We start from the raw sequence: 57,671 nt of genomic DNA on the forward strand, positions 1-57,671 counted from the left end.
CTCCTGCCGCTGCCGTACCACTTCATACATGAGAAGCGCAGCTGCAACAGAAGCATTGAGCGAGTTTATCTGGCCAAACATAGGGATCTGCACGAGAACATCACACTTTTCTTTGACCAGACGGGATATTCCTTTGCCTTCACTGCCGATAACAAGTACGACCGGTTCTGTTAAAGAGCTGTGAAAATAATCAGTTTCCCCCATCATATCTGCCCCGATAACCCAAAAGCCGCGTTTTTTTAAAGACTGTAAGGTTTGTACAATGTTGCCAATCTGTACAATAGGTATATATTCAATTGCCCCTGCTGAAGTTTTTCCCACCGTCTCATTAATAGGTGCACTATGCCTTTTCGGTATAAGCACAGCATCCACACCAGCACACTCGGCGGTACGTATAATAGCCCCTAAATTATGAACATCTTCCACTCCATCTGTAAGTACAAGAAAAGGTACCTTCTCCCTTTCTGACACAGCTGCCAAAACATCCGTCAAATCGGAAAAATTAACGGCAGCAGCAAAAGCAACCACTCCTTGATGACGATTCCCCGGAACTAACTGATTAAGAACCTTAGCAGGAACATTTTCCACTACTATTTTTTTGTCTCTGGCCATTTCCTTAATATGTTGTAAAGATGTTGACTCATTGCCTGCCGCCATATATATTTTTGTTATGGATCGTCCTGCCTTCAACGCCTCTGTCACACTATTGCGGCCAATAATCATGCCTTCGTCACTCACTTTTTACTCCTTCATTCCATGCACAATCCGGCAATATTCCTTCGTATATGCATAAACCTGTAACATAACATTATCTAATTTTTTTTGCTGCCTCGATAACACTAAATAGCCCACAAGCGCTTCCAAAGCAGTGCTATCATGGTATTCAGCAACCGTGGCACTTTTAGGCACCTGTGAATAGGCATTGCGCGCGCGATGGCAAATAGCTTTTTCCATTTCGTCGAGTGTTTCCTTTAGCTTGCGATATACATACGCCTGCGCTTTGGCAGAAACAAACTCAGCTGCCAGCAAATGTAATACTTGTACATTGGGGATTCCCGTATCTACTAAACGCTGCCGCATATGAAGAGCATAATATGCATCTCCCACGAAAGCCAGGGAAATAGGATCCATCATAGTAATATCCTGTTGAGGAACATCTAATGTAGTTCCTTCTGCAAATGCCATATATGCTTTATGTTTTAAGGCTTGTATTTGTTTAAATTTCACTTCTTCCAACGCGCTCCCTGCGGTGAATCTTCAATCGTAATGTCTAATTTAGTTAATTCCTCGCGAATCATATCGGCAATAGCATATTGCTTCTGGCTCCGGCATTCCTGCCGTATTTTCAAAATAACTTCCATAAGATTTTCATAATCTTTAGAACTCGCATCGGTCTTTATTTTTTCCCAGCGTTCTTCTAAAATCCCCAAAACATCTGTCATCGTATGGAAAATCCGCTTTACCTCTGCCATAACCGAAGGATCGACAGGAACACCTGCATTAACAACTGCATCTTTATAAATATTGATTTTCTTAGCTAATTCAAACATAGCCGCACTAGCCAGAGCTGTATTAAAATCATCGCTCATTGCTTCTTCAAAATCTTCTTCCACTTTCTGCGCATCACACAAAAGTTGCTTGGATTCGTCTGATCCAGCACCTCCCGGCTGATCTAAAAGAAACATAACATTATCAATTCCTGTACCTAACCGTTCTAAACTGCGAGTTGTTTCTTCAAGCCGTTCATCACTAAAATCAAGCGGACTGCGATAATGTGTGGAAATAAGGAAAAACCGCAAAGCATCCGGACTATATAGTGCCAAAATGTCTTTAACAAGGAAAAAGTTATTAAGGGATTTACTCATTTTTTCCTGATTAATAGTAATAAATCCATTATGAAGCCAATATTTAACCATAGGAGACTTACCAGTATACGCTTCAGACTGTGCAATTTCATTTTCATGATGCGGGAATATAAGATCACTGCCGCCGCCATGAAAATCAAATGTATCTCCCAGATATTTATTGCTCATGGTTGAGCATTCGATATGCCATCCAGGCCGTCCTAGTCCCCAGGGGCTTTCCCACGAAGGTTCTCCCGGTTTTGCTCCCTTCCAAAGTGCAAAATCCATCGGATTATGTTTGCGGTCATCGACTTCAATCCGGGCACCGGCCATCATGTCATCAAGCGAACGTCCGCTCAGCTTGCCGTACCCCGGAAAACTTTCCACACTGTAATACACATCATGATCTAATACATACGCAAATCCTTTTTCCACCAGAACTTCCACCATATGAATGATATCCGGAATGTGTGTCGAAACACGAGGATATATATCAGCACGACGGACATGTAAAGTATCCATCACTTCAAAATAAGATGCAATATAACGATTAGCAATAGTATCCCAGGAAACATGTTCCCCATTAGAGGCATTGATAATTTTATCATCAACATCCGTAAAATTTTGTATTAATTCTACTTCGTAGCCAATATGCTGTAAGTAGCGGCGAATGACATCCCATGTAACAAAAGGACGGGCATTGCCGATATGTGTATGATTATAGGGTGTTATACCGCAGACATACATTCTTATCTGACCCGGGGTAACGGGAATAAATACTTCTTTTTGTTTCGTGAGGTCATTATAAACTTTAATTTCTCTCATCTAATATTCCTCCTTAGCATTATAACGCAAAAAGGCCACCATCCCTGACAGAGACGGTGGCCCGTGGTTCCACTCTGTTTTATTGCAGCTTCGCCGCAATCTTGATCGCACATAACGGGTGCCACCGAACCGGCTTACTGACTTCACCCGGTCTACTCGCAAAGGCAACTCCGCAACTCCGCAATCTAATCAGGTTTTCAGCCAAGGCCCGACTTCTCTGTAAGTGCTCGTTTGCAGATAATTTTGGTCATCATATTTAATAAAATTATTCTATGTGTATCATATATCATATCGAAATAATTCATTCCTGTCAAGCATTAAAAATTAGTCAAATACGCTACCAATGGTAATGTTGCCAAACAAGACACCGTTGTAATCATGATCGCACCCAACGCACATTCTTCATCCGACTGATTCACGCGGGCAAACATGGCGACCGCAGCCATACTAGGCATCCCCGTAAGAATAGTTATAAATACGGCAATCTCTTTTGAAACATGGAAGTATTCCAATATATAATAAAAGAGCACCGGAATGGCGATCATCTTGATAAGCACAATAGCATAATACTCGATTTTTGTAATAAACCGCTTAACATCATATAAACAAAAACTTCCGCCAATATAAATTAATGACAGCGGCGTCGTTGCATCTCCTACAGCAGTGAGCGCTTGATTTATAGTTAAGGGTAATTTCCACTCCATGTAAGTACATAGTATCGCCAAAAAAATTGCCAGCATTGCCGGATTCAAAAGGTTTTTCATATTTTCCTTTACCGAATTATGGACTACCTTTTCTTTAGGCAGCGTCAAATAAAATCCGATGCTCCATAACATAATCTGATCAATGATGCTAAACAGCGCCATGTATAACATACCACGTTCCGGCAACATTCCCAGAAGCAGGGGAATACCAATAAATCCAACGTTTCCAAACATAGTCGCCGCCCAAAAAACCCGTCCGTAATTGCCTTTGAGAGAAAACACGCGGGTCAACACCCAGCCTGATACAAAAAGAATTGCGTACATGGCCAAGGTTGTCACGATGACTTCGCCCCCGCAAGACAACATATCTTCCCGGGTTGCTCCATTTATAACTTTTGTAAAAATCATGATTGGCAAAATAAGCCGCATAATCAGTTTTGATAAATTGCTTAAGTAATTTTCATCCAACGCATTAGTCTTTATACCGATAATGCCAACAAAAATTAAAACAGCAAAAATTTCCAGCTGATGCAGTAGAAGATCAACGGAACCCATGTATAACTCCTCTCTATCTATACAATTCTTCTCATCAAATAATTAATAAAAACCTCCTCGTTTCACGCTGCGTACAAACACAGCCAGCCAAACAATGGTTACGATTACATTAAATCCAAAAATGGATACATTCCATTCTTGGAATACTTGATAATACGAATAACAAAGAGCAACAAATCCCATGCTGAAAAAAAGAATAGTCATTTTATCTAGCCCAGCTAAAGACTGTTTCCAAGTCTTCTTGCTTTTATTTCGTTTTAAATCATTTCGTTTTAAATCATTTCGCTTTTTACGTTTACGACTCATTAAACGATACCTCTGCTTCTATTATATTTTATAGATAAAACCCATCATAAGTTCTATTGTATAAGAATAAACGCAACTTGACAAGAAAACTACATTTAATTATACTCATTAATTTTATTCTTTAAATAAAAATTCCATTAAAAAATGATATTTTTCATATAATTCCGCTAATTGTTCGACAGAGTATTCCTTGTAATGTTTCGACTGTGTCTGACTATCAAAAAAATTCTGTAAACAGCGCAAAAGAATCACACTATTGACAAAATAAATGGGTAATGTATTTTCATGAATACAATGCACATTTTTCTTTAAAAATCCAGTAGAATAATTCGTATTAAATGACAAATTCGTAAAATTAGTCCCACTATATTTTTCTGTCGTCGGGAGCAGCACGCCGAAAACAATAGCCGGATTAGATTTCATCTCATCCAAAATATGTTTCATATGCAATCGCCGTTCTTCCGTCGACAATTGATAAGAAAAATCAGTTAAATGAATATACCCCGTTTCCAAATACCGAATAATGGAATTTGTAGGAAGCATAAAACGTAACGATACGCGGTTAACAACAGTTTCCCATATCGCATGAACTCGCTGTACCCATTCCTCCGTTGCCGGTTCAAGATTACCCATTTTTGCAGCTTTTAGTAAAGACTGAAAAACTTCATCCGGCAAAAGAAACTCGAATCCATTCGCACAAAAGAAAAAAAACTTATCCGATGCGTAAAATGTATCTCTAAATCCAAACCGATCCATCCCCAGCGTCTTCTTCGGCTGCAGTACAATAGGCTGCGTCATAATAAAAGATTTGCACTTATTATAAATATCTTTTACCTGATGTGAGTCATAAACAACCATACTCATATCAATGTAGCCCTCCGCATTGACATAATACAAAATAACCGCTTTATTTTCTATGGCAATGATATTATCATATAGCTTTGAGGATTTTTCATAAATAGTAAAATCAAAATCTAAAAAATCATTTAAACATTGAAATATACTTCCTGTTGCATTAATAGAGTCTTTCTGCAATTCATTTAAATTTAACGCAACATGAATATTACACGGAAATTCTTTCATTTTTATATCATAAAATATTTGCCAAAAATGATTTTTAACTAAATTTAAAAAATCACCGGTAATAACAATATTCGCCGGTTCTGCCAACTCTTCAAGCTTTGATCTTACTATATGCTGTATTAACGTCTGACATTCTGACATTCCTATGGAAAGACTGGAATGTTCAACAGTAACTGTATTATTGCAATCTTGCTTCTCTTTCAAAGAAGCGCGGTAGGCATTCCCTAAATATTGATAAATCGTAAAGGATAAATCTTCTTCTCCCCATTCATCGGAATGTAAAAATACTCTTGAAAATTCTTTTCGCTGCTTTTGTTTAAGTATGATGGAAGCAAGAAAATCAGCAATTTTTTGATTAATGCAATCTACATTTTTAGCTGCCGGCAGCCGTGCTCCGGTCGTCCATTTACTTACATAGGATAAATCATATTCTATTGCCTGCGATAACACATTATATCGAACATGTGCAAAATCTAATAATTTTTTTAAGGCCTCCGCATATTTTTTTATTTCCATTACATCTCACCTTCTTTTATGTAGTAACCAACCCCTTGATTTACCTCAACCTCGTCCCCTCTGTTCAATGTGTTCATTATATCATTAAATAACAAATTAATTATAGTTTTGTATCATACAAAAAAGGCAAAACAGAAATAAATCTGCTCCGCCCTTGTATTTAAACAAGCTGTCATTTTAAAATATTACACAATCCCTGTAACCATATACAAGAAAACAGCAAAAAATGCCATTGCAAATTTTAATAACGTAATACCAAAGATATCCATATATGATTCTCTATGGGTTAACCCGCAAATAGCCAGTGTCGTAATAATTGCACCATTATGAGGCAGTGTATCCATTCCTCCGGCCGCCATGGATGCAACGCGATGCAGTACTTCCGGAGGAATACCTGCGGCGGTAACCGCTTGCAGCCAATGCGCGCTGAATATTTCAAGAGCAATTCCCAGTCCGCCTGTCGCAGACCCGGTAATGGCTGCCAAAACATTAACCATAATAGCTGCATTTAATAACGGCATGCCTTCCCCTATGCTGTATAAAGAATTGGCAATTTCCGTAAAGCCTGGCAAAGAGGAAATAACACTGCCATACCCTACTTCAGATGCTGTATTCATAATAGCCAGCAAAGATCCAATAGCACCTGCATTTAATGCCGTTTTCAGACTAACTGACTTCGGCATAAATCGATACCCCAGCGAACAGGACATAATAATAGCAATTAGCAAACCTATAATTAATGACCAAATAGAAATGACGCTTTTTACAGTTTTTGCCGTAAGCGGCAGGCCTGCTTTTTGAAAAGGTGCTACTAAAGCTTGATCCCAAGTAAAAACAAAGGAAAGATAGAAACTGACCGCCAGAACAGCAATAAGCGGTAACACAGACAGATACCAGGGCGGCGTTAATTGATCCGGATCAATCGTTGCTTCGTTCAACGTATGATTTCCATATCCTTCCCCTTTTTTAACTGCAACTTTCCTTCTCCAATTCAAATACACATAGCAAATAACTAACGTTATAACCCCGCAGATAGTTCCTAATTTAGGTGCAGCATAAATAGTCGTTCCCAAATAAACCGTAGGAATAATATTTTGCAATTGAGGCGTTCCTGGCGCCGAATCCATGACCATGGTCAAAAGTCCCGCCGTTAATACTGCCGGTATTAATCGTTTAGGTATTTCTGCTTCTTTAAATACGGCAGCCGCAAAGGGATAGATAGCAAATACAGCTACATATACACTGACTCCGCCATACGCTAAAATAATACAAACAGCCATTACCGACAAAATGGCTTTATCTTTTCCAAGTTTACGGATAACCTCTTCCGCTATGCTTCTCGCCATACCGGTTACTTCCATCACCTTTCCAAAGACAGCACCTAATAAAAATATAGGAAAAAATGATTTAACAAATACGACAGACTTTCCCATAAATAATTCGGTATACGCCGGCAATACATGGTAATCCGCCATACTAGCGGCAACTAAAGCACATACTGGAGCAAATAAGATGACCGAAAACCCGCGATATGCAATCGTCACCAACAAACATAAACTAATGATGATCATAATAACATCCATACTACATTACCTCCTCGGTTCTTCTATTGCGAAAAAGCTGTGAATTAAGTTGTTCCATATTATGTAATTCACAGCTTTCTGTCCATTTAAAATTTATTGTCCTGTAAACTTGGGTTTTCTTTTTTCAACAAATGCACCCATTCCTTCTTTTTGGTCCGCAGTTGCAAAACAAATCGCAAACACTTCATCTTCATAAGCAATTCCGGTTACGATATCACAATTTAATCCGCGATTAATTGCCGCTTTTGAAAGCTGGACTGCAATAGATCCTTTAGATGCAATCAACTTCGCTGTTTTCATTACTTCTTCCATCAAACACGCCTGCGGGAAGACTTCATTTACCAAGCCTATATCAAGCGCTTTTTGTGCATCAATGATTTTCGCTGTATAAATCATTTCTTTCCCCTGTCCGCGGCCTACTACTCTCGGCAACCGCTGCGTTCCGCCAAATCCAGGAGTAACTCCCAATCCAACCTCAGGCTGACCAAATTTTGCATTATCTGAAGCATATCGAAAATCGCAAGCACAGGCAAGTTCACACCCACCGCCTAAAGCATATCCGTTGACAGCGGCAATAACTGGTTGTGGAAGATTTTCTATGCGCGTAAAGGTGTCCTGTGCCATTTTTCCGAATAAACGCCCTTCTATCGGAGTCATATTCGACATGGCAACAATATCCGCACCTGCCACAAAAGACGTATTGCCGCTACCCGTAACAATAACAACTTGTATATCTTTCGACTTTTCAATTAGTCCTATGCATGCATTTAATTCTTCTACGGTCTCCGGATTCAGTGCATTCAAGGCTTTCGGCCGATTGATCATTACAGTAGCAATACCTTCTTCTTCTTTATATATTACGTTATTAAATTCCATATAAGCCACCTCATATACTGTTATTTACTTCTTGTTATGATTCCCTTGTCGAGATACTGTTGAATCACTTCCTCTGTATAGCCATATTCTTTTAATATGGCTATACTGTCTTGACCAATTTTCGGCGCCGGACAATTTACTGTCGGTTTAATCTCATCTGCTGCTGCCGGTTCCGACAAACAAAACCGCACGGGTGTCATAGCTTGTTTTGTCTTTGTCCCATCAAAATTCATAACGGGCACGATATACTCGTTCTCCAGTGCTTGCGGATCTGTTAAGGTATCCTTTACATGACGGATACAATCATATGCAATATCCGCTTTCTTCAAACGCTCTTCCATTTCTTCTCTTGTATGTCCGGCAAAAGCTTGTCCAATAATTTCCACCAATTCCGGTGCATTTTTTTTCGCATCAACAAATTTATAAAACCGGGGGTCATCAACCAAATCCGGTCGCCCTGCAACATCTTTCATCAGAGTATTATAGTATCTCTCATGCTCCAATATGCTGATATATATCCAGTTGCCATCGGCACATTTAAAACTATCCATAACCGGAGACATGGGATTTTTCCTTGTTTTAGGATATTCATCACCATATTGAGTTGCTACGACCAGCGCGCTGCTGTTCCAAATTGCTTGGGCAAATAACGACACCATAATCTTACAGCCTTTTCCCGTTTGTACCTTATTGAATAACGCTGCTGCAATTCCTCCTGCCAAAGAGCAAGAAGTCGTAGCATCTCCAAATCCATAGGGTGCGTTAATGGGTGAAGTATCTTTTTCCGCAAAATCCATCATAGCACCGGACCTCGCCCAAAAAGCAACTACATCAAACCCCGGATTGTCCTTGGCCGGTCCAAAATCACCATATCCATTCAGCTGTGCCCAGATAATATGCGGATATTTTTTATTTATTGTTTCATAATCAAGACCTAAACGTTTTAATGCTCCCGTTCTATAGCTTGATACAAACACATCGGCGGTTTCCAATAATGTATCCAATATGGATTGACCTTCTTCTGTTTTCAAGTTAAGGGACAATCCTCTTTTATTTGCATTATATGTATCATATAAGGGATTGCAATTCTCATCAACAGGCGCTTTTAACGAGGTTCCCGAACTGCGGATCGGATCGCCAAACGGCGGCTCCACTTTAATAACATCAGCTCCCCAGTCAGCCAATATTTTTGCAGCACCCGGTCCTGCCACAAAATAGGTTAAATCAATTACTTTTACTCCTTTTAAAGGATGAAACATAGCATACACTCCTTTTTATAATATATTCAATGTATTATTTTAATATTTCACGGCTGATAACAACTCGTTGAATTTGATTCGTCCCTTCATAAATTTGTGTGATTTTAGCATCGCGCATCATTCTTTCAACAGGATACTCTCTGGAATACCCATATCCCCCCATAATTTGTATAGCATTTAAAGCTACTTGTACCGCCATATCAGAAGCAAATGTCTTTGCCATTGCCGCCTCTGTTCCAAACTTCACATTTGCATCCTTTAATTCGGCTGCATGATAGGTCAGTTGTCTAGCTGCTTCAATTTGAATTGCCATATCTGCCAACATAAATCCAATAGATTGATTTACACAGATGGGTTTACCAAACTGTTCTCTCACCTTAGCATAATTTCGAGCCTCTTCATAAGCTCCTGCAGCAATTCCCGTCGCCAATGCAGCAATTCCAATCCGCGCAACATCCAATGTCATCATAGCAATCTTAAAACCTTCCCCATCCTTACCTAACTGATTTTCTAAAGGGATTCTGCATTTATCAAAAATAAGCTCTGTTGTCGAAGAAGCCCGAATACCCATTTTAGATTCATGTTTACCAATAGAAAAACCGGGAGTTTCCTTTTCTATAATAAAAGCGGCCAATCCTTTAACCCCTTTAGCCCTATCTTTCGTAGCAAATACAACAAACGTATCCGCAGCTCCGCCATTGCTAATGAAGCATTTACTGCCATGTATAACATACTCTTTTCCATCCTGTACTGCTGTCGTTGCCACTTTAGCCGCATCAGAACCTGCCCCCGCCTCAGTCAAAGCAAACGCTCCAATGGAGTTTCCCGCAGCTAACGAAGGAATATATTTTTCTTTTTGTGCATCTGTTCCAAACATAAGAATAGGCAATATTCCCGCTGCATTATGGACAGCCACAATAGTAGCTGTAGATGCACAACCTTTGGCAATTTCTTCCAGAGCCGCCACACTCGACACCATATCCATGTCAGCTCCATCATATTTTTCAGGAACTGACATTCCCATAAACCCTAACTTTCCTAACTGTTTTATGTTTTCCCAAGGAAATTCTTCCGTCTCGTCATATTGTTTCGCCATAGGAGCAATTATTTTTTTTGTAATATCACCAGCTACCTTTTGAATGGCTTTTTGTTCTTCATTTAAAAACATGTACTCATCTCCTCATTTTGTATTTAGTATGCATACTTGTATTATTTATGATTTTATTATAACTATTAAAAAATGGAACTATAGACACAAGTACTAGACATCTTTGTAGTGATTTTTTTCACAATTAATATCAACTTATTCCATATTTCATATGCTTGACATCACTATATGTCCATTTTGTCCAGACAATAAAAAAATCCTTATCAAGTCATTACATAGTAATAACTTGATAAGGATCTTTATAAAAATTACTTACCCTTCATCTTTTTTGTTTGAACAGCCAGTCACGCAGCGCATCAATTTCATATACCTGATCAAAATAAGACGGATACTCCTTCGGATTAATTTTATCAAAAGGAACATTCCCTAAAGCAAAAGAAGCAAAATAAACATGGGATTTTTTATTTTTTGATATTTCCTTGTCAATTTCTTTTGTTAACTCCTTAGAATCTTTCTTTACATCTAATTGCATAGCAACAGCATTCGCTCCTGATGATTTCATCAAAGGCAGCAGTTCGTTTTGTCCTGCCATAGCCTGTGAATCTCCGGCCGCAGCAATATAGAAAAAGTTCTGTGCTCCTAACGGTTTAAGCTGTGCTGCACTCCATTGACCTGATACAACAAGCGCTGCAGCATATAAATCAGGATTCTCAGCCGCCAAATACATCGTCAACATGCCACCCATAGATTGTCCGGTTCCATAAATGCGTTTTTCATCAATTCCGTATTGAAGTGCAACAGAATGGATCAATCGGGCAGTTGCTTCTGCCTCATCACTGACTTTATACCCATCCTGATCATCAATTACTACCTTTTTATACTGTGGTACAAGGACAAAACAGGGGTGCTTTTTTTGTTCCTGTTTAGTTGCCCAAATAATACCGCCGTATCCTTGCTTCAAAGGAGCCTGTACATCTTCTCCCACCGTACGGGCATCCCCGATAAATACGACCAGAGGATAATTTATGATGCCGCCAGGTCTATATTCTGCCGGTATATACAAATTATAAGATATAAAAGTTCCCGTTTTCCGATCATGATAAGAATATTGATGGAAATTTCCCTGTGTCTCTTTTATCATATCCTGCAATTTCTTATCTGCACGTCCTTCCGACGCGGCAAATTGCATATCCTTTTTGTCCACAGAAAGTACGTGATGTTTTTCTGCCTGTCCTGATACTGTCGAAATTCCATCAGCAGCCAAGCTCAGTCCGCCGATCTGACAAGCAAAAATCAAGGCTATCAATAGCTTTCCCGCGCTTTTCATTACTGTATCCTCCCCAAACGTTCCAACACCTTATCCCGACCCATAAGAGCCACAATAACATTGAGATCAGGGCCATGCATAACACCTGTAACTGCTACCCGGATAGGCATATATACAAATTTTCCCTTTATTTTCAAACCTTTTTGAATTTTTTTAAATAGAGGTTGTACCGTATCCGGCGTCACTTCGGGAAGTGACAGCAATTCCTGTCGGAACATTTCAAGAACTGCCGGAGCTGTCTCTTCTTGCAGAACAGCCGCTGTTTCTTCATTTTCCGGCATGTAATCTTCTGTGAAAAATACTTTCGCCGGTTCTACAACTTGTGCTCCATATTGGATATGTTCACGCAGTGCCCAAATCATTTGTTTTAACCAAGCGATTTCTTCAGCGTCCGGTTGTTCCGCCACATATCCTGCTGCCTGCAAATGAGGCAGACAAATCGCATAAAGTTGATTTTCATTTAACTGCTTCATATAATGAAAATTAATCCAATTTAACTTTTCAATATCAAATACGGCTGGATTTTTAGCAACCCGGTCTAAGGAAAATTGTTCAATCAACTCTTCTTTACTGAATATTTCCTGATCACTATCCGGCGTCCACCCTAAAAGCCCCAAAAAATTAAACAACGCTTCCGGCAGATACCCCATGTTTTTATATTGTTCTACCGATGTAGCCCCATGCCGTTTACTCATTTTTTTCTTATCCTTACCAAGAATAAGTGATACATGAGCAAACTGTGGAACCGGAAAATTTAAAGCATGATATAAAACCAATTGCCGTGGTGTATTTGACAGATGTTCTTCTGCACGTATCACATGGGTAATATGCATCAATGCATCATCCAAAACAACACAATAGTTATAAACAGGAATCCCATCGGACTTAACAATAACATAATCCCCGACAATATTCGAATCAAATTCTACATGTCCGCGAACAAGATCATCAACAGCTAAAATTTCATTTTTAGGCGTAACGATCCGAACAACATGCGGCCGTCCTTCTCTGAGATACTGTTCAACCGTTTCTTTTGGTAAATTTCGGCATTTTCCGCTGTATACCGGCGTTTCACCTTTATCCATCTGCGCCTGGCGTTCAACTTCCAATTCCTCGGGCGTACAAAAACAATAATAGGCCTTACCTTCGGCAATCAGTTGATCAGTATACTTTTGATATAAATCCAAACGTTCCATTTGACGATACGGTCCGTATGAACCGCCTGCATCAATGCCTTCATCCCAATTAATACCCAGCCATTGCAGGGATGCTTTAATATTTTCTTCTGATTCACGTGTAGATCGTTTCTGATCCGTATCTTCAATACGCAATACAAATTTACCATTCGTATGTTTAGCTACAAGATAATTAAACAATGCCGACCGAGCTCCGCCAATATGAAACGGACCGGTAGGACTCGGAGCAAAACGAACCCGTACTTCTTTAGACATTAAAATTCCTCCCATACTATTCATTCTCCGGCACAACAACCATAGCTGACGCCTGCGCTGCCATACCTTCTTCCCTGCCGATAAAACCCAAATGTTCCGTTGTTGTCGCTTTAACTGCCACAACCGATGCAGGTATATGTAATGCCGCGGCAATATTCGCGGCCATTTTATCTATATATTCCTTTATTTTAGGGCGCTGTGCTAATAAAATTACATCGATATTAACGATGCGGCAGCCTTTATTCTGCAAAATACGCCATACTCTTTCCAATAAAAGCAAACTAGAAATATCTTTAAATTCCTGCGAAGAATCAGGAAAATAAGTTCCAATATCCTTAAGTCCTGCCGCTCCCAGCAATGCATCCATGACAGCATGTATAAGTACATCTGCATCAGAATGTCCATCCAATCCTTTTTCAAAAGGAATCGTTACTCCTCCAAGAACCAATTTGCGCCCTTCTACTAAAGGATGCACATCATATCCACAGCCAACATGGGGAACAGAGGCTCCTCTCATATAAAATTCCAAGACGGGTATATCCTCCTTTGTTGTCACTTTTCGATTCCGTTCATCGCCGGATAAAATGACTACAGGCTCACCAAGTGCTTCCACAAAAGAAGCATCGTCAGTAGCGGACAGATGATGTTCCTTTGCATATTCATAGGCCGCCAGCAAGGTCGAATGATGAAATATCTGTGGTGTCTGCACAGCAATAAGACGGCTGCGCTCCAAGGTGTGCAGCTTAGCCGCCGGAGTCTCGTCGTCTTTTTCTTTAATCGTATCCTTTACAGAAATTGCATACACGGCTGCTTTCGCATTTTTCATAGCAGCCAGTCCCTTGTCGAACCAATCCGGTCCTGCCCACGGCCTGGCTCCATCATGAACCATAACTATATCGGTAGATGCACTGCAGGCCAGCAGCCCATGATACACCGATTCCTGCCGTTCTGCACCGCCATCTGCATAGCGGACTGGAACAGACGGATGAAAAAAAGACACCATTTTTTGTATATCTGCGCGATCCTCTATAGAGGTAACCAGAATAACCTCATCTATAGATTTTGCTGCAAAAACATGATCCAGTGTATGCGCCAGCACCGGACGACCACAGAGCGGGTAGAACAGCTTATTCCGTATATAACCAAAACGAAGTCCAGCTCCCGCTGCTACAACAATAACACTTACCTTCACATACTCACCTACTCGTCTGCCATTTTGACGAAAATCATACGTCCTGCCGAAGTCTGCAGTACCGATGTAACGGTAACAGGGACATTCTGACCGATAAATTTTTCACCATCTTCTACCACTATCATCGTCCCATCGTCAAGATATGCAATACCTTGGTTATTTTCCTTACCCGCTTTAACAATCAGAACATTCATCTGTTCTCCCGGTATGCGGGCAGGTTTTAAAGCATTTGCCAAATCATTGATATTTAACACGACCACACCTTGCAGCGCTGCTACTTTATTCAAATTATAATCATTCGTCACAACTTTAGCGTGAATTTTACGTCCTAATCGGACAAGTTTCGAATCTACTGCGGGAGGCATATCTTCAAAATCATCGTGAATAATCCTTACTTCTACATAATTATCTTCCTGCATTTGCTTTAATATATCTAATCCCCGACGGCCCTTATTCCGTTTTAATAAATCAGACGAATCAGCAATATGTTGTAATTCCTCTAATACAAAAACGGGAACAAGAAGCGGCCCTTCCAAAAATCCGGTACTGCATATTTCAGCGATGCGTCCATCAATAATTGAACTCGTATCCAGCAGTTTTCCGACAAACTCTTCGTCTTTATTTTTTTTGACATGTTCCTTAGGTTGTTTGCTGAAACGCAGCAAACCGATAAGATTCGCTATCTCCGTCTTTTTGCGCATGGCAATACTCATGCCGGCATAACCAAAAATAATACTAAATACGATGGGACCATATGCCCCGATAATAGGTAATCGAACAAACGCCAGTCCAATTAAATTAGCTATAATAAGTCCAAAAAGCAAGCCCAGCGTTCCGACCAGTAAATCCTGACTGGAAAAACCGCTTAATGAAAACTCAATGCGATGAATAGACTTCCAAATAAGATTGATAATAACAGGAGAAATCAAATATCCTACAATGACTCCCAGAATTGCGCCAACCAAAAAGCCTAAAACGGTTAAAACTGTCGTTCCTACAATACCATTTTTTGTAAAACGTTCTGCAATCTCCATGCTAAAAAAAGGAGTTGTCATGATTTGATCGCTGATCATGACAAAACTCACGGCGAATACAAGAATGATAACACCGCACATAATTTTATCAGCCATATTTCGATCCGGTTTATTCAAATCATTTTCTTCCATAAATTTTCCAGCCGCTTTTTTTTCTTTTATTTCTTTTTTAGCCACAGTTCCACCTCCCTTCACTGTATCATTTAACTATACCATAAAACTCACAATGATGCAGTAGTTTTCAATCAAAATATTTTAAGAAAAAAAACAGGAAAACGGCCCCGCCTTTTCAGCAGGCGTATAAAAAAACCGTTTTCCCATATACTATTTTATCACCGTGGATCACAAACAGCAGCCAGAAAAACACCATATGTGTTAATCTGCTGACTGCTGCCGCTGTTTACCGGATTGATCAGGCAGTGTACACGTACCGTTCGTACAATCAAGACGAACCGTTTCTTCTTTATTTTCATGCGAGACACCATAAAATCCCATGACCGGCCCGCTTAAAAGAAGTGTGACCAGTATGCTTCCTGTAAGTATTTTTTTTATAGAATAGCTTATATCTAATTTCATACACAACACATCCATTTAAAAAATTTCAAATACAAAAAAATCGTACTTACAGTATACCATATCAAAAATAAAAAATATAAGTATTTCTGCCTTTAAGAAAATTTTAATGTCCGATAAACGCTGCGTTAATCGCTTCCTTTAGAGTCATAACACCGGTAATGCGGCAATCCGGATAGTCTGCGTCCTTAATATCCTCCATATTCCCTTTTGGAAGTATAAAAGAGGTAAATCCCATTTTGGCCGCTTCCTTGATTCTTCTCGCTGCATGAGGGACACGGCGCACATCACCGGTCAATCCCACTTCCCCCATAATAACGGTGCGCGGATCAATAGCAATATCTTTAAAACTGGATATGACTGCCAAAATGATGGGTAAATCTGCAGCCGTTTCCATCATGCGCAAGCCGCCGACAATATTAATGTATACATCCTGAGTCCCAATCGACAAACCTACACGTTTTTCCAAAACCGCCAGCAAAATGATCAGCCGATTATAGTCCATCCCCACAGCAGTCCGTCGCGGTACAGGAAAAACCGAACGTGTCGTCAAAGCCTGTACTTCTCCTAAAAGCGGACGCATCCCATCCATCACAGCAGCTATCGCCGAGCCAGCTTGTTCTCCCACTCGTTCGGCAAGAAGCATTTGAGATGGATTGGTAAGCTCACAAAGTCCTTGCTCTGTCATCGTAAATAATCCGGATTCATTCGTCGAGCCAAAACGGTTTTTAATGCTTCGTAAAATGCGGAAACGATAGTTTCGTTCTCCTTCAAAATACAGCACTACATCTACCATATGCTCCATCATCCGTGGTCCGGCAATCGTACCATCTTTCGTAACATGTCCAATGACAAACACCGGAATGCAGCTGGTCTTGGCAAAAGACATAAGCCGGCTTGTGCCTTCACGGACTTGTCCCACACTTCCCGGAGCTCCTTCGATCTCACGAGTATACATCGTTTGAATTGAATCGACTATCAGCAAGTCAGGTTTCATGCGTTCGGCTTCTGTCAGAATATCCTGTATCGACGTTTCCGCCATCAGCATAAGACCTGCTTCATCTATTCCCAAACGCTGTGCACGCATTTTAATTTGGCCTGTCGATTCTTCACCTGAACCGTACAGCACCGTCCCATGTCCACGGCAGACAGCCGCCGCAATCTGCAGTACTAATGTAGATTTACCGATACCGGGATCTCCGCTTAAAAGAATGAGCGCTCCCGGTACAATACCGCCGCCCAATACTCTGTCCAGTTCGCCAATTCCGGTTTCTTGACGGGTCATCGCTTCCATGGCAATATCCCGCAAAGATTCCGGTTTAGCCGTTCCATCTGCATGCCGCCGCATGGTTTCGCTATGGCTGGTTTCCGGAACAATGTGTTCCTCCTGCATCGTATTCCATTCGCCGCATTGCGGACATTTCCCCATCCAGCGGCTGGTCACGCTGCCACAACTAGAGCAAACATACCTCGTTTTGATTTTTGCCATGTATGAATCTCCCTACTCGGTTGTAAAAACCAATTCTTTTTTTTCGTCACTTTTTACATGGACTGTATTTCCCTGCTGCAGCTTGCCACCTAAAAGCAATTCAGCAATAGGATCCTCCACCATTTTCTGGATAGCTCGTTTTAACGGACGCGCACCATAGGAAAAATCCGTACCTTCCTTAACAATGACTTCATCAGCTCCTTCACTCCAGGCTAATTGAACGCCCTTTTCCTGCAGCCGGGCAGTTAAATCCTGCAGCAAAATCGCAACAATCCGATGCAGATCATCTGTTGTCAGGGGTTTAAAAACAAGTATTTCATCAATGCGATTCAGAAATTCCGGGCGGAAAAACTTTTTCACATCTTCTAGAATTTCTTTTTTTGCTTCCGCAAATGCCATTTCTCTATCTTTTTCTTCATTTGTTGATGTAGTAAATCCCATGACGGGTGCACTCTTTTTTAAATAAGAGGCCCCTAAATTACTCGTCATGATAATAACTGTATTTCGAAAATCCACCGTGCGGCCCTTAGAATCAGTCAATCTACCATCGTCCAGTACTTGCAAAAGCAAGTTAAAAAAGTCGCCATGTGCCTTTTCCACTTCGTCAAACAAAATCACGCTGTATGGTTTTTCACGAACTGCATCGGTAAGCTGACCACCTTCATCATATCCAACATACCCCGGAGGCGCTCCAACGAGACGGGATACATTATATTTTTCCATGTATTCACTCATATCAATGCGAATCATCGCTTCATCGCTTCCAAAAAGTTGTCTTGCCAGCGTACGAGCCAATTCCGTCTTGCCTACCCCGCTGGGTCCTAAAAACAAGAATGAACCAATCGGACGCTTTACATCTTTCAAGCCGGCACGAGCACGGCGCACAGCTTTAGCTACTGCTTCGACCGCCTCGTTTTGGCTAATGACCCGCTTATGAAGCTCTTCCTCCAAATGAAGCAGTCTATGCGATTCCGTTTCGGTTAATTGGCGTACGGGAATACCCGTCCAATTGGAAACAACATCCGCAATATCTTCTTCTGTAACAACCAATTTAGCATCATCCTCATGCTTCCGTTCTTTTTGAAGATTGGTAATTTCATCGGAAAGTTTTTTGCCTTCATCCCGCAATGCTGCACATTTTTCAAAATCTTCTCCAGCCAGAGCGGCTTCCTTTTCCTTGACAATATCAGCTAACTTCTTTTCCATCTTTTTAATATCCGGCGACGGGGAATACACCTTCATCCGGACTTTAGAAGCAGCTTCATCCATTACATCGATTGCTTTATCCGGAAGAAACCGATCGGAAATATATCGACTCGACAGTTTTACTGCCGCACGAACAGCATCATCTGTAATGCGGGCTTTATGAAATGCTTCATATCGGTCGCGCAGACCAAACAAAATAGCAGCAGCATCATCCTCCGTTGGTTCTCCTACAAGAACCGGTTGAAATCTGCGGGCCAAAGCAGCATCCTTTTCAATGTGCTTTTTATATTCATCCAGTGTCGTCGCACCAATACATTGTAATTCACCGCGGGCTAAAGCCGGCTTTAAGATATTTGCAGCATCCATCGTACCTTCTACCGCGCCCGCTCCAATCAGCTGATGTAATTCGTCAATAAATAGAATTAAAGAAGTATCATTTTCAATTGTTTCAATAACTTTTTTTATCCGTTCTTCAAACTCGCCACGATATTTTGTCCCTGCAACAAGACTGGCCATATCCAGAGAAAAAATGCGTTTATCCTTTAAAATATCGGGAACATTACCATTAATAATACGTTGTGCCAGTCCTTCAGCAATCGCCGTCTTACCGACTCCGGGAGCACCAATAAGGACGGGGTTGTTTTTAGTGCGCCGGCTGAGAATCTGGATCACCCGGTTAATTTCTTTTTCCCTGCCGACAACGGGATCTATTTTACCCTGCCGTGCCATATCATTTAAATCTCTTCCATAGGAAAAGATATCTTCATTTCCATAATTTCCATTTTCATCTTCTTCACTCGCATCCGCTCGGACATTTCCCATAAATTCCGTCATTTTTTTCACGATAACATCCGGTTCTACATCCATGCTTTCAAAAATCTGCATAGCCATTCCCGATCCTTCACGCAAAAGACCAAGGAGCAGATGTTCCGTCCCAATATAATTAACTCCGAGACGATTTGCCTCCGACACGGCAAGTTCCAACGCACGTTTTGTCCGCGGGGTAAGGCCGAGCGCAGTAGGTTCCGTTATACCAATTCCTACAAGCTGTTCCATCGTACGCGTTACATTTTCCGGAGTCATTCCCAATTGGGCCAGCACTTGACCGGCAATACCATCCTTTTCCAAAATCAGTCCCAATAGTATATGCTCCGTGCCTACATAATCATGGCGAAACTTACGCGCCACCTCCTGTGCATAACGCAAAACATTTTTAGCTCCGTTAGTAAATCTATTATACATAGATATCACTTCCTTCCCAATTAATACTATACCTTATATCGCATAAGCGGCCAAGGTTTCACGCAGTACGCTTGCCCGCCTTATACTCAAATCTTCTTCTCCCAGCTTTTCACTGCCGGCCATGTACTGCAAAAAAGCCGGTTCCATAGAGGCCAACAAAGATTCATACACCAAAGGACGTTCATGCACAATTCCCATATCAATGGCCAGCCGCAAATCACTGGCCAGTCCAATCGCTTCCTGCTGACTCATAAGCCAAGCCTGGGATAACACACCATAGGTCCTGCGCAATCTATCCTGCATTTCATTTTTATTATGTGTCCATAATAAATTTCTGCAATTTTTTTCCTCTTGTACTACCTGTACGATAATTTTTTCCAATTGATCCAATATATCCGTTTCCGAAATTCCCAAGGTAACTTGATTCGTTATTTGAAATACATTCCCAATGGTTTCTCCTCGGTCTCCATAAATCCCGCAAACGACAAATCCCAATTTTGTAATACCCTGAACAATTCGGCTGACACGCTTCATCATGACCAATGCCGGTATGTGCAGTGTCACTGCTGCAATAAGACCCGTTCCGGCTTGCGCAGGACTAGCCGTTAAATACCCAAAGTCATCGCGGAAAGCAAAATTAAGCGAACTTTCCAATGAATCATCTACTTGAGATGCATCTTCCCAAACCTTTTTCAAATTGAATCCGGCCGCAGATGCGTGAATGCAAAAGTGATCTGTTTCATTTACCATTACCGACACCGCACCATCCTGCCGCAGCAGCAGTCCACGATTCGCCGGCTGTGATATATGCGCTGCAGAAGAAAAATGTTTTTCCACGAGCAATTCCCTCTCTAACGGTGCTAATTCGCCCAGCGATACAAATTCATACGCACCGCGGCCTAAAACATTAAGACGGGGCACGCTCTTTTCACCTTCCGAAAAAACAGCAGCTAGCTCTATATCAGACGCTCTATCGGGGAAAATATATTTTTTCAAATTACGAGAAAGTCGTATGCGGCTGTCCAGCACAATATCAGACATAATTCCGGAACCATCCTGCCAAGGTGCAAGTGGTGCAGAAAGTAAATCCTTTAGCATGATCATTCCTCCTTTTGTTCATCAATATGAGAAATCCTGCGTTCCAGCGCATGGATTTCATCCCGCACCGTAACAGCCTCCTCATACTTTTCTTCACGCACTAATTTTTGCAAATGCTGACGCAGCCTTTTAATTTGGTTTACCGTCCGAAATACACCGGTACCACGATTGGGAACCTTGCCAACATGCTTCGTATGTCCGTGAATGCGCCGCATCAACGGAGTGATTTCTTCTTTAAATACCTCATAACAATCGGGGCAGCCGAATTTCCCCAGCCGGTTAAATTCGCTATACGTCATACCGCAGCTGGCACATCGCGGTTCTTCTGCAGAGTGGTCAGAATAATCAGGGTACGCCATTTTACGGAAAAAATCATTATCGATAATATTAAAATCACTGTACCCTTTTAAATTTTCTTCTTTTTGGGCACAAACACTGCATAAATGTATATCTGTACGTCGTCCGTTTATAATTTTTGTAACATGAACGATGGCCTCTCTCTTTTTACAGCAATCACACAGCATAGTATTCATCCTCCTTTACGGAATCTACTGCAGCTCCAGATGTTTTAAAATACGATGGATAACTGCATATCGCTGCTGTTCATCAACCTCTGCATAAAGTGCTTCAAAGGTATGATGCAGTAGGACAGCTTCTCTCTTAGTAATGGTCTGCTGCCGGATCAATTGATATAATAACGAATCCAAGTCTGATAAAGAAATACTGGGAACCGGCAAACGTTCCTTCATGACCGCCGGCGTACGATCTACCGGCTTAACCGTTTTTCGTACAATACGCACAAACCCGCCTGACCCTCGACGTGATTCTACAATAAACCCCCGGTCATAGGAAAACCGGGTACTTAAAACATAGCTGATTTGTGAAGGAGCACAATCAAGTTCCTCCGCCAGTTCATTACGCTTTAATATGATAATTTCTTCCTGGTCCTGCAATAATTTATGAAGAATCAATTGTTCAATTTTATCTGCTAAATTGCTCATCGTATCTCACCAACTTTTTATTTTTTAACCTTTTGACTTTTAAACTATCTTTATTATATTCGTCTTTTTGACTTTTTTCAACTATTTATTTTTTTATTGACATATTCCTTTTTTTAATACTATAATATTAATTTAGCATAGACACTTATAAGGAGGATTTTTCATGCACAGCCTTTCCCATTTTTGGCGTACGTCAAGACGTATCTATCACCCAAGAAATTTTTCTGAAAATAAAAGAGCTTTCGCTTTTTTTATTCATAGTGCCGCAAATCGAAAAATGATGGAAGAATTTTACACCTTCTTTGACAATTACCCTCCGCTCACTGATTTTATTGGAAAAGAAAGAGATTTTCAAGAAGTCATGACTCGTGTTTTTTTGTTCAAGAATTCCTCGATGCGTGACCGCTTAACCGCAGTAATTCATCATTTTAATATTGCGCAAATCTTATTTTCCGATGAAACACTGCAAGATTTATATTTCGGAAAAGGAATTACTCTCTGGAAATCGGAAGATGAAAATCTTCCTTTGGATCTGCACCTGCAATTTCTTACCGGTCAGCGCAAAGAAGGCTTTCTGACCATGATGCTCCGCTATGAAGGAGAAAAAGTATATCAATTCAATTTCCGTTTTGATTATAATGCGGATGGTCATATTTCCTTGTATGTCGGTACACTGCAGGGAACCCCGCACGGTCTGAAAACAACAAAAATCCTGACAAAAAAACTTTTTGGTTACCGCCCAAAAAATATGATTCTGTACTTTATGCGTATCTTTATTCAAACATTAGGAATGGAAGATTTTTACGTTATTACCGACGAAGGGTTTTATACAAATAGTCATATTATTCGAGGAAATCGCTCCAAGAAAACTTTTTTTAATGATTTCTGGTTAGATGAAGGCGCCGCTGCAGACCCATACGAAAAATTTTTTTTCCGTATGCCTATCGAAGAAAAACGCCGTACTTATAATGAAATAAAATCACAAAAACGCAACTTATTCCGCAAACGCTATTTCTTGATGGATAAAATCATGCCCGCCTATATACAAGTAATTTATTCAATGCTACGTCCCGGTTTCATGCCGACTCCTTCGGCAATAGATGCAGCTCTGACAGAAAAAGCAGCAGACTATGATCCGATTGACGCTCCCAAAGAATAATATACAATACAGTGTATCAACAAACAAAACAATATATGCAAAAAAAATAGACGCTTTTTATAAGCGTCTATTTTTACACATTAAATAACCCGGCCGTACTTACACACAACTCGTTTATTTATAACTTCATCAAAATATTACTGCTCACATGTTTCGCAGAAGCAGTTCCGGTAATCATCATGGCATCACTCAGTTCACGCTTAAAACCATCCAGTATGATTTTAACGCCCTCAGCTCCGCCGCCAATAGCTCCCCATGCTGCGGGACGTCCGATAAGACAAGCATCAGCCCCCAGTGCCAGCATTTTCAAAACATCTTCCCCACTGCGAATACCGCCATCGACAAAAATGGTGAGTTTGCCTTTAACAGCAGCCGCTATTTCCGGCAATACATCTGCTGTACCCGCCATACCATCTAAAATGCGTCCGCCATGATTGCTGACCACGATTCCCTTTGCCCCTGCCTCTACACAGGCAAGTGCTTCTTCCTTAGACATTACTCCTTTTACAATAAAAGGAATCGCAACAGAATCGGCTATTTTTTTGATACTAGCCGCACTTTTAGGTCCTACAGGCTGGCCAAAAATACGCATATTAATTAATGTTGCTGCATCAATATCGCTGGCAACGGCGGGGGCTCCCGCTTCTTCCGCCAATTTGGCTTTTTCTATGATTGCTTCATCATCACGCGGTTTAATGGTAGGAATAACCAATCCCGGATGTGCCTTACAAGCACGAATTCCAGAGGCATACATATACGCAGCACCGCTATCGCCGGTAAAAGCGATCGTTCCGGCATCAATAGCACCTTGTGTAACTGCATCACAGTAATCTTCTTCTACTTTCTGCGGATCTCCTTCCACCTTAGCATTCAAAACAATTCCACCTACAGGTGCCACCAGCACAGGCAGAGAAAGAGTATGCCCAAAAATTTCCGTACGCGTGTCAGGTTCTTCGATTCCTGCCATGCTGCGCATAATAAGTCCATATTCCTTCAATGATTCTACGTTGCGCATAAAGGAACGACCTGTACGCAAACCACCGAATCCAGGAATCTGTCCGCGGCAGGCTAACCCATTACATTCAGGACAAACATGGCACCCCTTCATTTTTTTTCGTGCATTTTCCATTACTTCTTTCTTCTCCATCTATACTACCTCCTTAAATGCTCGTGACAGCAAAAGACCTTCGTTCTTTGCTGCACGCAAAAAATCTTCTTCCTTGAAGTATATCACGGAAGAAGATTTTTTACATCATTGATTGTTAAAATTAGTCCATTTTAACGAATTCACTTTTACCGGCACCACAGGTCGGACATACCCAATCTTCCGGCAGGTCGGCAAATTTTGTGCCTGCAGCAATACCGGCATCAGCATCACCGTTTTCTTCTTCATAAATGTACCCACAGATACTGCATTCGTATTTGTCCATCGTATATTACCTCCTAAAATCAATATTAATAAATCCCAATCAAATGAGATTATTAAGGCAAATCAAAATTAGACTTTACAGCTGTAACCAGATCCTGCAAATACTGCACACGATCTTGAATCCGTTCGCGTAGTTCCGGAATCAGTCCCACGCCGCGGGTGGTAATCGTATAAAAACGCTTGCCTCTCGTATCGGGATTGTCCCATTTTCCAGAAATATACCCGCCGTCTTCCAACGTTCGTAATACCGGGTAGAGCGCGTTAGGATTCGGTTTGTACAAATCCTTAGTCATTTCCTTCATGCGTTCACGAATATGATTGCCATATGTCGGCGACTCTTCTAAAATAGTTAAAACATACAGAGCCACGAATAAGCGGTTCCATGTCTTGACCGACGTATCCGTAAAACATACTTTTTCTTCCATTTTCACCATAAGCAATCCCCCCTCAAGAATTCTATAGTACATGGAAAAGATCAATGTATAACCAAACTTTATCTATGAAATCCCCCATTTCAAATGATTAGATATAGTTTGATTAATTATATGAACTTTGATTTATATCATATCATGAACAATCTATTTTGGCAATATTCTTAAGTCGTAGAACCTGCATTTCCTAGTTTTTTCCAAGTATTCACGCTGCATTCTTAATATATGTCTTTTATTATTTTTCGTGCATAAATATAATGAAAATAATTTTCCGTTCACGGCTTTACAATTTTTCGTTTTTCGTCCGTTCCCAAACGGAAAAAATAATAAACATTTTCAGCCGCTTCTTTTGTCATTCCCGGCACCGAGGCTAATTCCTGGACCGATGCCTGTTTCATATCATCCAATGTTTTAAACGACTGCCACAAAGCCTTGCGGCGTTTCGGTCCAATCCCTTCAATATGATCCAAAATGGAAACAAGATTGCGCTTTCCCCGCAAGTTTCGATGATAGGTGATGGCAAAACGATGGGCTTCATCGCGGATAGACTGCAACAACTGTAATTCCGGTGTATGATGGTCAAGAATAATAGAATCCTCACGACCTTCAACAAATACTTCTTCGATTCGTTTAGCCAGACTAATCACAGGAGCTTCAGCACCCGCTTCGCGAATAACCGGCAAAGCAGCATGAAGTTGTCCTTTACCCCCATCTATTACAATAAGATCCGGCAGCGGCCATTCTTTTTCTCCATAGCGCCGACGCATGATTTCTGCCATAGAAGCAAAATCATCAGGTTTTCCCTGTACGGTTTTCAGTTTAAAACGTCGGTATTCTTTTTTTGCCGGCCGGCCATTTTCAAAGACGACCATAGATGCAACGGTCTCCGCTCCCTGCGTATGTGAGATATCAAAACATTCCATTCGTTCCGGCAGGCAAGGCAAATCAAGCACTCGTGCCAACGCTTCTACGGCACCACTCGTTTTATCTTTGTCATGCTGCCACTGAAGACGGCGTTGCGCTAAAAGGAGTTTGGCATTTTCCTCAGCCATGTTCAATAATTGCCGTTTCGTTCCTCTTTGCGGTACAAGGATAGATACGTTTTGACCTTTCTGCTCACTTAACCGCCGTTCAAAGTCAGTTTTATCTTCGATCGCACCGACGATAATCTCACCCGGAATAAAGGATTGCCCCACATAATACTGATCCAATACGGCTGCAGTCAATATTTCCTGCCGTGCATCACCACCATTTTCCAAACTGAAAGTTTCTCTTCCCAGAAGCTTTCCGCCGCGGACAGTATATATCTGCACACATATTTGTCCTGCCTCGCCGGCAAACCCGATTACATCCATATCGCCGCTATGAATAACCACATTCTGTTGAGATTGAAGGATTTTCAATGCTTCCATCTGGTCTCTGAAAACAGCGGCTTTTTCAAATTCCATTTTTTGTGCTGCCGTTTCCATCTGTACCTGCAAATCACGCGGCATGCTCGTATCACGGCCTTCCAATACATCTACTGCCTGTTGTACTAAAAGAGCATAATCCGTTTTTGTAATATAGTGGACGCAAGGCGCTTTACAATGTCCCAAATGGTATTGCAGACAAGGCCGGTTTACTTTCATAGACCGACACGTTCTGATGCAGAAAGCAGTCTGCATCAGTTTAAGTACGCGATGCACTGCCCCGGCATCCGCAAAAGGACCAAAATAGCGTGCCCCATCACGAAGAACGCGGCGCGTCATGCAGATTCTGGGATATTCTTCCTGCAAGGTAACCTTGATATACGGATATGTCTTATCATCACGCAGCATAATATTGTAGCGGGGATGATGTTCTTTGATCAGCGTATTTTCTAAAATCAAAGCCTCCATTTCCGATGCTACTACAATTGTTTCCAAATCAACAGCATGATTCATCATGGCCGTAACCTTAACCGCTCTGTTGGAATCATTGCGAACGTAACTTTTAACACGGTTGCGCAGATTAACGGCTTTCCCGACATAAATAATGCGTCCTGACACATCTTTCCATAAATAGACGCCGGGAGAAGTCGTAAGTGTATTAATTTTTTCCAGTACAGCTTCACTGACAGCCATGCTTATCTCCCTTTCGCCATTAACTTTCTGGTTCGTTCCAAAACAGGCTTAAGAAATTGTCCCGTATAAGATTTTTTTACTTTGCAAATATCTTCCGGTGTCCCTGTAGCAACAACAGTGCCGCCACCGTAACCACCTTCAGGCCCCAGATCAATAATATAATCGGCCACCTTGATAACATCCAGATTATGTTCGATTACAACAACCGTATCGCCGCCATCAACCAAAAGCTGCAGCACATCCATCAATTTATGTATGTCTGCCGTATGAAGGCCGGTTGTCGGTTCATCAAGGATATATAAGGTCCGTCCGGTACTGCGCTTGGATAATTCAGTTGCCAATTTGACCCGCTGCGCTTCACCACCCGATAAAGTAGTCGCCGGCTGGCCCAGCCGTATATATCCCAGGCCTACATCCTGAAGCGTTTGGAGTTTCCGTCCAATACGGGGGATATTAGCAAAAAAATCTACGCCTTCATCGACCGTCATATCAAGAACTTGCGAAATATTTTTCCCTTTATACTTTACCTCCAGCGTTTCTCTGTTATATCGCGCACCATGACATACTTCACAAGGTACATATACATCCGGCAAAAAGTTCATTTCAATCCGGATGATGCCATCTCCGCGACAAGCTTCACAACGGCCGCCCTTGACATTAAAACTAAATCGTCCGGATTTATAGCCGCGAATTTTAGCTTCTGCCGTCTGGCTGTATAACTGGCGAATAAAATCAAATACGCCGGTATAAGTAGCCGGATTGGATCGCGGAGTTCTCCCGATAGGAGACTGGTCAATATTGATAATTTTATCAATATATTCCGTGCCTTGAATTGCCTTAAATTCTCCCGGCCTGTGCGGAGTACCATAAACAGCTTCTGCCATCCCTTTATACAAGATTTCATTTACTAATGTCGATTTTCCCGAACCGGACACTCCGGTAACAACCGTTAATGTACCTACGGGAAAAGACACGTTTATATTTTTTAAATTATGTTCTGCCGCACCGATGACATCAATAAAATTGCCGTTGCCGGCACGGCGTTTTTCCGGCAGGGGAATAAACTTTGTTCCTTTGAGATATTGACCGGTAAGTGATTCTGTACAAGCCATAATATCTTCCGCCGTACCTTGGGCCACAATGCGTCCGCCTTTTTCGCCGGCCTCCGGTCCAATATCAAGAATATAATCCGCCGTACGCATTGTATCTTCATCATGCTCAACAACAATCAGCGTATTTCCTAAATCACGAAGATTTCGCAGCGCATCAAGAAGTTTATCGTTATCTCGCTGATGAAGTCCAATCGATGGTTCATCTAAAATATACAACACGCCAACAAGCCCTGACCCGATTTGGGTTGCCAAGCGGATGCGCTGTGCTTCTCCGCCGGAAAGGGTACCCGCCGTGCGGGAAAGCGTAAGATATTCTAATCCCACAGTCCGAAGAAATTCCAAACGAGCCTTGATTTCCTTTAATATCTGCCGAGCTATCAGCTGCTGCTTGTCACTCAGCTGCACTTCATCAAAAAAGCGAATCATATCTGCGACGGTATATTCCGTAAGTTCATGAATATTAAGACCGCCGATTTTAATGGCCAGCGCCTCCGGGCGCAAGCGAGCTCCATGGCAGGTAGTACAAGGTTTTATCGTCATAAATTGCTCAAACTGATCCCGCATCATATCGGAAGAAGCTTCGCGATGACGCCTTCGTATCATCGGAACGATTCCTTCAAAATGGGTGGTAAACGTTTTTATTTCACCATGCATATTCTCATATTCAAATGTGCATAAATCCTCCGACCCGTATAAAAGGGCTTCCTGCAAATCTTTTGGCAGGTCATTGAAGCAATTATCCAATGTATACCCTTTCGGCTGGAGAAGACCTCCCAATTGGCGCAAAAACCAAGAGTTAGGATTACTGCTGAGTGCAGCCACTCCGCCATCGACAAACGGAATATTTTTATCGGGAATAACTAATTTTTCGTCTACCTCCATCGTACTGCCGATACCGGTACAAGCTGGACAAGCTCCAAACGGACTATTGAAGGAAAACAAATGCGGTTCGATTTCCGGCAGGCTGATATGACAGTCCGGACAGGCAAAATGCTGACTATAGGTGAGTATCTCATTATTGACAACGCGAAGTATATGAACAATACCGGAACTCAACTTGCACGCTGTTTCCAAAGAATCTGTCAGGCGGGAAATAATATCCGTCTTAATGACCAGTCGGTCAACAATAACTTCAATCGTATGCTTTTTATTTTTATCTACGGGAATATCATCGGATAAAAGATATACGCTGCCATCTACACGGACACGCACATATCCTTCCTTTACCAAAGAAGCCAGTATTTTCTGATGCGTCCCCTTGCGCCCCTCAACAACCGGGGCCATAACCATGATTTTTTCGCCTTCGCCTAACGCCATGATAGCATCGCTCATCTGTTCAACAGACTGCTGGCGGATAGGTTTTCCGCATTGTGGACAAAACGCCTCTCCCGCCCTGGCATACAGCAAACGCAGATAATCGTATATTTCCGTTACCGTCCCCACCGTAGACCGGGGATTCCGGCTCGTAGTCTTCTGATCGATAGAAATAGCCGGTGATAATCCTTCAATATAATCTACATCAGGTTTATCCATCTGTCCCAAAAACTGTCGGGCATATGCCGACAAAGATTCCACATACCGTCTTTGCCCTTCGGCATAGATAGTATCGAAAGCTAGAGATGATTTTCCCGAACCGGAAAGTCCCGTAAAAACAACAAGCTTATCGCGAGGTATTTTTACACTGATGTTCTTAAGATTATGTTGTCTCGCGCCTTTAATTGTAATATATGCATCACTCATATTTTTTCCTCTATTTTTTTAGTTTACTGTTTCTTCTGTTTTTTGCTTTTTCTTCAGAAGTAAGCATTGATTTCCGGCTTCTGTCCGGCCGTCGTATTTTGCGTTGATACCGGGCAGATGGCATATCTTCTGTCTGAAATTCCTTCGGAATCGTATCATCATGCTGTAATCCGGCTAGCTGTCGGCGCAAAACTCCCAGCCGATCTCGTAATTCTGCTGCCTTTTCAAATTCCAAATTTTTAGAGGCTTTTTTCATCTGCTGCGTCACTGTAGAAATAACCTTGAAAAGTGCCGCTGTCGTCAGCGGTTCTTCATGTCCCTTATACGACTTGCTATTCTCAGCTACTTTCGTCAATTCAATCAAATCAACCACATCTTTTTTAATCGATGCAGGAGTAACATGATTTTTTTTATTATATTCATCTTGGACTTTGCGACGCCGCTGCGTCTCATCAATAGCTCTGCTCATAGAACCGGTAATCGTATCTGCATACATGATGACCGTTCCATGAACATTGCGGGCAGCTCGTCCCATCGTTTGGATCAAGGAAGTATCAGACCGCAGAAACCCTTCCTTATCCGCATCAAGAATCGCAACTAAAGATACCTCCGGCATATCAAGACCTTCACGCAGAAGATTAATGCCAACAAGTACGTCAAATACTCCCGCCCTGAGATCCCGGATGATTTCCGTCCGTTCGATGGTGGCAACATCAGAATGAAGATATCTGACAAGTATTCCCATTTCCTTAAGGTAATCCGTCAAATCTTCTGCCATTTTCTTTGTTAAAGTAGTTACAAGAACACGTTCATGCACAGCCGTACGCATACGTATTTCACTGAGCAGATCATCTATCTGCCCTTGTATAGGCCGTACTTCTACCTGCGGATCAAGAAGTCCCGTAGGCCGGATGATCTGCTGTGCCAAATTCGTTTGTACTCCCATTTCATATTCCCCGGGAGTGGCACTGACATAAATAATTTGATTGATGCGCTCTACGAATTCTTCAAACTGCAGTGGCCGGTTATCCAAGGCTGACGGCAGGCGAAATCCGTACTCAATAAGCGCCTGCTTGCGAGACCGGTCTCCGGCATACATCGCCCGCAATTGAGGCAGTGTAACATGTGATTCATCTACCATAATGAGAAAATCATCAGGAAAATAGTCAAGCAATGTGTACGGAGCCTGCCCGGCTTCCCGGCCGGCCAAATGCCGGGAATAGTTTTCGATTCCCGAACAATATCCCATTTCCTGCATCATTTCCATATCATAATTGGTTCTCTGTTCCAGTCGCTGTGCTTCTAAAAGTTTATCCTCTGACCGCAGCTCCTTCAATCGAAGCTGCAACTCCTGATCAATCGTTTCCAAGGCACGTGCCATTTTCTCATGCGTCGTAACATAATGACTTGCCGGATAAATCGCTACATGACTGCGTTCGTTTATGACCTCTCCGGTAAGTAAATCGACCTCCGTCAAACGATCGATTTCATCGCCGAACATTTCCACCCGGACAACTTTATCATCAAAGGCTGCCGGAAATATTTCTATCGTATCGCCATGCACCCGAAATGTGCCGCGCTGCAGTTCCAAATCATTCCGTGTGTATTGTATATCGACAAGCTTATGCAGGATATCCGACTGTGATTTTGTCTGTCCCAAGCGAAGAGATACAACAAGTTCACTATAATCTTCCGGATCACCTAATCCATAAATGCACGATACCGATGCCACAATAATGACATCCCGCCGTTCAAACAAACTCATCGTGGCCGAATGGCGAAGCTTATCAATTTCATCATTAATAGATGCATCTTTTTCTATGTATGTATCCGTTGTAGCAATATAGGCTTCCGGCTGATAATAATCATAGTAACTGACAAAATACGCCACTTCGTTATCCGGGAAAAAAGCTTTAAACTCACTGCACAACTGTGCTGCCAAAGTTTTATTATGGGCAATCACAAGTGTCGGTTTCTGCACTGCTTCGATGACCTTGGCCATCGTAAAAGTCTTCCCAGTTCCAGTAGCACCAAGAAGGACCTGCGCCCATTGTCCATCTGTAATGCCCTTTACCAAGGATTTGATCGCATCCGGTTGATCCCCCATTGGCTCATACGGGGCAACAACGCGGAACGGTGTCGTTGTATTATAATCTTTATTACGATGATTTTGAATATCCATACGGCCCCCCGCATCCAGTAAATAATAACTATTATTTGTAGTACGTTTAGTATAGCATAGGTCCGAACATATGTACAGTATGAAAAAGGCAGCAAAAATATATGTGAAAAAACCCCTCTGTTATCTCCGGCAAATAAAATACTCCACCAAAAATAACAGAGAGGCTCCTTCTTATATAAAAGAAATGCGTCCTTTTTTTTACATATCGCGTTTTCGTTGCTACCTTAATTTTTTTCGATCTATTTAGCCATTAATTGTGCTACTTTATTGGCAAAAGCAATGGGATCATCCGGCAAAATGCCTTCGATAAGCAAAGCCTGATCATAGAGCATCGTACAATAATCTTTGAAATCTGCCGAATCCTTGCCGTCCGTATGTAAATTCTGCAGGCGGGCAAACAAATCATGATGCGGATTAATTTCCAAAATGCGTTTTGCCTTGAGAAGTGGATTATTGGCACCGGCAAAAGCCTGTTCCATCGCAATGCTGGGACCCGCTTCATCAGCAACAAGGCAGACCGCCCCGGATTTCAGACGATTCGTAAGTTTGACATCAGAAACTCTATTTCCCAGCGCTTCCTTTATATCTTTAATAAGATCTTCATTGGTTTTAGACAATGTTTCCGTTTCTTTCTTTGCTTCCTGCGATTCTACATCATCCAAATCAAGATCGCCGCGGCTGATCGAGTGGAATTGTTTTCCATCATACTCACGGATGCCTTCCAGAGCAAATTCATCCACCGGATCGAGCATGTACAATACTTCAATACCTTTATCCCGGAGCAATTCCATCTGCGGCATCTGGTCAATTGTTTCCTTGTCCTTACCCGAAGCATAATATATTTTTTTCTGGTTTTCAGGCATACGATCACAATATTCTTTGATCGTACAAAGTTTTCCATCTTTAGACGAAGTGAACAAAAGCAAATTCTTCAATTGATCTACTTTATTTTCTCCGGAAACAAGGCTGTTATAAATGCCAATTTTCAAAGACTTTCCATACTCAGCCCAGAATTTTTCGTATTTTTCACGATCTTTCTGCAATGTCCGTTCCAATGTCTTAAGAATATTTTTTTCCAAATTTCTGCCGATAAGTTTCAATTCCCGGCTTTGCTGCAGCAATTCACGCGAAATATTCAAAGACAAATCCGGAGAATCAACAAGCCCTTTGACAAAACGCAGATAATCCGGCAGGAGGTCCTTGCATTTATCCATAATAAATACGTGCCGTGAATAAAGCTGGATTCCCGGTTCATAATCACTATAATAAAGATTGAACGGTGCATGCGCCGGAATATACAGCAATGCCGTATATTCTACGGTACCTTCAACCTTTGTGTGGAAAATTTCCATAGGATCTTCCCATTCAAAGAATTGATGTTTGAAGAAATCCGTATACTCTTCTTTCTTGATATCAGATTTGTTGCGAGTCCACAAAGGCTGCATGGAATTCAACGTCCGTTCTTCATTACGCTTGGTTTTTTCGGCCCCTTCGATAGGTTTGCCATCTGCATCTTTGGGCGTTTCTTCAATAACAAAATTCATTTTTACAGGATACCGGATATAGTCAGAATACTTTTTTACAAGTTCCTGCAGTTTATACCGATCCGTATAATTTTCTTCCGATTTTTCACCATAAAAACCCTGCGACAACGTCAGTATAATCGTCGTTCCATGTTTTTCTTTTTCACACGCTTCAATACTGTATTTTCCATCACCTGTCGATTCCCAGCGCACAGCTTCTGTTTCTCCTGCTTTCCGAGTAACGATGGTTACGTTATCTGCTACCATAAAAGCAGAATAAAATCCAACGCCAAATTGACCGATCATTTCTTTATCTGTAATTTCCGTATTCGATTCACGAGCTTCCTTCAACTTAGCCAAAAAAGCTTTTGTCCCGGATTTCGCAATAGTTCCAATATCCTCAATAACTTCCTTGCGATTCATTCCAATCCCATTATCAGAAATAGTTAAGGTATGATTTTGTTCATCCGGCACTAAATGAATTTCAAAATTTGCATCCCCTTCTAATAATTCATTGTTTGTCAAAGACTCAAAATGCAGTTTATCAATAGCATCGGACGCATTAGAAATAAGTTCACGAAGGAATATTTCGTGGTTCGTATAAATAGAATGGACCATAAGATCCAATAATTGCTGTGTTTCTGCTTGAAATTCGAACGTTTCTTTCGCCATGTAAATCTACTCCTTTATATTATATTTAGCACTCCATTTGTCCGAGTGCTAATCTCACATATCTATCATACAACAAAAAGTCAAAAAGTCAATAGAAATAGTACAGTAGAACAAAAACAGACGGTATATAAATTTTTCATTCATATTCTCCTTCTATCGTTATGAAAATATGATAGACAGTACCTATGATTAAACTATAATTTGCTATATAATTAGCATGTAGTATATATTTGATAATACCTATATGGTTTCTGAAAATGTCAACTACTACGCTGAATTAAGCAACCATTGAGAAACTGCTGTTATCCGGCGGACTGCCGGCATACTTTTATACAAGCGGTCCGCGGCGGCTGCAGCAAATTTAAAAAGATGTACCGATCTATATAAAACAACATGAATTGCTGCTATCACACAGGAAGTATGCATTCTATTTTAAAAAGCGGATACACTTTTCAATAAAAATCTCTGCCTTGTTTGATTTTCATACAGAAAAGAGGTATTGATATGAATAAAACTAATTCTGACATTAAATACACATCGGCAAGTAAGAAATCTCAGACAATGCATCCCGGAAAAATAATTGAAGCCTATATTGAATCTGTTGAAATGACTACCGAAACATTATCTAAAACGCTCGGCATTCCTACAGAAAATCTTAAAAGCATCATGACCGGAGATGCGGATTGTCCGTTTGATATTATCTCAAAATTAGCTAAAATAACAAAAATTCCACTGGACAAATGGTTGGAATGCAAAAAGCAGGAAGACTCGAAAGATAAACAAAGCAAATAGCCTCACACCGGCAGTATTCTACAATACTTTAAAAATTTCCATCAATATCAATAAATATTTAATATTTTGTTGTCAAGTACCAATACTGCATGATATACTGATAAGGTAATCTTGATTTGCTTTAATCAGAAAAATCCGTTCATGTCCTAGCATGAACGGATTTTTTCTTTGTCGCAGCATGATCGTGCCGTAACCCCCTACTCCCTGTATGATTGTCCGTTGCCTTCCTATACGAAAGAAATTTATAACACTTTCCTTTTTCTGCCTGATATATAATGCACAATGTCGTATATATTTTTATATAAACTACTTTTATGTTTATATTTGTTGTGATAAACTATACCTATGGACACTTCATCGTCCATCACACCTTGAGCCGTTGGTCCTTCACCTGCCAACGGCTTTTACATTTGCCACTTTCCTTGACGAACAAATCTCACCGTCCAATAAAAAAAGCCGCTACAAACTTACATAGCGGCGCGGTTATCATATATTATTCATCTTCTTCAGGGATGTCTCCGTTGTGGTATACATCTTGCACGTCATCAAGATCATCTAACGCATCTACAAGATTTTCCAGTTTACGGCCATCTTCCATTCCAAGAGAAATCGTATTATCCGGAACCATCGTGATTTGAGCAACTTCCATACCGATGTTATTTTCCTCCAACACTTTTTCTACTGCATCAAAAGCGTCCGGTGCTGTCGTTATTTCGTATTCTTCATCACCTGTTTTGACATCATCAGCTCCTGCATCCAGAGCCATCATCATCAGCTCTTCTTCATCTGCTGAATCTTTAGTCACAACAAATACGCCCTTATTCTTAAACATCCAGGCAACACAGCCGGTTTCTCCCAAGTTGCCGCCATGCTTAGAAAACACGTGACGCACTTCCGCAGCTGCACGATTGCGGTTATCCGTAAGAACACTTACCGTAACAGCAACACCTGCCGGTCCGTATCCTTCATATACGATTTCTTCGTAATTTTGTCCATCAGCAGCACCTGCGCCCTTCTGGATAGCGCGCTTGATATTTTCTTTAGGAATATTGTTTTCTTTTGCTTTCTGCAATGCCAGCTTCAGCCGCATATTACCAACGGGATCAGCTCCACCCATACGAACAGCAATGGTAATTTCACGGCTTACTTTTGTAGTAATCTTGCCGCGAATAGCATCGTTCTTGCCTTTCTTACGTTTAATATTGGCCCATTTTGAATGTCCAGACATGAAAATGCCTCCCTTATTGATTCCACCAAGCTTCGCCTGCCAAACGGTCAAGAATAATAGCCGCTGCCGAACGTACGGATAGGTGGTTATACTCCCCAGCGCCATAAATAGGTTCCAGGATGAAATCAAACTGCTCCATCGTTTCCTTCGTCATACCATAACCGGTCCCTAAAAGCAACAAGATCGGCACCGTTTCTGTTTCACGTTTATGCCGCAGGTCCTTATAGGAAATCGTATTGGCATACGTGCGCGCATCGGTCGTAACAATATACGGACGTTGTCCTTCCTGTTCCGTCACCGCATCAACAGCCGCTTCGATGGAAGGGCGGATGTCGACAATATCAAAAGCTTCCGTACGGTACGAATTATATTTCCGTCCCGCCGGACTGCGCCAGAAATCGATAATTTTATGCACCATATCAAGTTGTCCCTCAATATGATGGATAATAAAATATTTTTTTACGCCATACGTCGTAGCAGATCGCGATATGTCGTGAAGATCATAATTCGTGATAGCCGTAGCAATGACGTTAAAATTCTTATCATATATTGGATAATGCACCAACCCTATATATAAGGATGATTTCATCATTCCATCTCCCGTTTCAGCTGCGCTAATAGTTCCTTGTCAGATGATGATAATGCGCAATTTTCCAACAAGTCAGGCCGTTTCGCAAGTGTTCTCTGCACGGACTGCCGATGCCGCCATGCATTGATTTTTGCATGATCGCCGTTGCAAAGCACCTCAGGAACACGATAGCCGCGAAAAAGTGCAGGTTTTGTATATTGCGGATATTCGAGCAGCGATGTGTAAAAAGAATCTTCTGCCGCACTGCCTGCAGTAAGAACACCTGGCAGCATGCGGGCTACCGCATCGGTAACCGCCATAGCAGGAATCTCTCCTCCTGTCAGTACAAAATCTCCCACGGAAATAGTCTCATCCGCCAGATAATCTTCTACCCGGTGATCCACCCCTTCATAATGTCCACAAAGCAAAATAAGCTGATCATAGGCCGCCAGTTCTCTGGCTTTCGCCTGATCAAAGGTCGAACCACTTGGTCCCATGAGAATAATACGCCTTTTGTCCACACTCCGCCGCACTGCTTCTACCGCACGGAACAGCGGTTCTGCCTTCATAAGCATTCCTCTGCCGCCGCCATACGGTGTATCATCCACCATATGATGTTTATCATACGTAAAACTGCGGGGATTCGTTACATCGAGATCCAAAATTCCAGCCTCACGGGCACGTTTAATAATGCTGTGATGGTAAAAAGCTTCGATAAATTCAGGAAATAAGGAAATTATATCGATTCTCATTATTCTACCCACTCCGGTGGATCTACCACCATTTTTTTCGTTTCCACATCAATGGATTTAACAACTTCATGAATTGCCGCCAGCAACGTTTCTTTTCCTTCTGCGTCGGTCACAACATATACGTCGTTACTTCCCGTTTTCAGGACATCCGTAACGGTTCCTAAATAATGATCATGCAAATCATACACACCGATTCCTATAATATCAAACACATAGTACTGTCCCTTTTTAAGGGGTGTTAGGTTTTCCCGCGGTATTTTCAGTTCCTTCTTCAAAAGAAGTTCTGCAGCATTGCGGTCATTGATACCGGCAAGCTTCATGAGCACCACGCGCTTGTGAAAGCTGGCATGCTCTATTTCATACTGTGTCCCGTCAATATAAACACGTTTCATGTGCAGAAATCGTTCTGGAAAGTCCGTATCAGGATAAATACGAACATCACCCCGCACGCCGTGCGGGGCAACTATTTGTCCAATCGTAATGAAATCAGCCATCTTACTTATTGACGAATGGCAATAATTTTGCCATCTTCCAGCAAGATTTCGGTACCAACTAACTTATCCAAATCGTCACCGACTTTTACCAAAACAGTCTGTTCAAGCTGTCCTTGATTGATTTCGGATCCGATATCCAGCTTCTGTGCTTCTTCGTAGGCATGCTGAGCCTGTGCCTTCGTAGCATTGAGTCGCTGCCGCTGTTCTTCCAATTGAGCACGCAGGGAAATAAGCCCTTGCGCATCCATTTTAGCCTGATCAACCATCATGCGTTTTGCCTGAAATTCCAGGTTTTGCATTTCACGGTCAACATCAGTCAGATTCTGCTCGGAATTTTTGAGGATTTTAGCTTTGAGCGCTTCTGTAACCTTTGACTTAACAGCAACAGGACAGCGCAATGTAATTTGATCCATGGCTCCTCCTATACAATATCTACTGATACTTTTTTATCAGCCTTCACTGCCGCAGCTTTTACAACCAGGCGTATTGCTTTTGCAATCTTTCCCTGCTTGCCGATAACTTTCCCCATATCTTCCGGGGCGACATGAAGCTCATACACTTCGAGGCCTTTCTTTTGATTCTTCGTAACTGTAACTGCTTCCGGGCGTTTCACCAACGCTTTTGCAATACATGCAATTAATTCTTCCATAGCAATCAGCCTCACTTACTTTTTAGACTCTTCAAACTTAGCCATAATACCGGCTTTTTTGAAAAGAGAACGAATCGTATCGGTCGGTTGTGCACCTTTGCCGAGCCATTCTACAGCAGTTTCAACATCGACATTCAAAGATTCTATGCCTTTAGCAGGATCATACTGACCTAAGGTAGCAACAGGACGACCATTATTGCGGGCATTGTGAGAATCAGCAACAACAACGCGATAAACCGGGTTCTTTTTAGCACCTAAACGAGCTAAACGAATTTTAATCATTACATTTCACCTCCTCAACGTAATATCCTCACTATCGAGGCCTACATATGGAATGGGAGACGCGGCATGAAGCCACGTTTCTTCCCTTGTTGTTTTTTAGCCATTTTCATCATTTTCTGCATTTCTGTAAACTGCTTGATGAGACGGTTTACATCCTGGACGCGAGTACCGCTGCCTTTCGCTATACGGCGTTTGCGGCTGTCCTTTATAAGCATCTTCGGATTGGAGCTGGATCGTTCCTTAGTTGTCATAGACTGTATAATGGCCTCTAAGTGTTTAAATTCCTTTCCATCCATATTGATTTTATCAATTTCTTTCTTATATTTTCCAACACCGGGAATGAGTCCTACCAAGCTGCTCATATTCCCCATCTTTTTAACCATGTTCAGCTGGGAAAGAAAGTCATCAAATGTAAAGCTGCCGCTTTTCATGGTTTTCTTCATTTCTTCCATGGATTCTTCATCAAAAGCAGCTTGTGCCTTTTCAATGATCGTTTCCACATCGCCCAAATCCAATATACGCGAAGCATACCGGTCTGGGTGAAATTCTTCAAGACCATCCAGCTTTTCACTGACGCCAATAAATTTGATGGGTTTTCCGGTAACAGCTTTAATGGACAAGGCGGCACCGCCGCGGGCATCCCCATCAAGCTTGGTCATGATAATGCCGTCGATTCCCAACGCCTGATCAAAAGCTGACGCAGCCGTAACCGCATCCTGCCCGGTCATCGCATCAACGACCAGCATGATTTCATGAGGATGCACGGTTGCCTTAATGCGGACCAACTCATCCATCAAGGTTTCATTGACGTGCAGACGCCCTGCCGTATCGACAATGATAATGTCCTTTAAATGGCTAAGCGCAAAAGGAATCGAATTTTGAGATATCTGCACCGGATCCTTGCTGCCTTCTTCGGTATACACAGGAATATCCAGCTGTTCCCCCAACACTTGCAATTGGGAAATAGCGGCCGGCCGGTATACGTCACCTGCAACCAGCAAGGGATTCTTCCCCTGACTCTTAAGCATTTTAGCCAATTTAGCAGCTGTCGTCGTTTTCCCGGCTCCCTGCAACCCTACAAGCATAATGATCGTAGGCGGACGGGAGGAAATGGTAATACGGCTCTGCGTGCCACCCAATAAGTCGGCTAATTCGTCCCGGACAATTTTAATGACCGTCTGTGCCGCATTCAATGTACTGAATACTTCTTCGCCAACGGCTTTTTCTTTTATTTTCTTTATAAAATCTTTTGTTACATTAAAATTAACATCAGCCTCAAGCAATGCCCGACGCATCTCTTTCAGTGCTTCGTTGACATCCTCTTCGGAGAGTTTTCCTTTACCGCGCAGTTTTTTAAAAGCTAACTGAAATCGTTCCGATAAACTTTCGAATGGCATGGGGATCTCCTTTTATCATCAAATATCCAAATGATGTAAGATATGTTTTGCTTTCTCTATCTGCACTGCATCACCCTGTTCAAGCAGTGACACCGCTTCCGATAAGCCTGTCCGCAGCGTATCGATGCGTTCCAGCAAATGTAACCGTCGTTCATATTCTTCCAACGCGTTTCCGGCACGATGCAACATATCATAAACACCTTGTCTTGAAATATGAAGTTCTTCACCGATTTCTGCTAACGACAGATCCATGAAAAAATACAGCTCCATACAACGATGCTGCCGCTCTGTAAGCAGCGGCCCATATACATCAAGAAGCCGTCCCTTGCGGACAATATCCTCTAACATACCTTCACCGCCTCATGACAATTGTGCATATTGTCAGTATACAGCAGCTCCTTTTATCTGTCAAGTATTTTTACTTGTCAATGCTATTTTTGTTCGTATAGATATACGTTGTTCACATATGTACACAAACTGTTCAAATCATACAATTTATTTCTATATTAATTGAAAATTCGACAATGACAACATAAATATTATGCGTTATAATTATATTAAATGTGTACTCGTATATACAATATATCGGAAGGGGAAAACAAAATAAGCTATGAATACTAAGCAATTACAATATTTTATCGCCGCTGCAGAAAATGAAAGTTTTACAAAGGCGGCTCAACAATTTCATATTACCCAAACAGCCATCACACAGCAAATCAAATCGTTGGAAGATCAACTGCAAGTTATGCTGTTCACCCGGATTAACCACCGCGTCGTGCTAACACAAGCAGGCCGTTATTTTCTCAAAGAAAGCCGTGCACTGGTATATACACTCGATAAATCGGTCGATCAGGTCCGTCTCATCGGCAAAGGCATTTCCGGTTCCCTGCGAATCGGCTGGATCACCGGTTTTGAACAAGCACCGCTGCATCTGCTGATCCAGCGGTTTCACGAGTCGCATCCGCAGATATCACTGCAGTTAGAACGCAACAGCGCCGTGAATTTATATGACAAACTGCAAAACAACGACTTAGATCTGGTTTTTAACATCCGTTTTGATATCGGCCGTTACAAAAATGTTTTACAACTCCCTATTCATGAATTTCCCGTTGTCGCCGTTCTCCCTAGTTTTCATCCGCTGACGAACAAAAAATATTTATTCCGTGATGATCTGCGTGCTCAGCCCTTTATCGTAAGCCGCACAGGGGAAACCATTACCGACCAAAATGAGTCGATCAGCCGGTATATGACAGCAAACATCAAATATGGGCAAATCTATTATGCGAATGACACCGAGACCATGATGCTAATGGTTTCCGCCGGTTTGGGTATTTCCATTGTTCCTTCTTATATGATTCCCGCTATTAATAATAACCGTATCAAAACCCTTCCCATTCGCGGCATCAACATGAAAGCCGAAATTATTACTGCCTGGCTGGATGATACAGACAACCCATCCCTGCCTCTGATGATTCAAACCATAAAAGATTGGAAACGGATTATCGGCTATGTTCCGAAACAGAAAAAAACACATCCCAATGTAACAGATACGGGAACCTTATCCCGTAATTTAATTAATCATAAAAAGACAAATCCCAGATATTAATATCTGGGATTTGTCTTTTTATGACGGTATCTCATTCTTTTATAGATCGGATCAATGATGGAACAGGCGCAATCCGGTCATGGCCATGGCAATGTCATATTTATCACAAGTTTCAATGACATTATCATCCCGGATAGAACCGCCTGCCTGCGCAATATAATCGACGCCGCTGCGATGAGCTCGTTCAATATTGTCACCAAACGGGAAAAATGCATCGCTTCCCAAGGCAACACCATGAAGCTGTGCAATCCACGCCTTCTTTTCTTCTCTGCTTAAAGGTTCCGGTTTCTCTGTAAAAAGGTTCTGCCAGACGCCCTCCGCCAACACATCTTCAGCATCATCAGAAATATATACATCAATTGTATTGTCCCGATCAGGCCGGCGAATATTTTCTTTAAACGGCAGCGACAGTACCTTGGGATTTTGACGAAGCCACCAAACATCTGCCTTGTTCCCAGCCAGACGAGTACAGTGAACGCGAGACTGCTGCCCCGCACCAACGCCGATCGTCATGCCATCCTTTACATAACAAACAGAATTAGACTGTGTATATTTCAAAGTGATGAGTGCCACGAGTAAATCTCGTTTCGCCGCCGCAGGAATATCTTTGTTTTTTGTCGGCCGATTTTCAAAAAGATCGTCCGTAATTTTTACATTATTCCGTTCTTGTTCAAAGGTTACGCCGTATACTTCCTTGCTTTCTATACCAGCCGGTACATACGCCGGATCAATTTTCAGCACGCAATAGGTTCCCTTGCGCTTGGATTTTAAAATTGCCAAGGCTTCCTCCGTATATCCGGGAGCAATCACACCATCAGAAACTTCACGTTTCAAGAGCGTCGCTGTTTCTGCATCACACATATCGGACAGCGCGACAAAATCACCATAGGAACTCATACGATCTGCCCCGCGTGCACAAGCATACGCACAAGCCAGCGGAGATAACTGCAAATCATCTACATAATATATCTTTTTAAGCACATCGCTCATACCGGCAGCTACTGCGGCTCCGGCAGGACTGACATGCTTAAAGGAGGCCGCAGCAGGAAGCCCCGTTGCTTCTTTTAATTCTTTGACCAGCTGAAAACTGTTAAATGCATCCAGTAAATTAATATAGCCGGGACGTCCATTCATTACTTCAACAGGCAGTTCGCTGCCATCCTTCATATACACCCTGGCTGAGGCTTGATTTGGATTACAGCCATATTTTAATTGCAGTTCCTTCATCGTGAATTACCTCCCAAAAAAATAAATGCCGACACCTCTGGAATCATTGCCCAGACGGTCGGCTTTTCTTAGTCATGCTCCCCGTGGTCATTCCACTTCCGTCAGTCACATGAACTCATGCATAAATTATACCTTTGAAAAACAAACTTTGTCAATGAAAAAATAGCATCTATCACGACAGTTCGATGACATCCAAATCATCAGGAACATATAGTCCCCCATCGTAGTACATGGTTCCCTCTGCCGTATATTGCGCCTTACGCCCTGCCAGGTCCGTATCTTCCGTATGATATAAAACCAAATTGCTGCACTGCAAGGCCGCCGCCGTTTCACAAGCTTCTTTTACCGTACTATGATGTTTCTCATACGGCTTAAATCGTGTACGGTCACGGTACAGACAAAAAGCTTCTGCTAACAGCCAGTCACTATGCTCTGCATAGATACGGGAATGTTCGTTAAACGGCTCATCCCCCAGGCAGGTAAGTTTCTTTCCGTCAGGTAACTGCAACCGGTAGCCGAATTGTTTTGCCTTTGTAGACAAAATATCGAAAGCCTGTATATCCATTCCCAAAACAGAAAACCGTGTACCATCTTTTATTTCATGGATATAAATTCCGTTATCAATTTTCGCCTTATGTTTTCCCGTTAATGTCAAATCACAAATAACACGCAGCATATGCGCCGCTTCATCATGGCAGTAGATATGAAAGTCTCCCTCATAACTGCCTGCCAGCATATACATGGCAATGCGCCGAATAACCCAGACGACTCCCAGGATATGATCGGTATGCCCATGCGTGACAAACAAATGATGCAGCCGCGGATACGCAACCTGAGCAGCCTTCAGCTGCTTCAATATTCCGTTGCCCCCGCCGGCATCGGTAAGAAAGCAATCGCCCGCTGCATTCTGTATAACAAAACACGTGTTGTAGCATTCTGTTACCATAGCACAACCGGTTCCCAGCATAATTAATTTTTCCTTAGCCATGTCAAAAAAGCTCCTCTTCCTGATTGTAATCTCTGCCAAACGCTATGGCTTACTTGGTACAATACCATGAATCGTTATTCTCAAAACATCGACAGACATGCCGGTAGTATATTCGACCTCATGTTGAAGCGCGTCCTTGACTTGGTGCATTAAGGCTCTGACATTTTCGCCGTACAAAATCGTGACGGACAGCATGACATCAATGCCATTTCCTACATCTTGCGTGCTTTTTCCTACTTTCACCTTGTTTACTCCGGCAATGCCGTGAATACCGGTTAAACTATGCTGAATCAAATGCTGCAATACATCGTCCGTAAAAGTCAATTTCCCATAATAACTAAATACAGGGCGTACGACAGAACGTTCATACGTTTCCTCTGATTTCCTGCCGTTTTTTTTCTTAAAAAATGAACGGATAGATCCCAGCAGATAGCCTCTAAAATGAGACTTCAATTCCATTGTCGGAACAGGAATTACATGTTTTCCTTCTCTGACGCGTATCATATGGGCTTTGGATATTTCTTCAGCAGAGGAAATTTCTTCTATGTGGATAAACGCCTCAGGTTCAGGAATCGCAAGCATTTCTGCAATCTTCCGCACCATATGCACGGAAGTCCCTAACACCAAAAGTTTCTCCGGCTGGATAGTTGCCAGTGCTTTCTGTACCTCGCCCGCCTGCGCTGCATCAGAAAAAATAGCGCGTCGTGTCGCCTTCAGCTGATTTGTTTCTTCCTTGGCCGAACGTCCGGCAATAATTTTATTCTGATAAATCAAGATCCCGTCATCAATAATGCAATCTATATCGTTGTCATGTGCTACCACCAGTGCATGATGGCTTTTACCTGTTCCAGCCGCACCGATAAACCCTATAACTTTCATTTTTTTCTCCTGTATTCAAGTAATGTATGCAGCCGTTCCGATGGAACATAAAACTGTCCCACTACTTCGGGAAATCTTCCCGGAACACCATGAAAATCAGAACCGCCGCTGATAAGCCAATGCCGCGTTTTCGCAATTTCCATAAACTCGTTTTCCCGTCCCCAGTTTTTGGGATGAAAAACTTCAATACCATCAAATGCATAGGGAAGCACAGCCTGCAGATTATGCTGAATCAGTCCCGGATGTGCGAGAACAGCCACTCCGCCAGCCTCATGTATCAGCTCAATACATTCCTCGATCGTACAGCGCTGATACGGTACATACGCCGGAGCACCTCGATGCAGCACCTCTTGGAACACGTCTGCAATCGTTGCAAAGTAACCCTTTTCAATAAGCATTCGTGCAATATGCGGCCGTCCCACCGCCACGCCCTGCTTGATCAGTCCTTCGAGCGGAGTGCGATCCAATTCATATCCAAGCCCAGCCAATCTATCCACGATTTGCAATGCCCGTTCCAATCTGCGCTGATGAAACGTCTGACAATATTCCGCTATCGCTTTATGCTCCGTATGGATATAATACCCTAAAACATGAATATCCTCACCATTATATTCCGTGCTGATTTCAATACCTCGTATGACGCTGACCGACGAAGAAACGACACAAGGATGAGAATACGCCTCTACCGTATCGTGATCGGTAATAGAAATTTCACCGAGTTGGGCAGTCTCTGCCATCGTTAGGAGTTCTTCCGGCGTATACACCCCATCTGAGCACGATGTGTGCATATGTAAATCAACATTCATGGCTGCCCTCCTTTCAGAAGTTCCAATACCGTTTTGATTCCAACCCCCGTAGCACCAAAAAATCCGGTTTCATCTTTTTGTTCACAGAAGGCAGTTCCGGCAATATCAATATGAGCCCAGGCAACCCCCGGACGAATAAACTGCTTAATAAATAATCCCGCAGTAATCGCCCCGGCGTTACGGCCGCCTGTATTTTTCAAATCTGCTACCTCACTATGCAGCAGGGACTCGTATTCCCGATCTGCCGGCAGCTGCCATACCCGTTCATTCATGCGGGCAGCTCCTTCAAAAATATGGTTGATCCACTGCTGATCATTCCCAATAACACCGGAACGAACCGTCCCCAGTGCCGTTACACAAGCTCCGGTCAAAGTCGCCAAGTCTATAACCTTCGTCGCACCCAGTTTCTGGGCATAGGTCACCCCGTCAGCCAAAACAAGCCGGCCTTCGGCATCGGTATTCTTGATTTCCACCGTTTTGCCGCTTAACATCGTAATAATATCATCCACATGGAACGACATGCCGGAGGGGACATTCTCAGCCATCGGCATGACAGCCATCACATTAACCGGATATTTCAGCAACATCAATGCCCGAATAACACCTAACGCCGTAGCAGCTCCTGCCATATCGGACTTCATGAACTCCAGATTTTCATGGTCCTTCAGCGACAATCCACCGCTGTCATAGGTAATTCCCTTGCCGACAACAGCCAATTTATCCCGGCTTTCCGTATTGCCGGTGTACGTGACCGTTACCATTTGGGGATTATTCATACTTCCCTTTCCCACAGCCAGAAGCCCGCCCATTTTTAACTTTTCCAGCTGCCATTTATTCAAAGTTTCTACCGTAATATTTTCGCTCTTGCACAACGCCGCAGCAATATCGGAAAACTTGCGGGGAGTCAGTTCATTCGGTGGCATATTGACGAGATCCCTCGCTGTTTTGATACCCTCATAAATAGCGGTATACACATAACACATCATGTTCAGCTCTTTAACATCCTCTGTAGAAGTCACGAGATTGACCATGGGTACAAGATGGGATTTTGTGTTTTTCTTATAATGATTAAACTCATAATTGCGAAACAACAGTCCATCGATCAATGTCGGTATATCTGCCTCCAACGTATCCACCAAAACTGCCAACTCGGAAACACCCCACGCCATGGCAGCTGCCATTATTTTACGAGCAATACGGAAATCATCAGCCTGCCCGTAAGGATAGGGCTTTTTACCGATACCGACAAGAATATAATTCTTTACTTTTTCTTCATCAATCAGAGGAAACACAGACACAGACGGATACTCTAAAAGCTCCGGATGTCGGTCTACATATATGCGAAGCTTCTCGCTATCCTTTTTCGGAATTTGTGTCAACACCCGCATCCGGTTATCCACACCGACGGCAACATTATCCAAGCTGCCACTGCCATTACAAGTAATCATGTTTATCCCTCCAGCTAATCGCTATCTATATATGCTTATTATACATTTTTCCTACAGATAAAATCAATGAAGGAACCTGCATATTCGGTTGTTTACTGTATTCTCCTCACTTTTTAGAAAATATACTTGATTTTTTCAACAAAATAGTGTAACATATCTTTTGTGCTCATAAACATATGGACCACTAGCTCAGCTGGTAGAGCACCTGACTCTTAATCAGGGTGTCCAGGGTTCGAGCCCCTGGTGGTCCACCATAAAAAGTATGATAACCATGCCGTTTGCGCGGCATGGTTGTTTTTGTTTTTAAGTAATATTTCAATCTTTCTACCGCACTTTCTACCGCAATCAACAAAATTTTGCTTTTAGTTACATTTTTTTCGTGCAAAAAAGAAGCCCTATGTTTTAATTGGGACCTCTTTTCTATATAATATTTACTATTGATAAATACTACAACTTCTTACATGTCTAATAAAACTCAGAATCTGGCAGTTTACGCTATAGGGGTTCAAGTTTCTTCACTTGCACCAGACTATACATCAGCTATATTTGTAGATAGTTTTATTATGCCTGACTCCACAATATCTGACAGTCTTTGCCCCCGTCTCATAATCGTATGTTAGAAACGCTCCTCGATATTGAAGAGCTTTTTTTATATACATCAATTTATTTACTAATCGCATCACAATATTATTTTTTTCATTGTTTGACTCAATTTGTTTCCAGTGCTACTATACAAGAAAAATTATAAAATATAGTGAGGACTGATCCAAAATGAAAACAATTGGACTTCTTGGTGGTATGAGTTGGGAAAGCACAGTTACGTATTATCAACTTATTAACGAATCAATTAATCAGAAATACGGTGGATCACACTCTGCTAAAATATTACTTTACAGTGTTGATTTTCAAGAAATTGAAACCTGTCAAACAACGGGAAATTGGCAACGTATTATCACAATATTAACAGATGCTATCCATTCACTTGAAAAAGGTGGCGCAGATTTCATCGCAATTTGTTCTAATACTATTCATAAAGTCGTTCCCGAACTTCAATCCTCTACTAAATTACCTATTTTACATATTGTAGATGCTACAATAGAACAGTTAAAAAAACAGCATATACAATATGCAGCATTACTTGGTACAAAATATACTATGCAACAAGATTTTTACAAAAATAAATTGAAAAAATCCGGCATACAAGTTTTTCTACCATCAGAAACAGATATGTTGATCGTAAATCAAATAATTTTTGAAGAACTTTGTCATGGAAAAATTTTACCTTCTTCAAAAAAAGAATACCTTCGCATCATAAGGACTCTCACTAATCAAGGTGCAACAGGAGTTATCCTTGGTTGCACTGAAATTGGTCATCTAATTCATCAAGAAGATATTTCATTTCCCGTATTTGACACTACTAAAATTCATGTTGAAGCAATAGTACAATATGCACTTAATGATAAATAATTATAAAATTTCACGTATTTGCTTATATATTTTTCCTAAACCACAAATTAAAGAATCCCACCCTTGAATTTATGGTTATTCCTGATATTTATCTTATACATACCCACCTCTGCTAATCCGAATTAGTTGATAGCACTTTTAAACAGCAAAAAGCCCCGTACTATTAAGATACGGAGCTTTTTGACATAGTATTTACTGCTGATAAATACCACGACTTCTTGCATGTCTAATCTTTTGTTGTAATACTCGATCTAAAACTGGACGTTCTGTTTCATCGGCAATTGGTAATAATCCTTGTAAGTCTTGCATACTCAGAGCATCGGCACTTCGTTCTAATGGTGTTAGTCGCCCTTTACGCAATAACGTCTTATACTCTGCCCTGTTAATATCGCCGTTCCTATACGCATCAGCAAGGCTGCTTGTTGGTTTACCACCATTTTCTTGCATATCACGCAAAATAGAACGTTTGAGATCTGACTTATCAGATTGAGCTTGTGTCTTAGCACCTGCGGGCATTCGTGCTTCCACCAATTCAGACATTCGGCGTTCGAGCGGCGATTTATTCACATCAGATGGTGCAGGCGTAACACCAACAAAAGGTAATGCCTTACTTAAGAAATCACCGCCTAAATCAGCTTGCCGTTTACCACCTTGTAAAGAATACGGAACGAACTGTGACAGCACGTATTTACCCATTTCTCCGATCTTATCAAGCATGTTATCATCTTCATTATAAATTTTTGTGCCGTAAAAATCTTTATTCTCAAGCATACTTGCAATCATCGACAACATCGGATGCAGCTTATTGACAAGGGTACGCCCCGGATGATCGTAATAAGCATACAAATCCTTCATATAAGACGGCAGTTCGACTCTCTGCGTTTTCCCATTCTGATCAAGCATCCCTGTCTGCGGATAATACAAATCCTTAATGGATTGTGGGGTTTGACCAGTATAAAGATACTGTGTAACGGCACCTACTAAACCTACCGTAATAGGAAGTGCCAACGCATACGACATTTTATATGTCATTTCCGGGTGTCTACCATGAAGCAGATTGTTCATCTGTTCAACAGTGTCAACACCTGCACCCCCCAATTCACGGAAGGTACCTAAGTTCCAGCCAACAGACCGGACGCTTGCCATCGTTAAGTCTTTCAAAGTTTTATTCCAAAACAGATTGACATAGGCCAATTGTCCCATTCTATTATCAACACTATTCCAAATTTTTCCACCAATTTGCCGCATTTCGTCACGCGTCATATTAGGTTTTCTTGTCATTTCATATCGCATTGCATCAGCCCATACCCCCAATTTTTGACGAGGTACAATATATTCCATAATAGGTTTTGTTGCTTTATCCATAATGGCAAATGGGATACGCCATACTCCGCCTAAATAGTTCTTAGCATTAAATGCATCGCTCATCTTATCCCACATACCAGTTCTGTAGAATTTATCCATCTGGACACGACCACCGGAAGCAACCAATGCATCTGCAAGTTTGGCAACTTCTGCTCCCTGCGTACCCGGTGTATACCATTCCTTCAAAACCTTATTGCCACGCAAAGCATTTTCAACCGGCGCAATGGGGGCATGAAAGAAATCTTTTAATCCTGAACCAATATCACCATGAGAAACTTTCAAAAATCCTAACGCCACTTTAGATACAGTAGCATCCATGGAAGTAAAACCTAGATGGAATGCGGAAAGTCCTAATTGGAACTGATTTAAAATATTAGCTGCTCCCAGATACGATCTATACAAACCCGACATGGGACGGCCATGCGTCCGTAATCCCGGTGATAAGTAGTTGTTAATCAATCGTGCTGCTTCCTTTGGCATATAATAATATCCTCTGATGTGTAATCCGCCAATAGGTTTACCGGTTACATCAACCGGTGCACCATATACTGTTGCAATACGATCATCAATCCTTTCCCAGTTATACGGAATATCTTTAGAGGTAGCTTTAATATATTTGGTAAGTCCACGGGCTTTTGCCTCATTTATAACATTGTGGGCCATAATATATTTATCCATTTCACGCATTTTAAGCATGGCAATATCCACGGGATTATCACTAACTGGTTTTAGTCCTGATTCTATACCCTGCTTAGTAGTTGGAATAGAACGTTTCTTCAGAAATGATTTACCACCTTCAAATGGCCGTCTTCCCGCCCACGCTGCAAACAAGTTCCCTGCATGATTAGGATCTTCCCACATATGCGGAAAGTAATTTACAATAAAATCTTGCAGTTTGCCGGTTCCTAATTGTTGTATAGCTACACGCCGTTCATCCAACATCTTTCTCAACGTATAAGCAAATTTCTGCAATTCTGGCGTAGATTGACCTCTGCCGGTTTCAATACGGTTTACAAAATCAAGATTGTCTACTGATGATTGTTTGGAAAAATAACTCCGCGCAGTATGGAGTGCATTTTCAGCACGATCAGCTTTCTGTGCCATCTCAGATAAATTTTCACGCATGATATTGGCCATAGTTTTTGCGTTTTCACCCGCTGTCGCAGGAGCTAATGTATCTTTGATATCTTTTATGCCATCTGAAATAGTATCTTTAACCGATTGTACAGCTGGCTTTATATCTTGTTCGTTAAGATTTTTTAATGGATTATTGGAATCATTAACAGGCACACTTGTTCTCTGTTTAAATGCAGTCATGCCATTGTTTTGCTGCTGATACTGATCTATTAATGATTTTACATTATCAATTTTTGACTTTAAAGCCGGATCATTATCTAGACTCTTTTCAAACGCTTTATAATAATTTGGGAATTCTTCTTTTACAAGATCCGGATCTGTAAAATACTTCGAGCCAAAAATAGATACCCCTTCACGCCGTGCCTCTAATGGAGTTAAATTTTGCCCTTTTAGTTGGTTAAGTGCTGTATGAATCAATTCTGCATTACTCCGCAATTTTAATTTATCATCCACATATTGAGCTACTAACCGGCCATATTTAGACAAGTCAAAACCATTTTTTATTTTACCGGCAGGAGTAATCGCATTCACGGCCTTTGTGATGTCATCCGGTGTTACGGATTTATCATTAGTTGATTGACCATTATTTTCTCTGATGGAATACTGTCCTGCATTTTCATTTCTCATATTGACAAGATCTCGTTCGGTTAGTATACTCTGATTAGATAAAGCACTAGATAGTGCAGGACCCACAAGGGTATCTCCTTTGATGGCCCGCACCCAATCTAGTGCTTTTGTCTTGTTCGCATATATCAGTTTCCCTGCTTTTAAATTGGCTGCAAACCAATTATAGTTTGGTGTAGACGATCCCTGCTTTGTACGAGCGTATGCAGTATTAAGCACATTAATAGCATGATGAGCATTATCGTTTTTTTCTAATTGAACAGGAACAACGACACTGGCACCTTGATCAGTTTTTAACTCCAATGCCAATACAAATTTATTAACATCAGCTGTTTTAAAAACCATAACAGGATCTGCAATTGCTTTCGGTAACTGTCTTATAATATCAGTTGTCATTCCGTAGTGCTTTGGCTGTAAAACATGTTCAAAAAAGCTTCCATATACGGACAATTCCTTGTCATTTTTGCTAATCATTTGTAAAACCAATGGCATATCCATAACTCTATAAAGACGACCATTGTTATTCTCTTTCCATACTTGTTTATCAGCTTTGTCATATGCATCAACAACATTATTCCATTTTGCTATATCTTGATTCAAGTGTTGTTCCTGTACATCCCGTGTTTTAATATCAAGGTGATCCTGATTAATTGATTTTTGTTCTCCTAAGATACGTACATCATAATTCAATGTTCCGTCCGTATTAACATATGGTTTCCCTTCACGATCATTGACACCTCGTAATAATTCTGCTACACTGACAGTGTTTAAAGGAGATATCTTCCCACCTTGCATACCCATTTGCGGCATGCTTGGGGAGACATCTCCTTTTTGTTGTATCATATCGTAAAACTTAGCATCTCTTATGGTAAATTGATTTGCGTTTTTATCTCCTTCCTTGGCTACAATTCTAAATCTTACTAATTTGTTGCCATCCTTAACAACGGAGAAAAGTTCAATATAAGGTTTACCACTAGAGTGTCTATCATCTATATGCTTCTCAACATATATTGTATTATTTAAAATATTTTTAATAACTGATAAGGCTTTTCCTCTTGTAGCCAACCCTTGTCTTGACAGATTTGACGAATTAATTAAATGCCTGCCATCCGAAACAGAGGCTACCCTTCCCGTACCTTCACTACCAATAATAGTAAATGTTTTTCCAATTAAACTTTTAGCTATTGCCACTTTTTCTTGATTATTTTTTACATTCACTTTTGGCTGATCTGTTACATCTATAACAGGCACACGTGTATCACCTGTAATATTTTTATTCGTTACAGAGTAATCCTCATCTTTTATATAGTCTGCCTGCTCACCTTCGCTTTTCCACACTTCATTAGTTTTAATCTTCCGCATCACATTATGAACATTTTCCGTCCCTGTTAAAACAACTTTTATTTTGTTTGCGAAGTCAATTAATTTATGATATAACTTACCAAATATACCCTGTGGTTTAGCCATACCGGCATACTTGGAAAATGCATCTGCCATTACTTCATTAACATTTACGCCTTGTTTTTTTGCAATAGGATCGTAATGATTCAGCATGGCATCTTTTTCACGCCGTGTTAAAGCCATATCCCATGCCGCATGAAAAGCTTCATGATAAACTGTTCCTTCTCGGCTGCTCTGTGACAATTCCATTAATCCAGAGAGATGATCGAGAGATGTTTCGCGCCACGCCCCTTCAAGGCTGATGGTTGATTTAGGAGAAACACCATGCGCCAATTTTGCGTTTTCTATTTCTTTGCCGTTCCGTATAATTTGATTTTTAATATCGACTACAATTCGTTTACCGTTAGGCATATCAACATTTATCAAATTCCCGTCTTGTGAAAATTCACCGGCAGGAAAAGCTCTTTTAACTTCTGCTGCAACATCATCATACGCACGTTTAACTTCCGGATGATTTGTTGGAATCATATGATTCTGTCCGGCAACCTGGTATAAGGTAATACCTTTATCTGTTTTTTCTTGTTCAACAGTATCAAAAAAGGCATCAAATGCTTTCCGAATTTCAGGCATTTCTTTTGGCTGTACATAAGGATACCCTTTTTCTCTGTCGCCTTTTACATTTGCTTCCCATGCCGACGCTGGGACGATATTAGCAAGGTAATCATCTGATTCGCCACGTTCTTTTAACTTATCTACAATATAACTTTCAAAGGCACGAGCATATAATTCTTCCGGTTTACTCCAATATGGTTTTGAACGGTATTGATCCAATGCTTCTGCCCGTTTCACCATACCTGAATTATAAATAGCTTTGCGAATATCACCCCACTTCTTTACTATTTCAGGGCGTATTCCTTCAGGCGAATAATATTTGCTGCCTTGTGCTGCTAACCGTACATCAGATGCTGTTGATAAAAATTCATCTTTTTTACGTTTTGTTCCAAAGAAGTAATCTAAAGCATGTAACCATTCATGTGCTAAACTTCCTGCACCTTCATTCTTTGTAAGATTGATAACATTATGTAACGGTTCATAATGTGCCGCTGCCGGGTGCTTGCCGCCAATACCACGGGCACCAAAGGCAAGTCCTAATTGTCCGTTTAATGACAGCGCTTCTGGATCGACATCAATAATATTAGCCATATCACGTAGTGAATCATACGCATTATTTAAGTCCGACTGGCGACGTTTGCCTTCCACCCAATTACCAAATTCAACACCTCTGAATCCAAATGCCTTACCGAAAATTTCCGGAGTAACATCTTTGCCCTTTCGATAGTTGGTACCAACACGCTGTTCATTTGCCTCTCTGCGTTCATTTGGCACATACTTCATCTGCTTCAGCTGTTCTTCTAATTCTGTTGCATGATTGTCACGATAATTAACTGCATCTTTAACGTTCTTGAATCCATCTTTCATCAAAACAACTCGGTTACCAATTTTTTTACAAATTTCATATTCCTTGGTACCACGGTTTATATAAATTCCAAATGACTGCTTTGTTGTATTATCGGCATTATCTCCCATAATACTATCATATTGTTTTTTAAATTTATCAATTACCTGTTGTTCGGTATCACCATCAACAACGGTTTTATGAAAGTGCACCTGCCCTTTTTGTGCTTTTACTATCTCCCATATATGTTTAGGAGGATTATATTCTTTGCCGTCATACATACTATATGTACCTTCTGACAATGTATATTCTTTTAAAGAATGCGCATGCCCGACTGCTTCATATAATTTGGCATTAGAAACGACATCACGAATACCTTTATGTCCGCTTGAATACAACCTTTTTTCTATTTCATCTCCTTTACCATCCAATATCATTTGTGCCATTTTCTTTACAGCATCAACGCCTTGAGCCCAGTATTTTATATCTCTCCGAGGTTTATTGCTAATAGAATCCCGCAATGCATGAACAAGAGCTATGGCATGTTTATCTGCCCCCGCCTTTATTAATGCATCATATTTTGGTTCTGGAAATGACTTCGATAATGGTTTGGTTTGAGTATCAATCTTATCACTGTCATCCAATTCTTTTTTATAAGAAGTATATATATCTTTCCGTGCGCCGCCTATTTTTTCGCCAAAATCTTCAATTTTAGTAGTTTTGGATTGTTCATTCTCTATTTTTGTTTCCAAGTTATTTTTGGAATTATTGATTTTGTTTTCACGGTTGGTATTTTTTTGTTTTTCAGCTTGGTCAGATTGGGCGTTTCCAATTGTATTTTCAACGGCTTGTCCACCCAAGCGTGCCCGATTGATTTCATTGTTTTCTCCTTTGAATACAGTATCCGTAATATTTTTAGCCTGCTTTAAAACGTCCTCAGGGTTCCTGCCATATATGCTGTGCTGAAAATCTCCGGCAGCTCGTTGCGCAGTATCCATATCCAAAAAAGCTTCTGGAAAATTATCGGAAGAATGATATACCATCCAGTTTGCTAACCTACCATATATATCCTTGAAAAAATCATTATAGGATATTTTTTTTGGTCTGCCTTCCATTGATATAGAAAGCTTGTTCTGATGAGCATAGTTTTGAAGAATATCTGCCACTTTTTCTGTAGGAACAGGTCCATCATTTCGAATATTATTGACAACAGCCCCAACACCGGCATTTGTTTCGTTTTCCCATATACCATTGCGCTGATCATATAAAGCATTCAATTTCTGTTGACTAGAGACAGGGATAATGTCTTTATCATCACCAAGTCCCATATGTATAACAGAGTCTTCCCCATATTTATTGGCAAGAGCATCTTCCATACTATCAATTTCTTTTTGCACATCATCATACGCAGGCTGCCGTTGTTTATCAGTTGACACCTTCCCTCGTAATTTATCCTGCAATGTTTGTACCGCTAATGGCTTATTTGCAAGTACATCATTCCGAAGCTTGTTATTAACAGGAATATTATTGTCATCTGCTAATTTTAGCAGTTGTTTTTCTAGTCGTAATTCCCCAGTGCTGCCCGTTGTTCCTCTGGCGTTTTTTTGTTCCACTCCGCTGTTTTCTTGTCTAAATAAGCGTTCATTTCCGGCGTGTTCCTGTGCATAAAGGCTTTCCGTTCCGCCAACGTTGGTTTCTTTAGAATTTTCCCGTCCTTGCTCAAATAATGATTTTTGTCCATTGTTATTCACCTCATTAATAGAACGTTCAATAATATTTTCAAGAGAAGGTCTTTCCGTACCAAATAATTCTGCTTGGTGCGGATCTCCAACAGCCATAATTTTATTGCAGATGGTTTTATATACTTCGCTAATTTTTTTGGTACTGAATTTATTAGCATCAACAAATTCCAAGATTGCCCGTTCTTCAGGCGATATGGAAGCATCAAACAAACTTGTTTCTTTAAGATAAAAATTAAGCGGTTTCTTAGCATCACGGAGTGACATTAATACTTTAGATGCATCAGACATAACTTTTGATATGTCATACTTATAAAGAGTTCCATGGTCTATCCCATAATTTACTTTTGCCACATCGGGAGCTGCAATAATCATTGCTTTTAAAATATTTTTACTATTATTATCTGTCGATTCACTCATTTTTGCAAGTAATGCATTATCATGATATGCCTTAGCAAACATTGCATTCTTAATACGGCTAACACCATAGGGAGTAACTTCGTGCTTGTCATTATAAATAGCATTACTGTCATCTTCTGTCTTAATATCTCGTGCCGCAAGTTTTCTAAATTCCCTGTTCCCCGGATTCAAGAATTCTCCTGTACCATCATCAACAAATTTATTCATGGTAGATAGTTTGAGTTTGTTTGCATCCATTTGTGCTTGTTCTGCCGAACCTAGCCGTGCACCACCTTCAGTACTATGAATAATATCTTTGATAGGCGCTTCTTTATCTACTTGGCG

46 protein-coding genes, 1 tRNA gene and 1 riboswitch (2 of these 48 cut by a window edge) are annotated in these 57,671 nt (G+C 41.3%); of the genes, 5 read left to right on the forward strand and 42 right to left on the reverse strand.

What is annotated here, in order from left to right:
* The 20 genes from rlmB to BLR11_RS00680 all read right to left on the reverse strand — a co-directional run.
* A protein-coding gene (rlmB, locus tag BLR11_RS00585; protein WP_176762826.1) for a 23S rRNA (guanosine(2251)-2'-O)-methyltransferase RlmB crosses the window boundary here: on the reverse strand, positions 1 to 723 show its 5' portion. It extends 9 nt beyond the left edge of the window; only the first 723 of its 732 coding nucleotides appear in the window; it begins with the start codon at positions 721 to 723; its stop codon lies off the left edge, out of view.
* 18 nt (positions 724 to 741) lie between these two features.
* Positions 742 to 1,227, reverse strand: a complete 486-nt coding sequence (locus BLR11_RS00590; RefSeq protein WP_091647473.1) for a Mini-ribonuclease 3 — start codon at positions 1,225 to 1,227, stop codon at positions 742 to 744.
* Entirely contained in the window at positions 1,224 to 2,669 is a 1,446-nt protein-coding gene (gene cysS, locus BLR11_RS00595) for a cysteine--tRNA ligase (protein ID WP_091647259.1), read from the reverse strand. The genes BLR11_RS00590 and cysS overlap by 4 nt, the downstream gene beginning before the upstream one ends.
* A 317-nt stretch (positions 2,670 to 2,986) precedes the next feature.
* Positions 2,987 to 3,928: an AEC family transporter gene (locus tag BLR11_RS00600; RefSeq protein ID WP_091647261.1), complete on the reverse strand. Its 942-nt coding sequence runs from the start codon at positions 3,926 to 3,928 to the stop codon at positions 2,987 to 2,989.
* A 42-nt stretch (positions 3,929 to 3,970) separates the two neighbouring features.
* A complete protein-coding gene (locus tag BLR11_RS00605) occupies positions 3,971 to 4,234 on the reverse strand; it encodes a hypothetical protein (RefSeq protein ID WP_091647263.1) in 264 nt (87 codons plus the stop codon).
* 114 nt (positions 4,235 to 4,348) lie between these two features.
* Positions 4,349 to 5,833, reverse strand: a complete 1,485-nt coding sequence (locus tag BLR11_RS00610) for a hypothetical protein (RefSeq protein WP_091647264.1) — start codon at positions 5,831 to 5,833, stop codon at positions 4,349 to 4,351.
* 185 nt (positions 5,834 to 6,018) lie between these two features.
* Complete coding sequence (locus BLR11_RS00615) at positions 6,019 to 7,416, reverse strand: GntP family permease (protein WP_091647266.1); 1,398 nt, start codon at positions 7,414 to 7,416, stop codon at positions 6,019 to 6,021.
* A 93-nt stretch (positions 7,417 to 7,509) separates the two neighbouring features.
* Positions 7,510 to 8,292: an enoyl-CoA hydratase-related protein gene (locus BLR11_RS00620; RefSeq protein WP_091647268.1), complete on the reverse strand. Its 783-nt coding sequence runs from the start codon at positions 8,290 to 8,292 to the stop codon at positions 7,510 to 7,512.
* A 20-nt stretch (positions 8,293 to 8,312) separates the two neighbouring features.
* Positions 8,313 to 9,551, reverse strand: coding sequence for a CaiB/BaiF CoA transferase family protein (locus BLR11_RS00625; protein ID WP_091647270.1), 1,239 nt, complete (start codon positions 9,549 to 9,551; stop codon positions 8,313 to 8,315).
* Between the two features lie 34 nt (positions 9,552 to 9,585).
* On the reverse strand, positions 9,586 to 10,719 hold the full coding sequence (locus BLR11_RS00630; protein ID WP_091647272.1) for an acyl-CoA dehydrogenase family protein: 1,134 nt from the start codon (positions 10,717 to 10,719) through the stop codon (positions 9,586 to 9,588).
* Between the two features lie 259 nt (positions 10,720 to 10,978).
* Complete coding sequence (locus BLR11_RS00635; RefSeq protein ID WP_091647274.1) at positions 10,979 to 11,986, reverse strand: carboxylesterase family protein; 1,008 nt, start codon at positions 11,984 to 11,986, stop codon at positions 10,979 to 10,981.
* The gene (gltX, locus tag BLR11_RS00640) at positions 11,986 to 13,437 is read right to left on the reverse strand and encodes a glutamate--tRNA ligase (protein ID WP_091647276.1); all 1,452 of its coding nucleotides are present in this window, start codon (positions 13,435 to 13,437) and stop codon (positions 11,986 to 11,988) included. The genes BLR11_RS00635 and gltX overlap by 1 nt, the downstream gene beginning before the upstream one ends.
* Positions 13,438 to 13,453: 16 nt before the next feature.
* Entirely contained in the window at positions 13,454 to 14,629 is a 1,176-nt protein-coding gene (ispD, locus tag BLR11_RS00645; RefSeq protein WP_091647278.1) for a 2-C-methyl-D-erythritol 4-phosphate cytidylyltransferase, read from the reverse strand.
* Between the two features lie 8 nt (positions 14,630 to 14,637).
* Entirely contained in the window at positions 14,638 to 15,759 is a 1,122-nt protein-coding gene (locus BLR11_RS00650; RefSeq protein WP_425433746.1) for a PIN/TRAM domain-containing protein, read from the reverse strand.
* Positions 15,760 to 16,038: 279 nt separating this feature from the next.
* Complete coding sequence (locus BLR11_RS00655) at positions 16,039 to 16,239, reverse strand: hypothetical protein (protein ID WP_091647279.1); 201 nt, start codon at positions 16,237 to 16,239, stop codon at positions 16,039 to 16,041.
* A 103-nt stretch (positions 16,240 to 16,342) separates the two neighbouring features.
* Positions 16,343 to 17,725: a DNA repair protein RadA gene (gene radA, locus BLR11_RS00660; protein WP_091647281.1), complete on the reverse strand. Its 1,383-nt coding sequence runs from the start codon at positions 17,723 to 17,725 to the stop codon at positions 16,343 to 16,345.
* 12 nt (positions 17,726 to 17,737) lie between these two features.
* Positions 17,738 to 20,173, reverse strand: coding sequence for an ATP-dependent Clp protease ATP-binding subunit (locus BLR11_RS00665; RefSeq protein WP_091647283.1), 2,436 nt, complete (start codon positions 20,171 to 20,173; stop codon positions 17,738 to 17,740).
* Between the two features lie 33 nt (positions 20,174 to 20,206).
* Positions 20,207 to 21,271 carry an ATP--guanido phosphotransferase gene (locus tag BLR11_RS00670; protein WP_091647285.1) on the reverse strand — a complete coding sequence of 355 codons (1,065 nt, stop codon included), beginning with the start codon at positions 21,269 to 21,271 and terminating at the stop codon, positions 20,207 to 20,209.
* Positions 21,272 to 21,273: 2 nt separating this feature from the next.
* On the reverse strand, positions 21,274 to 21,795 hold the full coding sequence (locus BLR11_RS00675) for a UvrB/UvrC motif-containing protein (RefSeq protein ID WP_091647287.1): 522 nt from the start codon (positions 21,793 to 21,795) through the stop codon (positions 21,274 to 21,276).
* Between the two features lie 24 nt (positions 21,796 to 21,819).
* Positions 21,820 to 22,272 carry a CtsR family transcriptional regulator gene (locus tag BLR11_RS00680; RefSeq protein ID WP_091647288.1) on the reverse strand — a complete coding sequence of 151 codons (453 nt, stop codon included), beginning with the start codon at positions 22,270 to 22,272 and terminating at the stop codon, positions 21,820 to 21,822.
* 163 nt (positions 22,273 to 22,435) lie between these two features.
* Here BLR11_RS00680 and BLR11_RS00685 point away from each other — a divergent pair, with 163 nt between their 5' ends.
* The gene (locus BLR11_RS00685) at positions 22,436 to 23,431 is read left to right on the forward strand and encodes a DUF535 family protein (RefSeq protein ID WP_091647290.1); all 996 of its coding nucleotides are present in this window, start codon (positions 22,436 to 22,438) and stop codon (positions 23,429 to 23,431) included.
* 118 nt (positions 23,432 to 23,549) lie between these two features.
* Here the strand turns inward: BLR11_RS00685 and BLR11_RS00690 are convergent, their stop codons facing one another.
* From BLR11_RS00690 to htpG, 7 genes are all read right to left on the reverse strand, one after another.
* Positions 23,550 to 24,578: an alpha-hydroxy-acid oxidizing protein gene (locus tag BLR11_RS00690; protein ID WP_091647291.1), complete on the reverse strand. Its 1,029-nt coding sequence runs from the start codon at positions 24,576 to 24,578 to the stop codon at positions 23,550 to 23,552.
* A gap of 121 nt (positions 24,579 to 24,699) precedes the next feature.
* Complete coding sequence (locus tag BLR11_RS00695) at positions 24,700 to 24,861, reverse strand: rubredoxin (protein ID WP_091647293.1); 162 nt, start codon at positions 24,859 to 24,861, stop codon at positions 24,700 to 24,702.
* A 52-nt stretch (positions 24,862 to 24,913) separates the two neighbouring features.
* Positions 24,914 to 25,294 (reverse strand): PadR family transcriptional regulator, encoded by a 381-nt coding sequence (locus BLR11_RS00700; protein ID WP_176762812.1) that lies wholly within the window; start codon positions 25,292 to 25,294, stop codon positions 24,914 to 24,916.
* Positions 25,295 to 25,566: 272 nt separating this feature from the next.
* Positions 25,567 to 27,393, reverse strand: coding sequence for an excinuclease ABC subunit UvrC (gene uvrC, locus BLR11_RS00705; RefSeq protein WP_091647296.1), 1,827 nt, complete (start codon positions 27,391 to 27,393; stop codon positions 25,567 to 25,569).
* 2 nt (positions 27,394 to 27,395) lie between these two features.
* On the reverse strand, positions 27,396 to 30,245 hold the full coding sequence (uvrA, locus tag BLR11_RS00710) for an excinuclease ABC subunit UvrA (RefSeq protein ID WP_091647298.1): 2,850 nt from the start codon (positions 30,243 to 30,245) through the stop codon (positions 27,396 to 27,398).
* A gap of 10 nt (positions 30,246 to 30,255) precedes the next feature.
* Positions 30,256 to 32,427 (reverse strand): excinuclease ABC subunit UvrB, encoded by a 2,172-nt coding sequence (uvrB, locus tag BLR11_RS00715; protein WP_091647299.1) that lies wholly within the window; start codon positions 32,425 to 32,427, stop codon positions 30,256 to 30,258.
* Positions 32,428 to 32,666: 239 nt separating this feature from the next.
* Complete coding sequence (gene htpG, locus BLR11_RS00720; protein WP_091647301.1) at positions 32,667 to 34,622, reverse strand: molecular chaperone HtpG; 1,956 nt, start codon at positions 34,620 to 34,622, stop codon at positions 32,667 to 32,669.
* A gap of 504 nt (positions 34,623 to 35,126) precedes the next feature.
* Between htpG and BLR11_RS00725 the strand changes: the two genes are divergently transcribed.
* The gene (locus BLR11_RS00725) at positions 35,127 to 35,414 is read left to right on the forward strand and encodes a helix-turn-helix domain-containing protein (RefSeq protein ID WP_091647302.1); all 288 of its coding nucleotides are present in this window, start codon (positions 35,127 to 35,129) and stop codon (positions 35,412 to 35,414) included.
* Between the two features lie 493 nt (positions 35,415 to 35,907).
* Here the strand turns inward: BLR11_RS00725 and BLR11_RS00730 are convergent, their stop codons facing one another.
* Genes BLR11_RS00730 through ylxM form a run of 9 tightly spaced genes read right to left on the reverse strand, consistent with a single transcriptional unit; the run spans position 35,908 to position 41,132 of the window.
* Complete coding sequence (locus BLR11_RS00730; protein ID WP_091647304.1) at positions 35,908 to 36,642, reverse strand: YebC/PmpR family DNA-binding transcriptional regulator; 735 nt, start codon at positions 36,640 to 36,642, stop codon at positions 35,908 to 35,910.
* 13 nt (positions 36,643 to 36,655) lie between these two features.
* The gene (locus BLR11_RS00735; protein WP_091647306.1) at positions 36,656 to 37,231 is read right to left on the reverse strand and encodes an RNA methyltransferase; all 576 of its coding nucleotides are present in this window, start codon (positions 37,229 to 37,231) and stop codon (positions 36,656 to 36,658) included.
* Positions 37,231 to 37,962 (reverse strand): tRNA (guanosine(37)-N1)-methyltransferase TrmD, encoded by a 732-nt coding sequence (gene trmD, locus BLR11_RS00740; protein ID WP_091647307.1) that lies wholly within the window; start codon positions 37,960 to 37,962, stop codon positions 37,231 to 37,233. The genes BLR11_RS00735 and trmD overlap by 1 nt, the downstream gene beginning before the upstream one ends.
* Positions 37,962 to 38,456 (reverse strand): ribosome maturation factor RimM, encoded by a 495-nt coding sequence (gene rimM, locus BLR11_RS00745; protein ID WP_091647309.1) that lies wholly within the window; start codon positions 38,454 to 38,456, stop codon positions 37,962 to 37,964. The genes trmD and rimM overlap by 1 nt, the downstream gene beginning before the upstream one ends.
* A gap of 5 nt (positions 38,457 to 38,461) precedes the next feature.
* A complete protein-coding gene (locus BLR11_RS00750; RefSeq protein WP_091647311.1) occupies positions 38,462 to 38,869 on the reverse strand; it encodes a YlqD family protein in 408 nt (135 codons plus the stop codon).
* Between the two features lie 8 nt (positions 38,870 to 38,877).
* Positions 38,878 to 39,105: a KH domain-containing protein gene (locus BLR11_RS00755; protein ID WP_091647313.1), complete on the reverse strand. Its 228-nt coding sequence runs from the start codon at positions 39,103 to 39,105 to the stop codon at positions 38,878 to 38,880.
* 15 nt (positions 39,106 to 39,120) lie between these two features.
* A complete protein-coding gene (gene rpsP, locus BLR11_RS00760) occupies positions 39,121 to 39,387 on the reverse strand; it encodes a 30S ribosomal protein S16 (protein ID WP_091647315.1) in 267 nt (88 codons plus the stop codon).
* Positions 39,388 to 39,428: 41 nt separating this feature from the next.
* The gene (gene ffh, locus BLR11_RS00765) at positions 39,429 to 40,784 is read right to left on the reverse strand and encodes a signal recognition particle protein (protein WP_091647317.1); all 1,356 of its coding nucleotides are present in this window, start codon (positions 40,782 to 40,784) and stop codon (positions 39,429 to 39,431) included.
* An 18-nt stretch (positions 40,785 to 40,802) separates the two neighbouring features.
* On the reverse strand, positions 40,803 to 41,132 hold the full coding sequence (ylxM, locus tag BLR11_RS00770) for a YlxM family DNA-binding protein (RefSeq protein ID WP_091647319.1): 330 nt from the start codon (positions 41,130 to 41,132) through the stop codon (positions 40,803 to 40,805).
* A 262-nt stretch (positions 41,133 to 41,394) separates the two neighbouring features.
* Between ylxM and BLR11_RS00775 the strand changes: the two genes are divergently transcribed.
* On the forward strand, positions 41,395 to 42,390 hold the full coding sequence (locus tag BLR11_RS00775) for a LysR family transcriptional regulator (protein ID WP_091647321.1): 996 nt from the start codon (positions 41,395 to 41,397) through the stop codon (positions 42,388 to 42,390).
* Positions 42,391 to 42,441: 51 nt separating this feature from the next.
* On the opposite strand, the gene BLR11_RS00780 is transcribed toward BLR11_RS00775, so the two are convergent.
* The 5 genes from BLR11_RS00780 to BLR11_RS00800 form a co-directional block, all read right to left on the reverse strand.
* Entirely contained in the window at positions 42,442 to 43,617 is a 1,176-nt protein-coding gene (locus BLR11_RS00780; protein WP_091647322.1) for a phosphoribosylaminoimidazolecarboxamide formyltransferase, read from the reverse strand.
* A gap of 41 nt (positions 43,618 to 43,658) precedes the next feature.
* Positions 43,659 to 43,736, reverse strand: a riboswitch (ZMP/ZTP riboswitch).
* Between the two features lie 53 nt (positions 43,737 to 43,789).
* Positions 43,790 to 44,605: an MBL fold metallo-hydrolase gene (locus BLR11_RS00785; RefSeq protein ID WP_091647324.1), complete on the reverse strand. Its 816-nt coding sequence runs from the start codon at positions 44,603 to 44,605 to the stop codon at positions 43,790 to 43,792.
* Positions 44,606 to 44,647: 42 nt separating this feature from the next.
* Positions 44,648 to 45,484, reverse strand: coding sequence for an Asp23/Gls24 family envelope stress response protein (locus BLR11_RS00790; RefSeq protein WP_091647325.1), 837 nt, complete (start codon positions 45,482 to 45,484; stop codon positions 44,648 to 44,650).
* Positions 45,481 to 46,290, reverse strand: coding sequence for a PHP domain-containing protein (locus BLR11_RS00795; RefSeq protein ID WP_091647327.1), 810 nt, complete (start codon positions 46,288 to 46,290; stop codon positions 45,481 to 45,483). Before BLR11_RS00795 ends, BLR11_RS00790 begins: the two co-directional genes overlap by 4 nt.
* Positions 46,287 to 47,738, reverse strand: coding sequence for a leucyl aminopeptidase (locus BLR11_RS00800; RefSeq protein WP_091647328.1), 1,452 nt, complete (start codon positions 47,736 to 47,738; stop codon positions 46,287 to 46,289). Before BLR11_RS00800 ends, BLR11_RS00795 begins: the two co-directional genes overlap by 4 nt.
* A 178-nt stretch (positions 47,739 to 47,916) precedes the next feature.
* On the opposite strand from BLR11_RS00800, the gene BLR11_RS00805 reads away from it, so the two are divergent.
* Together BLR11_RS00805 and BLR11_RS00810 are read left to right on the forward strand one after the other, a co-directional pair.
* Positions 47,917 to 47,992, forward strand: a tRNA-Lys gene (locus BLR11_RS00805).
* A 517-nt stretch (positions 47,993 to 48,509) separates the two neighbouring features.
* On the forward strand, positions 48,510 to 49,205 hold the full coding sequence (locus tag BLR11_RS00810) for an aspartate/glutamate racemase family protein (RefSeq protein WP_091647330.1): 696 nt from the start codon (positions 48,510 to 48,512) through the stop codon (positions 49,203 to 49,205).
* A 192-nt stretch (positions 49,206 to 49,397) separates the two neighbouring features.
* Here the strand turns inward: BLR11_RS00810 and BLR11_RS00815 are convergent, their stop codons facing one another.
* Positions 49,398 to 57,671, reverse strand: the 3' portion of a protein-coding gene (locus BLR11_RS00815) for an LPD5 domain-containing protein (protein ID WP_091647331.1). Its footprint extends 3,885 nt past the window's final position; 8,274 of the gene's 12,159 nt are visible here — the last part of the coding sequence; its start codon lies beyond the right edge, outside the window — the gene reads right to left on this strand; its stop codon occupies positions 49,398 to 49,400.

Source organism: Megasphaera paucivorans (assembly GCF_900103535.1).
Taxonomy (GTDB): domain Bacteria; phylum Bacillota; class Negativicutes; order Veillonellales; family Megasphaeraceae; genus Megasphaera_A; species Megasphaera_A paucivorans.

Coding starts and splice junctions, on each gene's coding strand:
- rpsP (WP_091647315.1), bottom strand. CDS start 39,387: ATGATTAAAATTCGTTTAGCTCGTTTAGGTGCTAAAAAGAACCCGGTT.
- BLR11_RS00615 (WP_091647266.1), bottom strand. CDS start 7,416: ATGGATGTTATTATGATCATCATTAGTTTATGTTTGTTGGTGACGATT.
- uvrA (WP_091647298.1), bottom strand. CDS start 30,245: ATGAGTGATGCATATATTACAATTAAAGGCGCGAGACAACATAATCTT.
- cysS (WP_091647259.1), bottom strand. CDS start 2,669: ATGAGAGAAATTAAAGTTTATAATGACCTCACGAAACAAAAAGAAGTA.
- ffh (WP_091647317.1), bottom strand. CDS start 40,784: ATGCCATTCGAAAGTTTATCGGAACGATTTCAGTTAGCTTTTAAAAAA.
- BLR11_RS00685 (WP_091647290.1), top strand. CDS start 22,436: ATGCACAGCCTTTCCCATTTTTGGCGTACGTCAAGACGTATCTATCAC.
- BLR11_RS00650 (WP_425433746.1), bottom strand. CDS start 15,759: ATGGCTGATAAAATTATGTGCGGTGTTATCATTCTTGTATTCGCCGTG.
- gltX (WP_091647276.1), bottom strand. CDS start 13,437: ATGTCTAAAGAAGTACGGGTTCGTTTTGCTCCGAGTCCTACCGGTCCG.
- BLR11_RS00775 (WP_091647321.1), top strand. CDS start 41,395: ATGAATACTAAGCAATTACAATATTTTATCGCCGCTGCAGAAAATGAA.
- BLR11_RS00785 (WP_091647324.1), bottom strand. CDS start 44,605: ATGGCTAAGGAAAAATTAATTATGCTGGGAACCGGTTGTGCTATGGTA.
- ylxM (WP_091647319.1), bottom strand. CDS start 41,132: ATGTTAGAGGATATTGTCCGCAAGGGACGGCTTCTTGATGTATATGGG.
- BLR11_RS00725 (WP_091647302.1), top strand. CDS start 35,127: ATGAATAAAACTAATTCTGACATTAAATACACATCGGCAAGTAAGAAA.
- rimM (WP_091647309.1), bottom strand. CDS start 38,456: ATGGCTGATTTCATTACGATTGGACAAATAGTTGCCCCGCACGGCGTG.
- BLR11_RS00665 (WP_091647283.1), bottom strand. CDS start 20,173: ATGTATAATAGATTTACTAACGGAGCTAAAAATGTTTTGCGTTATGCA.
- BLR11_RS00795 (WP_091647327.1), bottom strand. CDS start 46,290: ATGAATGTTGATTTACATATGCACACATCGTGCTCAGATGGGGTGTAT.
- BLR11_RS00680 (WP_091647288.1), bottom strand. CDS start 22,272: ATGAGCAATTTAGCAGATAAAATTGAACAATTGATTCTTCATAAATTA.
- BLR11_RS00810 (WP_091647330.1), top strand. CDS start 48,510: ATGAAAACAATTGGACTTCTTGGTGGTATGAGTTGGGAAAGCACAGTT.
- trmD (WP_091647307.1), bottom strand. CDS start 37,962: ATGAGAATCGATATAATTTCCTTATTTCCTGAATTTATCGAAGCTTTT.
- uvrB (WP_091647299.1), bottom strand. CDS start 32,427: ATGGATATTCAAAATCATCGTAATAAAGATTATAATACAACGACACCG.
- BLR11_RS00690 (WP_091647291.1), bottom strand. CDS start 24,578: ATGGAGAAGAAAGAAGTAATGGAAAATGCACGAAAAAAAATGAAGGGG.
- BLR11_RS00670 (WP_091647285.1), bottom strand. CDS start 21,271: ATGCTAAAGGATTTACTTTCTGCACCACTTGCACCTTGGCAGGATGGT.
- BLR11_RS00790 (WP_091647325.1), bottom strand. CDS start 45,484: ATGAAAGTTATAGGGTTTATCGGTGCGGCTGGAACAGGTAAAAGCCAT.
- BLR11_RS00605 (WP_091647263.1), bottom strand. CDS start 4,234: ATGAGTCGTAAACGTAAAAAGCGAAATGATTTAAAACGAAATGATTTA.
- BLR11_RS00625 (WP_091647270.1), bottom strand. CDS start 9,551: ATGTTTCATCCTTTAAAAGGAGTAAAAGTAATTGATTTAACCTATTTT.
- BLR11_RS00700 (WP_176762812.1), bottom strand. CDS start 25,294: ATGGTGAAAATGGAAGAAAAAGTATGTTTTACGGATACGTCGGTCAAG.
- BLR11_RS00730 (WP_091647304.1), bottom strand. CDS start 36,642: ATGTCTGGACATTCAAAATGGGCCAATATTAAACGTAAGAAAGGCAAG.
- BLR11_RS00630 (WP_091647272.1), bottom strand. CDS start 10,719: ATGTTTTTAAATGAAGAACAAAAAGCCATTCAAAAGGTAGCTGGTGAT.
- BLR11_RS00610 (WP_091647264.1), bottom strand. CDS start 5,833: ATGGAAATAAAAAAATATGCGGAGGCCTTAAAAAAATTATTAGATTTT.
- BLR11_RS00655 (WP_091647279.1), bottom strand. CDS start 16,239: ATGAAATTAGATATAAGCTATTCTATAAAAAAAATACTTACAGGAAGC.
- BLR11_RS00755 (WP_091647313.1), bottom strand. CDS start 39,105: ATGGAAGAATTAATTGCATGTATTGCAAAAGCGTTGGTGAAACGCCCG.
- BLR11_RS00750 (WP_091647311.1), bottom strand. CDS start 38,869: ATGGATCAAATTACATTGCGCTGTCCTGTTGCTGTTAAGTCAAAGGTT.
- BLR11_RS00635 (WP_091647274.1), bottom strand. CDS start 11,986: ATGAAAAGCGCGGGAAAGCTATTGATAGCCTTGATTTTTGCTTGTCAG.
- BLR11_RS00735 (WP_091647306.1), bottom strand. CDS start 37,231: ATGAAATCATCCTTATATATAGGGTTGGTGCATTATCCAATATATGAT.
- BLR11_RS00620 (WP_091647268.1), bottom strand. CDS start 8,292: ATGGAATTTAATAACGTAATATATAAAGAAGAAGAAGGTATTGCTACT.
- BLR11_RS00675 (WP_091647287.1), bottom strand. CDS start 21,795: ATGCTGTGTGATTGCTGTAAAAAGAGAGAGGCCATCGTTCATGTTACA.
- uvrC (WP_091647296.1), bottom strand. CDS start 27,393: ATGGCTGTCAGTGAAGCTGTACTGGAAAAAATTAATACACTTACGACT.
- BLR11_RS00600 (WP_091647261.1), bottom strand. CDS start 3,928: ATGGGTTCCGTTGATCTTCTACTGCATCAGCTGGAAATTTTTGCTGTT.
- htpG (WP_091647301.1), bottom strand. CDS start 34,622: ATGGCGAAAGAAACGTTCGAATTTCAAGCAGAAACACAGCAATTATTG.
- BLR11_RS00800 (WP_091647328.1), bottom strand. CDS start 47,738: ATGATTACTTGTAATGGCAGTGGCAGCTTGGATAATGTTGCCGTCGGT.
- BLR11_RS00780 (WP_091647322.1), bottom strand. CDS start 43,617: ATGAAGGAACTGCAATTAAAATATGGCTGTAATCCAAATCAAGCCTCA.
- radA (WP_091647281.1), bottom strand. CDS start 17,725: ATGGCAAAAATCAAAACGAGGTATGTTTGCTCTAGTTGTGGCAGCGTG.
- BLR11_RS00695 (WP_091647293.1), bottom strand. CDS start 24,861: ATGGACAAATACGAATGCAGTATCTGTGGGTACATTTATGAAGAAGAA.